At 67.0% G+C, this 55,499-nt stretch carries 58 protein-coding genes and 1 tRNA gene (1 of these 59 running past the window's edge); 14 read left to right on the forward strand and 45 right to left on the reverse strand.

Annotation, left to right across the window (positions count from 1 at the left end; translation table 11 throughout):
• Positions 1-278 (forward strand): hypothetical protein (locus ABIA65_RS07140; RefSeq protein WP_354523119.1); only part of this gene is annotated, 278 nt, incomplete at its 5' end.
• A gap of 58 nt (positions 279-336) precedes the next feature.
• Here ABIA65_RS07140 and murA read toward each other — a convergent pair.
• The gene (gene murA / locus ABIA65_RS07145) at positions 337-1,590 is read right to left on the reverse strand and encodes a UDP-N-acetylglucosamine 1-carboxyvinyltransferase (protein ID WP_241404007.1); all 1,254 of its coding nucleotides are present in this window, start codon (positions 1,588-1,590) and stop codon (positions 337-339) included.
• A gap of 81 nt (positions 1,591-1,671) precedes the next feature.
• On the opposite strand from murA, the gene ABIA65_RS07150 reads away from it, so the two are divergent.
• Positions 1,672-2,259, forward strand: coding sequence for a cob(I)yrinic acid a,c-diamide adenosyltransferase (locus tag ABIA65_RS07150; protein WP_354523120.1), 588 nt, complete (start codon positions 1,672-1,674; stop codon positions 2,257-2,259).
• On the opposite strand, the gene ABIA65_RS07155 is transcribed toward ABIA65_RS07150, so the two are convergent.
• From ABIA65_RS07155 to fadD1, 16 genes are all read right to left on the reverse strand, one after another.
• Positions 2,256-2,702 (reverse strand): DUF2550 domain-containing protein, encoded by a 447-nt coding sequence (locus ABIA65_RS07155; protein WP_241404005.1) that lies wholly within the window; start codon positions 2,700-2,702, stop codon positions 2,256-2,258. The two genes, ABIA65_RS07150 and ABIA65_RS07155, sit on opposite strands and share 4 nt — an antisense overlap.
• A gap of 6 nt (positions 2,703-2,708) precedes the next feature.
• On the reverse strand, positions 2,709-3,074 hold the full coding sequence (locus ABIA65_RS07160) for a F0F1 ATP synthase subunit epsilon (RefSeq protein WP_241404004.1): 366 nt from the start codon (positions 3,072-3,074) through the stop codon (positions 2,709-2,711).
• Positions 3,075-3,104: 30 nt separating this feature from the next.
• The gene (gene atpD / locus ABIA65_RS07165) at positions 3,105-4,544 is read right to left on the reverse strand and encodes a F0F1 ATP synthase subunit beta (RefSeq protein ID WP_241404003.1); all 1,440 of its coding nucleotides are present in this window, start codon (positions 4,542-4,544) and stop codon (positions 3,105-3,107) included.
• Positions 4,545-4,567: 23 nt separating this feature from the next.
• Positions 4,568-5,497 (reverse strand): F0F1 ATP synthase subunit gamma, encoded by a 930-nt coding sequence (locus tag ABIA65_RS07170; protein WP_354523121.1) that lies wholly within the window; start codon positions 5,495-5,497, stop codon positions 4,568-4,570.
• Positions 5,498-5,521: 24 nt separating this feature from the next.
• On the reverse strand, positions 5,522-7,168 hold the full coding sequence (gene atpA, locus ABIA65_RS07175; protein ID WP_241404001.1) for a F0F1 ATP synthase subunit alpha: 1,647 nt from the start codon (positions 7,166-7,168) through the stop codon (positions 5,522-5,524).
• A 47-nt stretch (positions 7,169-7,215) separates the two neighbouring features.
• Positions 7,216-8,550: a F0F1 ATP synthase subunit B/delta gene (locus tag ABIA65_RS07180; RefSeq protein WP_241404000.1), complete on the reverse strand. Its 1,335-nt coding sequence runs from the start codon at positions 8,548-8,550 to the stop codon at positions 7,216-7,218.
• Positions 8,551-9,051 carry a F0F1 ATP synthase subunit B gene (locus ABIA65_RS07185; protein WP_241403999.1) on the reverse strand — a complete coding sequence of 167 codons (501 nt, stop codon included), beginning with the start codon at positions 9,049-9,051 and terminating at the stop codon, positions 8,551-8,553.
• Between the two features lie 9 nt (positions 9,052-9,060).
• A complete protein-coding gene (locus ABIA65_RS07190) occupies positions 9,061-9,321 on the reverse strand; it encodes a F0F1 ATP synthase subunit C (protein WP_003931026.1) in 261 nt (86 codons plus the stop codon).
• Positions 9,322-9,389: 68 nt separating this feature from the next.
• On the reverse strand, positions 9,390-10,160 hold the full coding sequence (gene atpB / locus ABIA65_RS07195; protein WP_241403998.1) for a F0F1 ATP synthase subunit A: 771 nt from the start codon (positions 10,158-10,160) through the stop codon (positions 9,390-9,392).
• 22 nt (positions 10,161-10,182) lie between these two features.
• Positions 10,183-10,629, reverse strand: coding sequence for an ATP synthase subunit I (locus ABIA65_RS07200; RefSeq protein WP_241403997.1), 447 nt, complete (start codon positions 10,627-10,629; stop codon positions 10,183-10,185).
• Between the two features lie 245 nt (positions 10,630-10,874).
• A complete protein-coding gene (locus ABIA65_RS07205) occupies positions 10,875-12,077 on the reverse strand; it encodes a glycosyltransferase family 4 protein (RefSeq protein WP_241403996.1) in 1,203 nt (400 codons plus the stop codon).
• A gap of 32 nt (positions 12,078-12,109) precedes the next feature.
• The gene (locus tag ABIA65_RS07210) at positions 12,110-12,763 is read right to left on the reverse strand and encodes an L-threonylcarbamoyladenylate synthase (RefSeq protein WP_241403995.1); all 654 of its coding nucleotides are present in this window, start codon (positions 12,761-12,763) and stop codon (positions 12,110-12,112) included.
• A 13-nt stretch (positions 12,764-12,776) separates the two neighbouring features.
• On the reverse strand, positions 12,777-13,625 hold the full coding sequence (prmC, locus tag ABIA65_RS07215; RefSeq protein ID WP_502919536.1) for a peptide chain release factor N(5)-glutamine methyltransferase: 849 nt from the start codon (positions 13,623-13,625) through the stop codon (positions 12,777-12,779).
• A gap of 16 nt (positions 13,626-13,641) precedes the next feature.
• Positions 13,642-14,715, reverse strand: a complete 1,074-nt coding sequence (gene prfA / locus ABIA65_RS07220) for a peptide chain release factor 1 (RefSeq protein ID WP_241405548.1) — start codon at positions 14,713-14,715, stop codon at positions 13,642-13,644.
• Positions 14,716-14,803: 88 nt separating this feature from the next.
• A complete protein-coding gene (gene rpmE / locus ABIA65_RS07225; protein WP_241403994.1) occupies positions 14,804-15,043 on the reverse strand; it encodes a 50S ribosomal protein L31 in 240 nt (79 codons plus the stop codon).
• Positions 15,044-15,237: 194 nt separating this feature from the next.
• Positions 15,238-16,836 carry a fatty-acid--CoA ligase FadD1 gene (fadD1, locus tag ABIA65_RS07230; protein ID WP_354523122.1) on the reverse strand — a complete coding sequence of 533 codons (1,599 nt, stop codon included), beginning with the start codon at positions 16,834-16,836 and terminating at the stop codon, positions 15,238-15,240.
• A 138-nt stretch (positions 16,837-16,974) separates the two neighbouring features.
• Here fadD1 and ABIA65_RS07235 point away from each other — a divergent pair, with 138 nt between their 5' ends.
• Positions 16,975-17,583, forward strand: coding sequence for a TetR/AcrR family transcriptional regulator (locus tag ABIA65_RS07235; RefSeq protein ID WP_241403992.1), 609 nt, complete (start codon positions 16,975-16,977; stop codon positions 17,581-17,583).
• Here ABIA65_RS07235 and ABIA65_RS07240 read toward each other — a convergent pair.
• From ABIA65_RS07240 to argS, 8 genes are all read right to left on the reverse strand, one after another.
• Positions 17,551-18,144 (reverse strand): PadR family transcriptional regulator, encoded by a 594-nt coding sequence (locus tag ABIA65_RS07240; RefSeq protein WP_354523123.1) that lies wholly within the window; start codon positions 18,142-18,144, stop codon positions 17,551-17,553. The two genes, ABIA65_RS07235 and ABIA65_RS07240, sit on opposite strands and share 33 nt — an antisense overlap.
• A complete protein-coding gene (locus tag ABIA65_RS07245) occupies positions 18,144-18,857 on the reverse strand; it encodes a DUF8817 family protein (protein ID WP_354523124.1) in 714 nt (237 codons plus the stop codon). Before ABIA65_RS07245 ends, ABIA65_RS07240 begins: the two co-directional genes overlap by 1 nt.
• A gap of 115 nt (positions 18,858-18,972) precedes the next feature.
• Positions 18,973-21,150, reverse strand: a complete 2,178-nt coding sequence (gene rho, locus ABIA65_RS07250) for a transcription termination factor Rho (RefSeq protein ID WP_354523125.1) — start codon at positions 21,148-21,150, stop codon at positions 18,973-18,975.
• 300 nt (positions 21,151-21,450) lie between these two features.
• Positions 21,451-22,395 carry a homoserine kinase gene (thrB, locus tag ABIA65_RS07255; RefSeq protein WP_241403988.1) on the reverse strand — a complete coding sequence of 315 codons (945 nt, stop codon included), beginning with the start codon at positions 22,393-22,395 and terminating at the stop codon, positions 21,451-21,453.
• A 15-nt stretch (positions 22,396-22,410) separates the two neighbouring features.
• Entirely contained in the window at positions 22,411-23,481 is a 1,071-nt protein-coding gene (thrC, locus tag ABIA65_RS07260) for a threonine synthase (protein ID WP_241403987.1), read from the reverse strand.
• Complete coding sequence (locus ABIA65_RS07265; protein WP_241403986.1) at positions 23,478-24,794, reverse strand: homoserine dehydrogenase; 1,317 nt, start codon at positions 24,792-24,794, stop codon at positions 23,478-23,480. Before ABIA65_RS07265 ends, thrC begins: the two co-directional genes overlap by 4 nt.
• Positions 24,791-26,215, reverse strand: a complete 1,425-nt coding sequence (gene lysA / locus ABIA65_RS07270) for a diaminopimelate decarboxylase (protein WP_354523126.1) — start codon at positions 26,213-26,215, stop codon at positions 24,791-24,793. Before lysA ends, ABIA65_RS07265 begins: the two co-directional genes overlap by 4 nt.
• Positions 26,212-27,864: an arginine--tRNA ligase gene (argS, locus tag ABIA65_RS07275; protein ID WP_354523127.1), complete on the reverse strand. Its 1,653-nt coding sequence runs from the start codon at positions 27,862-27,864 to the stop codon at positions 26,212-26,214. Before argS ends, lysA begins: the two co-directional genes overlap by 4 nt.
• A 137-nt stretch (positions 27,865-28,001) precedes the next feature.
• On the opposite strand from argS, the gene ABIA65_RS07280 reads away from it, so the two are divergent.
• A tRNA-Arg gene (locus tag ABIA65_RS07280) sits at positions 28,002-28,074 on the forward strand.
• Positions 28,075-28,151: 77 nt separating this feature from the next.
• The gene (locus ABIA65_RS07285) at positions 28,152-28,991 is read left to right on the forward strand and encodes a thioesterase family protein (protein WP_354523128.1); all 840 of its coding nucleotides are present in this window, start codon (positions 28,152-28,154) and stop codon (positions 28,989-28,991) included.
• 11 nt (positions 28,992-29,002) lie between these two features.
• Here the strand turns inward: ABIA65_RS07285 and ABIA65_RS07290 are convergent, their stop codons facing one another.
• The 4 genes from ABIA65_RS07290 to ABIA65_RS07305 all read right to left on the reverse strand — a co-directional run bounded on the left by ABIA65_RS07290 (position 29,003) and on the right by ABIA65_RS07305 (position 33,730).
• Positions 29,003-30,277 (reverse strand): hypothetical protein, encoded by a 1,275-nt coding sequence (locus ABIA65_RS07290; protein WP_354523129.1) that lies wholly within the window; start codon positions 30,275-30,277, stop codon positions 29,003-29,005.
• 74 nt (positions 30,278-30,351) lie between these two features.
• Entirely contained in the window at positions 30,352-31,200 is an 849-nt protein-coding gene (locus ABIA65_RS07295; protein WP_241403981.1) for a cutinase family protein, read from the reverse strand.
• Between the two features lie 105 nt (positions 31,201-31,305).
• Positions 31,306-32,319 carry an agmatinase gene (speB, locus tag ABIA65_RS07300; protein ID WP_241403980.1) on the reverse strand — a complete coding sequence of 338 codons (1,014 nt, stop codon included), beginning with the start codon at positions 32,317-32,319 and terminating at the stop codon, positions 31,306-31,308.
• A gap of 49 nt (positions 32,320-32,368) precedes the next feature.
• Positions 32,369-33,730 carry an MFS transporter gene (locus tag ABIA65_RS07305; RefSeq protein WP_241403979.1) on the reverse strand — a complete coding sequence of 454 codons (1,362 nt, stop codon included), beginning with the start codon at positions 33,728-33,730 and terminating at the stop codon, positions 32,369-32,371.
• A 78-nt stretch (positions 33,731-33,808) separates the two neighbouring features.
• On the opposite strand from ABIA65_RS07305, the gene ABIA65_RS07310 reads away from it, so the two are divergent.
• A complete protein-coding gene (locus ABIA65_RS07310) occupies positions 33,809-35,377 on the forward strand; it encodes a PucR family transcriptional regulator (RefSeq protein WP_354523130.1) in 1,569 nt (522 codons plus the stop codon).
• 10 nt (positions 35,378-35,387) lie between these two features.
• On the opposite strand, the gene ABIA65_RS07315 is transcribed toward ABIA65_RS07310, so the two are convergent.
• Positions 35,388-36,269, reverse strand: coding sequence for an LLM class flavin-dependent oxidoreductase (locus ABIA65_RS07315; RefSeq protein ID WP_241405547.1), 882 nt, complete (start codon positions 36,267-36,269; stop codon positions 35,388-35,390).
• A 64-nt stretch (positions 36,270-36,333) separates the two neighbouring features.
• On the opposite strand from ABIA65_RS07315, the gene ABIA65_RS07320 reads away from it, so the two are divergent.
• Positions 36,334-36,747, forward strand: coding sequence for a VOC family protein (locus ABIA65_RS07320; RefSeq protein ID WP_241403977.1), 414 nt, complete (start codon positions 36,334-36,336; stop codon positions 36,745-36,747).
• Position 36,748: 1 nt separating this feature from the next.
• Here ABIA65_RS07320 and ABIA65_RS07325 read toward each other — a convergent pair whose 3' ends face one another.
• Entirely contained in the window at positions 36,749-37,174 is a 426-nt protein-coding gene (locus ABIA65_RS07325; protein WP_241403976.1) for a DoxX family protein, read from the reverse strand.
• A 152-nt stretch (positions 37,175-37,326) separates the two neighbouring features.
• Between ABIA65_RS07325 and ABIA65_RS07330 the strand changes: the two genes are divergently transcribed.
• From ABIA65_RS07330 to ABIA65_RS07340, 3 genes are read left to right on the forward strand one after another with little or no spacing between them, the layout of a single operon-like run.
• Entirely contained in the window at positions 37,327-38,640 is a 1,314-nt protein-coding gene (locus tag ABIA65_RS07330; protein ID WP_241403975.1) for a sensor histidine kinase, read from the forward strand.
• The gene (locus ABIA65_RS07335; RefSeq protein WP_354523131.1) at positions 38,628-39,272 is read left to right on the forward strand and encodes a response regulator transcription factor; all 645 of its coding nucleotides are present in this window, start codon (positions 38,628-38,630) and stop codon (positions 39,270-39,272) included. Before ABIA65_RS07330 ends, ABIA65_RS07335 begins: the two co-directional genes overlap by 13 nt.
• 21 nt (positions 39,273-39,293) lie before the next feature.
• Positions 39,294-40,205: a DUF4097 family beta strand repeat-containing protein gene (locus ABIA65_RS07340; RefSeq protein ID WP_354523132.1), complete on the forward strand. Its 912-nt coding sequence runs from the start codon at positions 39,294-39,296 to the stop codon at positions 40,203-40,205.
• A gap of 17 nt (positions 40,206-40,222) precedes the next feature.
• Here ABIA65_RS07340 and ABIA65_RS07345 read toward each other — a convergent pair whose 3' ends face one another.
• Positions 40,223-41,245: a nitronate monooxygenase gene (locus ABIA65_RS07345; RefSeq protein ID WP_354523133.1), complete on the reverse strand. Its 1,023-nt coding sequence runs from the start codon at positions 41,243-41,245 to the stop codon at positions 40,223-40,225.
• A 55-nt stretch (positions 41,246-41,300) separates the two neighbouring features.
• Between ABIA65_RS07345 and ABIA65_RS07350 the strand changes: the two genes are divergently transcribed.
• Entirely contained in the window at positions 41,301-41,690 is a 390-nt protein-coding gene (locus tag ABIA65_RS07350) for a VOC family protein (RefSeq protein WP_241403971.1), read from the forward strand.
• A gap of 7 nt (positions 41,691-41,697) precedes the next feature.
• On the opposite strand, the gene ABIA65_RS07355 is transcribed toward ABIA65_RS07350, so the two are convergent.
• Positions 41,698-42,168, reverse strand: coding sequence for an Rrf2 family transcriptional regulator (locus tag ABIA65_RS07355; RefSeq protein WP_241403968.1), 471 nt, complete (start codon positions 42,166-42,168; stop codon positions 41,698-41,700).
• Between the two features lie 51 nt (positions 42,169-42,219).
• Positions 42,220-42,873 (reverse strand): pyridoxamine 5'-phosphate oxidase family protein, encoded by a 654-nt coding sequence (locus tag ABIA65_RS07360; RefSeq protein WP_354523134.1) that lies wholly within the window; start codon positions 42,871-42,873, stop codon positions 42,220-42,222.
• Between the two features lie 121 nt (positions 42,874-42,994).
• On the opposite strand from ABIA65_RS07360, the gene ABIA65_RS07365 reads away from it, so the two are divergent.
• Entirely contained in the window at positions 42,995-43,363 is a 369-nt protein-coding gene (locus ABIA65_RS07365) for a SpoIIAA family protein (protein ID WP_354523135.1), read from the forward strand.
• Positions 43,364-43,396: 33 nt separating this feature from the next.
• Here ABIA65_RS07365 and ABIA65_RS07370 read toward each other — a convergent pair whose 3' ends face one another.
• Genes ABIA65_RS07370 through ABIA65_RS07380 form a run of 3 tightly spaced genes read right to left on the reverse strand, consistent with a single transcriptional unit; the run spans position 43,397 to position 45,616 of the window.
• Entirely contained in the window at positions 43,397-43,993 is a 597-nt protein-coding gene (locus tag ABIA65_RS07370) for a cysteine hydrolase family protein (RefSeq protein ID WP_354523136.1), read from the reverse strand.
• A 10-nt stretch (positions 43,994-44,003) separates the two neighbouring features.
• Complete coding sequence (locus ABIA65_RS07375) at positions 44,004-44,855, reverse strand: cytochrome c biogenesis CcdA family protein (protein ID WP_354523137.1); 852 nt, start codon at positions 44,853-44,855, stop codon at positions 44,004-44,006.
• Positions 44,852-45,616 carry a DsbA family protein gene (locus ABIA65_RS07380; RefSeq protein WP_354523138.1) on the reverse strand — a complete coding sequence of 255 codons (765 nt, stop codon included), beginning with the start codon at positions 45,614-45,616 and terminating at the stop codon, positions 44,852-44,854. The genes ABIA65_RS07375 and ABIA65_RS07380 overlap by 4 nt, the downstream gene beginning before the upstream one ends.
• A 178-nt stretch (positions 45,617-45,794) precedes the next feature.
• Here ABIA65_RS07380 and ABIA65_RS07385 point away from each other — a divergent pair, with 178 nt between their 5' ends.
• Positions 45,795-46,235, forward strand: coding sequence for a hypothetical protein (locus ABIA65_RS07385; RefSeq protein ID WP_241403927.1), 441 nt, complete (start codon positions 45,795-45,797; stop codon positions 46,233-46,235).
• Here the strand turns inward: ABIA65_RS07385 and ABIA65_RS07390 are convergent.
• From ABIA65_RS07390 to cysD, 5 genes are all read right to left on the reverse strand, one after another.
• Positions 46,215-47,168 carry a M56 family metallopeptidase gene (locus ABIA65_RS07390; protein WP_354523139.1) on the reverse strand — a complete coding sequence of 318 codons (954 nt, stop codon included), beginning with the start codon at positions 47,166-47,168 and terminating at the stop codon, positions 46,215-46,217. The genes ABIA65_RS07385 and ABIA65_RS07390 overlap by 21 nt on opposite strands.
• Complete coding sequence (locus ABIA65_RS07395) at positions 47,165-47,554, reverse strand: BlaI/MecI/CopY family transcriptional regulator (protein ID WP_241403925.1); 390 nt, start codon at positions 47,552-47,554, stop codon at positions 47,165-47,167. The genes ABIA65_RS07390 and ABIA65_RS07395 overlap by 4 nt, the downstream gene beginning before the upstream one ends.
• 71 nt (positions 47,555-47,625) lie before the next feature.
• On the reverse strand, positions 47,626-48,375 hold the full coding sequence (locus ABIA65_RS07400) for a 3'(2'),5'-bisphosphate nucleotidase CysQ (RefSeq protein WP_354523140.1): 750 nt from the start codon (positions 48,373-48,375) through the stop codon (positions 47,626-47,628).
• Positions 48,372-50,222 carry a sulfate adenylyltransferase subunit CysN gene (cysN, locus tag ABIA65_RS07405; RefSeq protein ID WP_354523141.1) on the reverse strand — a complete coding sequence of 617 codons (1,851 nt, stop codon included), beginning with the start codon at positions 50,220-50,222 and terminating at the stop codon, positions 48,372-48,374. Before cysN ends, ABIA65_RS07400 begins: the two co-directional genes overlap by 4 nt.
• Positions 50,222-51,148, reverse strand: a complete 927-nt coding sequence (gene cysD / locus ABIA65_RS07410; protein WP_371746987.1) for a sulfate adenylyltransferase subunit CysD — start codon at positions 51,146-51,148, stop codon at positions 50,222-50,224. Before cysD ends, cysN begins: the two co-directional genes overlap by 1 nt.
• Positions 51,149-51,311: 163 nt before the next feature.
• Here cysD and ABIA65_RS07415 point away from each other — a divergent pair, with 163 nt between their 5' ends.
• A complete protein-coding gene (locus ABIA65_RS07415; protein ID WP_241403922.1) occupies positions 51,312-51,725 on the forward strand; it encodes a PaaI family thioesterase in 414 nt (137 codons plus the stop codon).
• A 59-nt stretch (positions 51,726-51,784) separates the two neighbouring features.
• On the opposite strand, the gene ABIA65_RS07420 is transcribed toward ABIA65_RS07415, so the two are convergent.
• The 3 genes in view from ABIA65_RS07420 to ABIA65_RS07430 are tightly spaced (at most 53 nt apart) and all read right to left on the reverse strand, a layout consistent with a single transcriptional unit that may run on beyond the window.
• Positions 51,785-52,276 carry a beta-class carbonic anhydrase gene (locus ABIA65_RS07420; protein ID WP_241403921.1) on the reverse strand — a complete coding sequence of 164 codons (492 nt, stop codon included), beginning with the start codon at positions 52,274-52,276 and terminating at the stop codon, positions 51,785-51,787.
• 53 nt (positions 52,277-52,329) lie between these two features.
• Positions 52,330-54,243, reverse strand: coding sequence for an ArnT family glycosyltransferase (locus ABIA65_RS07425; RefSeq protein ID WP_241403920.1), 1,914 nt, complete (start codon positions 54,241-54,243; stop codon positions 52,330-52,332).
• Between the two features lie 17 nt (positions 54,244-54,260).
• On the reverse strand, positions 54,261-55,499 hold the 3' portion of the coding sequence (locus ABIA65_RS07430) for a bifunctional glycosyltransferase family 2/GtrA family protein (RefSeq protein WP_241403919.1). The gene runs 9 nt beyond the window's last position; the window shows 1,239 of its 1,248 coding nt (coding positions 10-1,248); the start codon falls outside the window, past its right edge; it ends in the stop codon at positions 54,261-54,263.

The following is a 55,499-nucleotide window of genomic DNA, read 5'->3' on the forward strand; positions in this document are numbered from 1 at the left end:
ATCCAAAGACAGGTGAATTCAATCAGAACAAGTCCGACCTAACACCAGTAAAAACTGGCAAAAAACAATGTCACACCCCTAAACGAGAAAAAAGAATGCAACAACAACAAACAAAAACCATCAAACACACTATTGAGTTCTCAAACAACAGACCCGATTTTTGGGCAACCTCACCACTGTACTACGTGGAGAGATTGTCGTCAAACCGCTTGCGCCGGATCTTTCGATCTGGGCCGCTCCGCTTGCCCCGGCCTTTCGGTCGGGGCCGCTTGGTATGAACCAAAGCTTACATACAAACGGCCAAAGCCCCAAATCGCCTGCTAGACAGCCGAATCGCTACACAATGCGCTCGATCTCGGCGCCGAGGGCGGCCAGGTTCTCGACAAACAGTGGGTATCCGCGGTCGATGTGAAACACATCATGGATCTCTGTATCGCCGTCGGCGACCAGACCGGCCAACACCAAACCCGCTCCCGCCCGGATGTCAGACGCCCACACCGGCGCACTGGACAGCTGCGGCATCCCGCGAATCACCGCGTGGTGCCCGTCGGTCCTGGCGTCGGCACCCAACCGGATCATCTCCTCGACAAACCGGAACCGCGCCTCGAACACGTTCTCCGTGATCATCGACGTGCCATCTGCGATACAGGCCAACCCAATTGCCATGGGCTGTAGGTCGGTCGGGAAACCCGGGAACGGCAGGGTTGCGACGTTCACCGCTTTGGGACGCTCGTACTGGACCACGCGGAACCCGTTGTCGTGCTGGGTGACCGTGGCTCCCGCATCGTGCAGCTTGTGCAGCACCAGCTGCAGATGTTGCGGATCGACACCCGTGATCGAGATATCGCCCCGCGTCATGGCGGCGGCAATCCCCCAGGTGGCCGCGACGATGCGGTCGCCGATCACCCGGTGTTCGGTCGGATGGAGCTTGTCCACCCCAACGATCGTCATGGTCGACGAGCCGGCGCCCGTGATCTGCGCCCCCATCTGATTGAGCATCTCGCAGAGATCGACCACATCGGGCTCGCGCGCCGCGTTGTAGATCTTGGTCTCGCCCTCCGCCAGCACCGCGGCCATGAGGATGTTCTCCGTCGCACCTACGGAAGGGAACTCGAGTTGGATCTCGGCACCCCGGAGGTGATCGGCCTCGGCGACGACACAACCATGCTCGATGTTGCACGTGGCGCCGAGTTGACGCAGGCCGTTCTGATGCATGTCCAGGGGCCGCGATCCGATGGCATCACCACCGGGCAGGGCGACCTTGGCCTTCTTGCACCGACCGACCAGAGGTCCCAACACGCACACCGACGCGCGGAACTGACGCACCGCTGCGAAGTCGGCGTCGTACTTCAGCTCATCCGGGGAGGTGATCCTGACGGTCGAACCGTCCAGCTCCACCGTGGCGCCAAGGCCGCGCAGAACCTCCGCCATCAGCGGCACATCCAGAATGTCCGGGCAGTTGGTGATGGTGCTGACGCCCTCGGCAAGCAATGCCGCGGCCATCAGTTTCAACACACTGTTCTTGGCGCCCCCGACGGCGACTTCACCCGACAACCGGGTCCCACCGGTCACCACGAATCGCTCGCTCACGCGGCTCAGTTTAAGGCAGTGCGACGGCTCCGAGAGCCGTCGTCGGCCCGTGCCACCGGGGGCCGACGGTACGGTTTCACCATGGCAGTACATCTGACCCGCATTTACACCCGTACCGGCGATGACGGATCGACCGGGCTGAGCGATTTCAGCAGGGTCTCGAAGAACGACGCCCGGCTCGAGGCGTACGCGGACTGTGACGAGGCCAACGCCGCCATCGGAGTCGCGGTGGCCCTCGGAAGCCCCGAGGACAAGATCCTCAATGTGTTGCGACAGATACAGAACGACCTCTTCGATGCGGGTGCGGACCTGTCCACCCCGGTCGTCGAGAATCCCGAGTATCCCCCGCTTCGCATTCGCCAGGACTACATCGACCGCCTTGAGGCGTGGTGCGACGAGTTCAACGAACCGCTACCCGCGTTGAACTCATTCATCCTGCCCGGCGGAACGGCACTCTCAGCCCTGCTCCATGTCGCCCGCACCGTCGCGAGACGCGCCGAGCGCTCGGCTTGGCGTGCGATCGAGGAGCACGGCGACTCGGTCAGTGTCCTGCCGGCGAAGTACCTCAACCGGCTGTCTGACCTGCTGTTCATCCTGTCGCGCGTGGCGAATCCGGACGGCGATGTGCTCTGGAAGCCCGGTGGCGGGCGCGACGACCAGACGAGCTAGGTCGTCCGTCTGCGCGCCCGAGGCGACGGACGCGACTCCAACCAGGACGTGAACGCCGTCAACGCCCCCCGGTCGAGCGCGATCTCATAGCCGCGCCGGCGTTCGGGGTGGGTGTCGCGAAGTTCGAGGACGACGATCTCGTGGGTCATGATGTCGAACTCGTCGCCACGCGGCGTCCGACGCCCAACGATCTCCAGGCCACGACGGGATAGCCGGCGATCCGGCCACCATCGCAGGCTCGACAGACGGTAGAAACCGGCTTCGCCGCCCCGGTATCGCATCACGCCGTGACGCCACCCGTGGCCACCGACGGCGGGCACATCACGCAGGATGGCGGCGGTGCCACCCACCTGCCGCAGCTTCCACAGCCGATAACACAGTGCGGCGACCGCCAGTAGGAGCACGCCGACGAGCGCGACCATGAACATCATGGACGCGCTCATCGGTGATCAGTCCAGTTGGCCTACGGCGCGTAGACGCGCCCGGCCCCATGCTGCAGTGCGCTCGTCGTCGGACTCGGAGTCCTGCTTCGCCTCGTCGGCGTTGATCTCCGACTCGAACGCAGCGTTCTCGACCAGGATTCGGACGGCCTCTTCTGTGACGGAGAGGAATCCGCCGTCGACGGCGATCCGAAGATCATCCTCACCCTCACGCTCGACGCGGACCATCGCGTCCTCGACGAGCTGTGCTACCAGCGGGATGTGGTGGGGCAGGATGCCGATCTCACCGGCAGTGGTGCGGGTGAAAACAAACGTGGCATCACCTGACCACAGCTCACGCTCCACGGCGACGATCTCGACGTGCAGTTCAGCCATGTCACACCACCTTTCGCGTTACGACAACCGTCACAGCTTGGCGCCGAGGCTCTCGGCCTTCTTGGCGAGATCGTCGAGTCCGCCGATAAGGAAGAACGCCTGCTCGGGCACGTGGTCGAAATCGCCCTTGGTGAGCTTGTCGAAGGCCTCGACGGTCTCCTTGAGCGGCACAGTCGAACCCGGCTGACCGGTGAACTGCTCGGCCGCCATCATGTTCTGGCTCAGGAAGCGCTCGATACGGCGCGCCCGGTAGACGAGCTGCTTGTCCTCTTCGGACAGCTCGTCGATACCGAGGATCGCGATGATGTCCTGCAGATCCTTGTAGCGCTGCAGGATTCGGATGACTTCCTGCGCGACGCGGTAGTGCTCGTCGCCGACGACGCTGGGGTGCAGGATCGTCGAGCTCGACGCCAGCGGATCCACCGCCGGGAAGATGCCCTTCGAGAACACCGCGCGGGAGAGCTCGGTGGTCGCATCCAGGTGCGCGAACGTCGTCGCGGGGGCCGGGTCGGTGTAGTCGTCGGCGGGCACGTACACGGCCTGCATCGACGTGATCGAGCGGCCACGCGTCGAGGTGATGCGCTCCTGCAGCTCGCCCATCTCGTCGGCCAGGGTCGGCTGGTAGCCCACCGCGGACGGCATACGGCCGAGCAGCGTGGAGACCTCGGAGCCGGCCTGTGTGAACCGGAAGATGTTGTCGATGAACAGAAGCACGTCCTGCTGCTGCTCATCGCGGAAGTACTCCGCCATCGTGAGCGCCGACAAGGCGACGCGCATACGCGTGCCCGGCGGCTCGTCCATCTGGCCGAACACCAACGCGGTGTCCTTGAGCACGTCGGCGTCCGCGAGTTCGACCCAGAGGTCGTTGCCCTCACGGGTGCGCTCGCCAACGCCGGCGAACACCGAGGTGCCGCCGAAGTTGCGGGCGATGCGGTTGATCATCTCCTGGATGAGCACCGTCTTACCCACGCCGGCGCCGCCGAACAGGGCGATCTTGCCGCCGCGCACGTATGGGGTCAGCAGGTCGACGACCTTGAGGCCCGTCTCCAGCATCTCGGTGCGGGGCTCGAGCTCGGCGAATGGCGGCGGCTTGCGGTGGATCGACCAGTGGTCGAAGTCCTCGCCGTAGCCGGGCTCGTCCAGGCAGGCGCCCAGTGCGTTGAACACGTGGCCCTTGACGCCGTCGCCGACGGGCACCGAGATGGAGACGCCCGTGTCGGAGACCTCGGTGCCACGCACCAGGCCGTCGGTGGGCTGCATCGAGACACAGCGGACCAGGCTGTCCCCGAGGTGCTGCGCAACCTCGAGCGTCAGGGTCTTGGCGAGGTCCGCGTAAGCGATGTCCGCGTGGAGCGCGTTGAACAGCTCCGGTACGGAGCCCCGCGGGAACTCGACGTCGACGACCGGTCCGGTGATGCGCACGACGCGGCCAGCGACGCGATTCTTGGTGTCTTCTGCGGTAGCAGTCATATCCTCTTCGCTTCCTACGTGGCTTACTTGGCGTCGGCCAGCGCGTTGGCGCCGCCGACGATCTCGCTGATTTCCTGGGTGATCTGCGCCTGACGCTCGCGGTTGGCCGCAAGGGTCAGCGCCTTGATCAGATCGTCGGCGTTGTCGGACGCCGACTTCATGGCGCGTCGTCGCGAAGCCGACTCAGAAGCCGCGGCCTCCAGCAGCGCCGCGTACACGCGGGTGGCCACGTAACGCGGCAGCAGTGCGTCGAACAGCGATTCCGGATCCGGCTCGAAGGAGAAGAGCGTCTGCGGCCCCTCCTCCGGCTGCTCGTCCCCGACATACTCGACGACCATGGGTGCGATCCGCCGTGCCACCGAGGTCTGCGACAGCATCGACTTGAACTCGGTGAAGACGATGTGCAGTTCGTCGACGCCAAGGATGCCGTCTGCGCCCGCGTTGTCGCCCTCGTCATCGGCTCCGGACATGAACGCGTTCACCAGGGTGTCGGCGATCTCGCGGGCGTGGTCGTAGGTGGGCCGCTCCGAGAAGCCGGTCCACGACTCGACCACTTCGCGCTGACGGAAGTTGTAGTAACCCAACGCCTTCCGGCCCACCGTGTAGACCACGGGCTCCTTGCCCTCCTCGCGCAGCAACGCGAACAGTTCTTCGGACTGCCGAAGCACGTTGGCGTTGTACGCGCCGCACAAGCCGCGGTCGGAAGACACCACCAGCACGCCGGCCCGGCGCGGGTTCTCCCGCTGCACGAGCAGCGGGTGATCCAGCGCGCTGGCACTCGCGAGCTCGGTGAGCATGCTCGTGATTTCGGTGGAATAGGGCCGAGCCGCCTGAACTCGGGCCTGCGCCTTGGCGATCCGCGACGTGGCGATCAGTTCCTGGGCCTTCGTGATCTTCTTGATCGACCCAGCGGAACGGATACGCCCGCGAAGCTCGCGCAGTGTTGCAGCCATCTAGCTCTCCAGACCTCTCCGGTCCTACTTCTTGGGGGCCGGCTTGCGGACCTTGACGGATTCCTTCTCGACGTCTTCCTCGTCCATGGCCTCGGCGCCCGCCTCGTTCACGACGACCGAGCTGCCGTCAGTGGCAGCGAAGCCCTTCTTGAACTCGTTGATGACGTCGGCCAGCTTCTGGTCGGTCTCCTCGGAGAGCTTCTTGGTCTCCCGGATCTCCTTGAGAATCTCCGAATGCGAGGCCTTGACGTGCTCCAGCAACTCGGTCTCGAATCGCGAGACGTCTTCCACGGGAACCGAATCGAGGTGACCCTTGGTGCCGAGGAAGATCGCGACGACCTGATCCTCAACCGAGTACGGCGAGTACTGCGGCTGCTTGAGCAGCTCCACCAGGCGAGCGCCACGTTCCAGCTGAGCCTTGGAGGCAGCGTCCAGGTCCGAGGCGAACGCGGCGAATGCCTCGAGCTCGCGGTACTGCGACAACTCCAGACGCAGCGAGCCCGCGACCTCCTTCATGGCCTTGATCTGTGCGGCGCCACCGACGCGGGACACCGACACACCGACGTTGATGGCCGGACGCACGCCCTGGTTGAACAGGTCGGACTCCAGGAAGCACTGGCCGTCGGTGATCGAGATGACGTTGGTGGGGATGAACGCCGAGATGTCATTGGCCTTGGTCTCGATCACCGGCAGTCCGGTCATCGATCCACCACCCAGCTCGTCGGACAGCTTCGCGCAACGCTCCAGGAGCCGCGAGTGCAGGTAGAAGACGTCACCGGGGAAGGCCTCGCGGCCCGGCGGGCGGCGCAGCAGCAGCGAGATCGCGCGGTAGGCGTCGGCCTGCTTGGACAGATCGTCGAACACGATCAGGACGTGCTTGCCGTCGTACATCCACTGCTGGCCGATGGCCGAACCGGTGTAGGGCGCGAGCCACTTGAAGCCCGCCGCGTCGGAGGCCGGCGCCGCGACGATGGTGGTGTACTCCATCGCGCCACCGTCTTCGAGGGCGCGCTTGACGCTGGCGATCGTGGTGCCCTTCTGGCCGATCGCGACGTACACGCAGCGCACCTGCTGCTTGGGATCGCCGGTCGCCCACGCCTCACGCTGGTTGAGGATGGTGTCGACGCAAACCGCGGTCTTGCCGGTCTTGCGGTCACCGATGATCAGCTGACGCTGACCGCGACCGATCGGGGTCTGGCTGTCGATGGCCTTGATTCCGGTCTGCAGCGGCTCGGACACTCCCTGGCGCTGAACCACGGACGGTGCCTGCAGCTCCAGCACGCGACGAGCGTCCGAGGCGATGTCGCCCTGGCCGTCGATCGGTTCACCGAGCGGGTTGATGACGCGTCCGAGGAACGCGTCACCGACCGGCACCGAGAGCACCTCTCCGGTGCGCTTGACCTGCTGGCCCTCGGCGATCTTCTCGAACTCACCCAGGATCACGACACCGACGCTGTGCTCGTCGAGGTTCAGTGCGACACCGAGCACACCACCGGGGAACTCGAGGAGTTCGTTGGTCATGACCGAGGGCAGGCCCTCGACGTGAGCGATGCCGTCACCGGCGTCGATGACTGTGCCGATCTCTTCGCGCTCGGTGTCGGCGGAAAACGAGGATACGTACTCCTCGACAGCGCCTTCGATGTCAGCAGCGGAGATTGTCAACTCTGCCATGTTCTTCGTCTTCCTACCTTTTGTCGCTGGGTGATAAGTCTTGTGGGTCAGTCCGGCAGGCTGGTCTGTGCAGCCGCCAGCCGCGAGGCGATGGATCCGTCGATGACCTCGTCGCCGACGGCGATCGAGAGTCCACCGAGCAGTTCGGGATCGACGTTGAGCTGGATGGACACCGGGTGCCCGTAGATGCGCGAGAGCACCTCGGTCAAACGCGTCCGCTGCGCGTCGGTCAGTTCCGCCGCGGCGTTGACCTGCGCGACCACCTCGCCACGACGCGCGACCGCGAGTTCGGCGAGATCGATGACTGCCTCGTCGGCGCGCTCGCCTCGCAGCAGTGCGACCGTCTGCTCCAACAGTGCGACCGCCGTGCTGTTCGCACCCTCACCGCCGACGACCTTGTCGAGCAGGGCGATCCGACGTTCTGCCGGTGCGGAGTAGTCGCTCAGCAGTCCGACCAGACGAGGCTCAGTGTCGAGGACGCGTCCGAAACGGAAGAGCTGGTCCTCCACCTCGTCCACCTCGCCTGCGACCTCCGCACGCTTCAGCAGTGCCAGCCGCGCCGTGTGCTCGACACCGTCGACCAGATCCGACTCAGCCGACCACCGCTGCGTTGCAGCAGTGCGCACAACGCTCAGTGCCTGGTCGCCGACCTTGCCGGAGAGCAGGGAGTCAACGAGGCGCGCCTTGGGAGCGGCATCTTCGGTTGGCTCTGCGAGGTGCTTGGTGAGTACGGGCTCGCTGACGAGCAGCTTGGCGACGGACGCGAGTTCGTCGGCCAGCTTGGTGAGTCCGTCAGTGTCGAGACCACCTGCGACACGGTCGAAGTCCTCTGTGAGAGCGACCATCGCATCGCGGCTGGCGGCGCGCAGCCGAGCTGAGGCCCCCGTCTCGATGGACACCGCCGAGGGCGCCATCTGGTCGATCTCATCGAGGAACCGGTCGACAGTGGCCGCCTGAGCGACCGGGTCCGCCACGTGCGCGCGGACCAGTTCGTCGGCCTTCTGTACGGACTCCACACCCAGGCCCGTCCGCAACTGCCGGATGAGCTGCTGGCGCATCAACTGCACCTGCTGCACACCCTGAGCCTTGATGCGCTCGGCGTCCGCGCCCGCCTGCTCCTGCAGTTGGGCCGCGATGCGCTCCGAGTCCTGCTTCGCCTCGTCGGTGACCTTCCCCGACTGGGCCTTGGCATCCTCAAGAGCCTTGGCGTGCATGGCATCCGCGTCAGCGAGCTTGCGCTCCGCCTCAGCGCTCTCGGCCAGTGCGACGCGCACAGCCTCCTGCTGCTTCTGCATCAGGGCCCGCACAGGCGGTACGACCCACTTCATCAAGATGAAGGCGATGACCGCGAACCCGATCAGCTGGCCGATGAATGTCGACATCTACTGGCTCCCGCCTGATTTCACGTCAACGCCGAGGATGCGGCTGGCCAACGTGGCCGCCAACCCATCCACCGACGACTGCAGTTCGGACTCGGTCGTCGAGCGCTGCTCGGACAACTTCTGGTCCGCCTGCTGCACGGTGTCCGCGACCTCGCCGCTGGCCGCAGCCCGCTTCTGGTCGATGACTTGCCTGCCCGCAGCGCGTGCCTCGTCGCGGATGCTCGACGCCTCGGTGCGCGCACCGGACATCGCCTCGTCGAAGTCGGCTTGCGCCGCTGCGACCTGTTCAGCCGACTTGCGGTTGTCCGCGGCGGTCTTGGCCAGCATTGCCTCGCGTTCTGCGAGGACCTTGCTGACCGGTGGCACAACCCATTTCGCAATCACGCCGAGCGTGATGAGGAAGATGAGCAGCACGGCGAAGAAGGTGCCGTTGGGGATCAGGAAGTTGCTCTGTCCCCCACCGCCTTCGGCCGCGAGGATGGCTACGGTCAGTTCACCCATGCCGACGGACTACTGCAGGCCCGGCGTGGCGAAGACGAACAGCGCCATGAAGGCCAGGTTGATGAAGTACGCGGCCTCGACCAGACCGACGGTGATGAAGAACGGCGTGAACAGCCGGCCCTGTGCCTCGGGCTGCCGGGCGATACCGGAGATCAGCGCGTTACCCGCGATGCCGTCACCGATGCCAGCGCCGATAGCGCCGCCACCCATGATCAATCCACCGCCGATCAGAGCGCCGGCCGTGATGATGGCGTTTGGATCGATTTCCATTCCTTTATCCTCCTTGGTAACTGGTGGCCGTGCCGCCAGAGTTCGTTGTCCTTCTGTGGTGCAAGCTTCTAGTGGTGCTCCTCATCCAGTTCCATGGACTGGCTGAAGTAGAGAATCGTCAGCAGCGAGAAGATGAATGCCTGGATCAAGCCGACGAAGAGGTCGAACGTCTTCCAGATGGCGTTGGGCGCCCACTGGACGTACCAGGGGAACATCGCGATGAGAGCCACCAGGATGCCGCCGGCGAAGATGTTGCCGAAGAGTCGCAGTGCGAGCGAGATGGGCTTCGCGATCTCCTCGACGATGTTGATCGGCGCGAGGAAGGGGACGTGTCCCTTGATGACCTTGATCGGGTGCCCGATGATGCCGCGCCGCCAGATCCCCGCGGCGTGGTAGGCGACGAACACGAAGAGTGCGAGCGCCAGCACGAAGTTGATATCGGAGGCCGGCGGCTTGTAGAGCTCGCCAGCGGCACCGTCGGCGCCGCCGTACTGGAGCGGCAGGACCGACAGCCAGTTCGAGACCAGGATGAAGACGAAGATCGTGACGGCCAGCGGCAGCACGAACGGCGCCACCTTCATGCCGATCGAGCCCTCGATCTGCTGACGCATCTGGATGGTGAGCGTCTCCCAGAACAGCTGGACACCGCTGGGCACGCCGGTCGAGGTGACCTTGGACTTCAGGAAGAAGGCCAGGCCGATGACGACCAGCGCGGTGATCGCGGTGGCCATGATGGTGTCACCGTTGAACGTCATGCCGAACAGTTGGAACACCATCGTGTGGTGCCCGACGTGGATGGCAGCGCCACCCTCTTCCGCGGCGAGCACGGTCTGCGTCATGGTCCCAGTCATAGAGGTCAGCTCAATCCTTCGATTCCGTGTCGACCACGTTCAGTCCCTCGCTGCGGATCTTCTTGAGCACCGGGATGCTGGTGCTCATCACCAGCAGTGCCTGGAAGATCGCCAGCCCGAAGAGCACTGCGATACCGCCGTGTGCCCTGAAGACGAAAGCGGCGGTCATTGCGACCGCCGTGATGACAAGCAGACGGGTCGCCGAGTTCAGCGCCATCTTCTTCTTGAGTGGATGGTCCTCGGCGGTGATCGACTCCACCGCGCGACGCACCATCAGAGCATTGAGCAAACCGAGGCCTAGCCCCGCGCCGAAGAAAACACCGAAGAAGACGTTCCCGATGAAGCCGGCGGCCAGAACGGCCAGGCCGGTGAGTGCAACGCAGACGATGAGGAGTCGGACCGGCCTGAAGGCCACCGACGGGAACACCAACGGCGCGTCGTGCGCTGGCGTCGTCACTGCTTCACCTCACTCCTGCGGAACCATGTGGGGTCCGCGTTGAACAACGTTGTTCCGGTGCGTGCCCGACGACTGTATCGAAGGGCGGTATGCGCAGTGGAATCACCCACGGGGCAGCTCCCTTTGTCGGTCGTGTTTCGGCGCCGATCGGTCTTGCGAACCGATGGGCCGGGCCGGCAACCCGCGAGGTTTTTCGGGTTCTGCCGAAAGGGTAACACATGGTAGGCGGCCCTAAACGGGGCCTACTACTTTTCGTCGTACACGGCTTCTGAGTCGTCCTCGCGGCCCCTCAGGAGCGGTATCAAAGTGATGATGACCGCGACCAGAATCGCAGCCAGCATGACGGCGCCGGTGTAGCGCGGGTCGAAGAAGATCGTGCTCGCCGCCCCCAGGGCCACGATGCCCACCCACATGTAGATCAGCAGGACCACCCGCCGGTGCGAGTGCCCGATCTGCAGCAGCCGGTGATGCAGGTGCATCTTGTCGGGACTGAACGGGCTGCGCCCCGCCCTGGTCCGGCGCACGATCGCCAGCAACATGTCGAGGGCGGGCACGAACATCACCGCGATGACCAGAAGGAACGGCGACATCAGTGCGAAGACGTCACGTGCGCCGTAGGCGTTCTGCGATATCGGACCTGCTGCCGTCGTCGACGCCGCCGCGAGCATCAGACCGATGAGCATCGACCCGGAGTCGCCCATGAAGATCCGGGCGCGGTGGAAGTTGTGCGGCAGGAAGCCGAGGCACGCGCCCGCGAGCACCACCGAGATGACGGCAGGCGGGTAGAAGAGCACGTCGCCGCCGTGGTCGCGGAGAAGGCCGACCGAGAAGATGCAGATCGCGGCGGCGGTGATGAGGCCAAGTCCGGCCGCCAGACCGTCCAGACCGTCGACGAAGTTCATCGCGTTGACGATCGACACCGTCAGCGCCAGCGTCAGCAGGATCGAGGTCACCTGGTCGAGCACGATGGTGCCGACGCCGCCGAACGGGATGTACAGCACGCTCCATGCCACTCCCATGGTGACCAGCACGCTGGCCGCGGTGATCTGGCCGGCGAACTTGGTCAGCGCATCCAGACCCCACCGATCGTCGATCAGACCGATCGCCATGATCAGGCCGCCCGCCACCACGACGGCGGGCATCCCCGACGAGTACACGAATCCCCGTGTCAACGCGGGCAGTTGCGATGCCAGCAGGACCGCGGCCACCACGCCGATGTACATCGCCAACCCACCCATGCGCGGGGTGGGCGCCACGTGAACGTCACGCTCACGCGGGTAGGCGACGGCACCCCAGCGGGTGGCGAGCGCACGGACCCACCCCGTCGCGAAGTAGGTGATGATGGCGGCGGTCAGCCCGACGAGTGCGAGCTCGCGGAGCGGAACACCCGCCCCGCGATCGGACAGGGCGAGCAGTCCGTCAGCCAATTGGACCGGGTCGCGCACCACCTGCTGAACCGTACTGGAAACCACTGAGTCGGTCAGACCGCGAGCGTCTCGGCCTCGACACCGAGCACCTCGGCGATGGCGGCCGCGGTGACGGGACCCTCGCGCAGCACGCGGGGCGTGGCACCGGTGAGGTCGACAATGGTGGAGGCCGCGCCCTGCGCAGACGGCCCGGCCTCGAGGTACACCCCGACCAGGTCGTCGAGCTGTTCGCGCGCGTCGGCGGCGGTGACCGCGGCGGGGCTGCCGGACTTGTTGGCGCTCGACACCGCCATCGGGCCCACCTCGCGCAGCAGTTCGATCGCCACGGGGTGCAGCGGCATCCGCAACATCACGGTGCCGTGAGAGTCCCCGAGATCCCATTGCAGCGACGGCGCCTGCCGAACCACCAGGCTCAGGGCGCCCGGCCAGAACGCCCGGATGAGTTCACGGGCCGCGGTGGGCACCGAGTACACCAGTCCTTCGATGGTGTGCCAGGAGCCGACGAGCACGGGGACCGGCATGTCCCGGCCCCTCCCCTTCGCCGCGAGCAGCGACGCCACCGCGGTGCCGTTGAATGCGTCGGCGCCGATGCCGTAGACGGTGTCGGTCGGCATCACGACCAGCCGACCGTCCTTGAGCGCGCTGACCGCCGACGAGATTCCGAGCGCCCGCTGGTCGGGATCGGAGCAGTCGAACGTTTGAGCCATGAGATCTAGCTTCTCACCCTCTGCGGGTCGCCGTGACGAACCGGGGTCGGCCCGCCAGGTCGCGGCGCGCGGTGATGTCGACGAAGGCCGCGGTCTGGTCGAAGACGGCGACGGTCGCGGGCGCGGTGGTGTCGTCGTGCTCGACCCCGATGCGCCCACTCCCCCGCCGCAGCAGCCGCACCGCGTGCGCCACGAGGGGCTCTATGACGACCATGCCGTCGAGCCCGCCGAACAGCGCGTGCTCGGGATCGTGATGAGCGACTTCAGGTTCCAGTTCTGCACCCAGCGGGATGTAGGGCGGGTTGGCGACGATCAGATCGACGCGCCCATCGAGGTCAGCCAGCAGCCCGTCAGCGGTGACGTCGGCCTCGACCAGCTCGACCTGCGTGCCCGCCACATTTCGGCGCGCGAAGGCCAGGGCCGCGGCGGAGTCGTCCACCGCGATGACGGTCGCCTGCGGCCGAGCCTGTGCCAGCGCGACGGCCAGCGCGGCGGAACCCGTGCAGAGATCGACGATCACCGGCTGGTCCGGAAGTGGCTGTGCCAGAGCCCATTCGAGCAGCGACTCGGTCTCGGGCCGGGGAATGAAGACGCCAGGGCCCACACTCAGATTGACCGGACCGAAGGCGGCGGTCCCAGTGAGGTGTTGCAGTGGTATCCGCCGTGCCCTCGCCTCGATGAGGTCGCGATAGCGGGCAAGGAATTCCTCGTCGGGGGCGAGCATGAACAGCCGTCCGCGATCGACACCGGCCACATGCGCGGCGAGGTGCTCGGCGTCGGCCGCCGCACTGTCGACACCCGCGGCGGCGAGCGTCGCGGTGGCCTCGCCGATGATCTGGCGTAGCCGCGGGGCCACCGTCACGCTGACCTGCGGCAGATCATGCCTGCTGCAGCCTGGCCTGCTTGTCGGCGGCAGCGAGCGCGTCGAACAACGGGTCGAGGTCGCCGTCGAGGACCTGGTCCAGGTTGTGCGCCTTGAAGTTGATCCGGTGGTCGGCGATCCGGTTCTCCGGGTAGTTGTAGGTCCGGATCCGCTCGCTGCGGTCGACCGTGCGAATCTGGCTGGCCCGGTCGGCCGAGGCGTCGGCCTGGGCCTGCTCCTCGGCGAGGGCCTGCAGCCGGGCGGCCAGCACGACCATGGCGCGCGCCTTGTTCTGCAGCTGCGAGCGCTCGTTCTGGCAGGTCACGACGATGCCGGTGGGTAGGTGGGTGATGCGCACCGCGGAGTCGGTGGTGTTGACGCCCTGGCCGCCCTTGCCCGAGGACCGGTAGACGTCGATGCGGAGATCGGACTCGTCGATCTGAACCTCGGCCACGTCCTCCGGTTCCGGGTAGACGAGGACTCCGGCGGCCGACGTGTGCACGCGCCCCTGCGACTCGGTGACGGGGACTCGCTGGACGCGATGCACGCCGCCCTCGAACTTCAGGCGCGCCCACACGCCGTCTGCCGAGTCGCCCTTGCTGGCGATGGTCAGGGTCGCGTCCTTGTAACCGCCGAGGTCGGAGGTGTTCTCGTCGAGCACCGTCACGGTCCAGCCGTGCCGCTCGGCGTATCTGATGTACATGCGTGCGAGGTCGGCGGCGAACAATGCGGACTCCTCGCCGCCCTCGCCCGACTTCAGTTCGAGGACGACGTCGTCGGCGTCGTGCGGATCGCGCGGCGCCAACAGGTCCGCGAGCTGGGTGCCGAGCGCGTCGACACTGGCCTCGAGATCGGGGATCTCCGCGGCGAAGGAGTCGTCGTCGGCGGCCAACTCGCGGGCAGCCTCGAGGTCGCCCTTGGCCGACTCGAGCTTGCGGTACGTCGAGACGATCGGCGATATCTGGGCGAACCGGCGGCCGACCCGCTTGGCTGCTGCCGCGTCGGCGTGCAGTCCGGGATCAGACAGCTGACGCTCGAGGTCGCCGTGTTCAGCCAGCAGTGCCTCGACCCTTGGTGCGTGGTCGCTCACTTGGTCCCTCACGATGGCCTCCTTCCCCGAAACGCAAACCGGCGCCCGGGCTGACGCGAATGCGACAGATCGGGCGCCGGAAATGCAGCTAGTTGTCGGACGCGGCCTTCTCGCTCGCCCCGGCGCGCTTGCCGTAGCGCTTCTCGAAGCGCGCCACACGGCCGCCGCTGTCGAGGATCTTCTGCTTGCCGGTGTAGAAGGGGTGGCACTGGGAGCAGACCTCGACCACGATGTGGCCGCTCTCCTTGGTGCTACGGGTCTGGAAGCTGTTGCCACAGCCACAAACCACGGTGGTCTCTACGTAATTGGGGTGAATACCCGATTTCATCTCTGGTCCTCTGTGATCGTTGGTCGCCGGGTCGCCTGAGGTTCTGACCTGTTGGTCATCAGACGTGAACCGGAACCGAGGGGCGACGGCCCATTATGCCAGGTCAGCCGTCAGAGTCATAAACGCCGACCCACCGGCGGGTATTCCTGCCCGATCAGCGGCCGCCGTCGAGCGCCCGGGCGACCGCTGCGGTGTCACCGATCCGTTCCAGTGACCGCCGGCTCACCGAGCGCGTGGAAGGTCTTTCCGTCGCGCTTCCAGAGCACACGGCCGGCGGGCTCGGTGCCGAGCGCGACCAGTTCCCGCTTGAGGATCTTGTTGGTCGCCGTGCTGGGCAGATCGTCGGCGATCCAGACGTACCGCGGCCACGACTTGGGCGACAGGTCCGGTTGTCCGGCGAGGAACTCGGCGAACTCACCCGGCTCCAGTTCAGCACCGTCCCGCAGCACAACGGCGGCCATCACCTGGTCGCCGACGAACTCGTCTGGCACCGGATAGACCGCCACCCTGCTGATCACCGGCTGCCGCAACAGGATTCGTTCAATCGGCGCGGCGGTGATGTTCTCCCCGTCCACCCGCATCCAGTCCGCGGTACGGCCGGCCAGGTAGATCCAACCGTCGGCATCGCGGTAGGCCAGATCGCCGGACCAGTACATGCCATGCCGCAGCCGTTCATCGGTGGCGCCCTGGTCGTTGTGGTAGCCGCGGAACATCCCGCTGCCGTTGGTGTTCACCAGCTCACCGGTGGCGGCCTCGCCGTTGACCAGGGCTCCGGTGTCATCAAATTGCGCGACCGGGCACTCCTCAACGGTCTCCGGGTTGTAGATCGCCACTCCCGGGAAACCCTGGCCGACGCTGCCGGCCGGTGTGCCCTCGGAGCGGGTGATGATGATCGCCAGCTCTGTCGAGCCGAAGCCGTCCCACACGCTGCAGCCGAACCGGCGGCTGAATTCGTCGATGTCGCGGTCGGCGGCCTCGTTGCCGAACGCCACCCGCAGGGGGTTGTCACGGTCGTCGGGTTGCTCAGCGGTGGCCAGGATGTAGGCCAGTGGCTTGCCGACGTAGTTCATGTACGTCGCGCCGTAGCGGCGGATGTCCGGGAGGAAGCCGGATGCGGAGAACTGCGCCGGAGCCATGGCCGCGCCCGAACTGAGCGCAACGCCCCACCCCGCGTACACCCCGTTCGAGTGGAACAGCGGCATGGCCAGGTAGCAGGTGTCGGCCTCGGTGAGGTCGTAACGCTGCACCAGCGCGGCGGCGGAGAACAGCACGATGGAGTGCGCCACCTGAACGGCCTTGGGCTCGCCACTGGTGCCCGAGGTGAAGATCATCATGAACGTGTCGTCGGCCGTGACCTCACGATGCGGCACCAGGGCCGGCGCGGACGCGACCACGTCGCCCCATGCCGGGGTCGACACGTCGATGAGCGTGACGTCGGGCATCTCGACATCGTCGAGGAGATGCCGGTGCTCGGCGTCGGTGAGCACGACCTGGCAGCCCACCCGGGCGATGTCGCGGGCCAGACCGTCACCGCGGCGGGTGGTGTTGAGGCCGCAGAGCACGTATCCACCGAGGCCCGCCGCGGCCAGCGCGGTGAGCATGTCCGGCGTGTTGCCCATCAGGACTCCGACGTGCAGGGGCCGCGTCGGGTCGGCCGCGTCGATCAATGCTGCCGCCTGCGCTGATGCCGCACCGAGGTGTTCGCGCCACGTCCAGCTTCGGTCGCCGTACTTGACTGCCGTCGCGTCTGCGTCGGCGCGCGTGCGAAGCAACTGCTGCAACGTGTCGGTCATCCCCAGGCGCCCCTATCGACTAGTGAACAGAATCATAAAAGTGTCTACCACCTTCGGGTGCTCACACGGTACCGTCTGGGCCATTGGCAGAATGCATCCGTTAAGCATCCCCCGCTGCTAAATGACCAGGAGTCGCAGTTGACCAGCACGACGTCTTCGGCCACCAGTGTCCGCGACAGATTGATCGACGCGGCCGAGACTTGTCTGCGCGCCAAGGGCATTCGGTCGACGACGGTGTCCGAGGTCGCCGAAGTCGCCGGCGTCTCGCGGGGATGGCTCTACCGTCACTTCCCCGACAAGATGACCCTGCTCGGCGCCGCGCTCGTCCGCCTCAACGATGCGTACTGGTCCGAGTCGCATGCGATGCTCGAGCAGATCGAGGGTCTCGACCAGCGCATCGCGGCGGGAATCAGCCACGCCCGCACCGCCTACGACGATCCGGGCACACTGCTGATGAAGCTGCGGGTCTCAGAACCCGAGGAGTTCACGGCCTGCGCGGGCGCTGGAGTGCACGGGCTGGTGCCCGATCTGGCCGAGTTCTGGAAGCCCTACCTGGTGGCGGCGCGTGACGCCGGTGAGGTCCACCCCGACGTTTTGGTCGACGAGGCCGCCGAGTGGGTCGCGCGCGCCATCCTGTCGCTGACCACCGTGCCAGGACTGCACTTCGACGCGAGCGATCCCGCCGCGGTGCTGACGCACGTCCGCCGCTACGTCCTACCGGGGCTGCGGGCCGAGCCCGAGGTGTGACGTCTGAGTGTCGTCGTCGGCAAACTGGAATTCGCCGCCGTCGATCCTGCGGAGCATCTGCGCCGTCCACGCGGCGTGGGATCGGAAGGACCCGCGCCACAGGTCGAGAAGGTGACTGGCATGCGGCGGTTCGTCGGGATCCGGCCACTGCGCCTTCATACCCTCGAGCTGCCCGTCGATCGCGCGTGTCGTGCTCAGCTGCTGCCCGAGCAAGGTGCGAACTCGCGACCTCGGCAGGCAGCGCATGAAGGCGACACCCGCGCCTAGCTCCTCAACGTCCGGATTTCGCAACGCTGTCTCGAGAAGCTCGAAGAACACGCGCTCGCCGTCGGCCGTGATGCGGTAGGACACCCGCGCCGGACCCTGAGGACTGTCCTGCGGTTCCGATCCCGTCAGCAGACCCTCCCTGTTCAGCTGCTTGATGGCGTGATAGATCGACGGCGGCTTAACGCGGGTCCACGTGTCGACACGCCAGGAAATCAGCTCGCGGTGCACGGCATACCCATGCGCCTCACCATGGCGGCGCACGACGCCGAGGACCAACAGTCGCACCGTCGACATCAGTTCGACAACCAGCGTGCGATCTCGTCGATCGCACGCAGGTCGTCGTCGATCTCCGCACGCTCGCCGGCGTCCAACGCCATCGTCACCAGATCGTCGCGCCGAGCATCGGCACCATCGGAGTCGCCGAGCGCTATCGCCAGTTCCACCCTGTTAGCAATCGCTCTGGCCAGATCGAGGCGCGACGCACCGTCGCCGTGGCGGCGTAGCGCTACGTCGAGGGCTTGAGCCGCGAGCGCGTCGTCGTTCTTGTAGTCGCGCAGGATCCGGACGTTGTCCAGCGCCTTGGCCAGGCCGGACATCGAGCGGGCGCCACCGTATTCAATAGCAGGTTCGTCGCGCTCGATGAACACGACGCAGTTCCCCGACGGGTCGTAGAGGCAGAAGCGAGTCTGACCAGGCCGTAACCTGGTCAGCCTCGGCAGGCCCTGTGTCGGCACCCGGCCGTACCGGCGGCGCAAGCCACTGGTGAAGTCCCGGTGATAGCCCTCGACGGCGTCGACCATGACCAGGCACCCGCCGGTGAGTTCCTCGGAGGGGTTGACCCGCGGCGCGGCGTCCTTGAAGTTCAGCTCGACACCGCCAAGCAGAAAGGCCATGTAGAGGTAGGGCCTGTGCTGTCTGCGCGTCACGTCGAATCCAAGAGCCTCATAGAACTCGACGGTGTCGTCGACGGTCACGCAAGGAAGCATCGGAATGGTGGTCTCGGTCATCACCCCCGCCACTCTACTCAAGGTTGAGTAGCTGCAGGAGTGCAGACGCAAAATCCCCTGATTCGCGAGGGAATCAGGGGATTTTGTTGGAGCCGCTCGCGGACTCGCGGACTAGTTAGTCGTTGTCCATGTTCGCCGGTGTGGTCTTGGAGACCTGCACCAGGAACTCGTAGTTGGTCTTCGTCTTCCGCAGCTGGCTCATCAGCAGGTCGATGGCCTGATGGCTGTCCAGCCCGGAGAGCACCCGACGCAGCTTGTGCACGACACCGAATTCATCAGCGGAGAGCAGCAACTCGTCCTTGCGGGTACCCGAGGGGTTGACGTCGACCGCCGGGAACACCCGACGCTCGGAGATCTTGCGATCGAGCTTGAGCTCGGCGTTGCCGGTGCCCTTGAACTCCTCGAAGATCACCGTGTCGCCGGTGGAGCCGGTCTCGACCATCGCGGTGGCGATGATCGTCAGCGATCCACCGAACTCGATGTTGCGGGCCGCGCCGAGGAACCGCTTGGGCGGGTACAGCGCGGTGGAGTCCACACCACCGGACAGGATGCGGCCCGAGGCGGGCGACGCGTTGTTGTACGCGCGGCCGAGACGGGTGATCGAGTCCAGCAGCACGACGACGTCCTTGCCCTGCTCCACCAGGCGCTTGGCGCGCTCGATGGCCAGCTCGGCCGCCTGCGTGTGATCTGACGGCGGGCGGTCGAAGGTCGAGGCGATGACCTCACCCTTCACCGAACGCTGCATGTCGGTGACCTCTTCAGGTCGCTCGTCGACCAGCACCACCATGAGGTGGCACTCGGGGTTGTTCACGGTGATTGCGTTGGCGATGTCCTGCATGATCGTCGTCTTACCGGCCTTGGGCGGTGACACGATCAGTGCGCGCTGGCCCTTGCCGATCGGCATGATCAGGTCGATCACGCGAGTCGTCAGCTTCTCGGGCGTGGTCTCCAGACGCAGGCGCTGGTTCGGGTACAGCGGCGTCAGCTTGTTGAAGTCGGGGCGGTTGCGCGCATTCTCGACCGGTCCGCCGTTGATGGTGTCCAGCCGGACCAACGGGTTGAACTTCTGCCGCGGATTCTGGCTTCCGCCACCGCCGCCGCTGGTCTCACCCTCACGGGGCACCCGGACCGCTCCGGTGACTGCGTCACCGCGACGCAGGCCGTTCTTGCGGACCATGTTCATCGACACGTACACGTCGTTGGGCCCGGCCAGGTAGCCCGAGGTACGCACGAACGCGTAGTTGTCGAGGACGTCGAGGATGCCGGCGACCGGCTGGACGACGTCGTCCTCGCGCAGCTCGGTGTCGCGGTCACCACCGCCGCCGCCCTCGCCGCCACGCTCGCCGCGGCGCTTGCGATCCCGGAACCTGCGGCCCCGCCGACCCTGGCGGCCTTCGCCGTCATCGTCGTCATCGTTGTTGTTGGTATTACCGCGGTTGCCGGAGTCGTTGTTGCGCCGGTTGCCGCCGTCATCGTTGTTGTCGTTGTTGTTGTTGCGCCGGTTGCCGCCGTCGTTATTGCGGTTGCCGCGGTTGCCGCCGGTGTTGTTTCCGGAGTTCCGGTCGCCCTGGTCCTCACGATTGCCCTGACCACGGCGCGGCTCGGTGCCCTCTGCGCCGGTCGCGGACTGGCTGGAGTCGTCAGCCTTGGTCTCGTCCTTGGTCGCGGACTTGGCCTCAGCCGTGACCTCGGCCTTGTCCTCCGACTTGGCCTCGCGCTTGTCCTGCGTCTTGGGCTCGGACCGCGATTCCGTCTTGGGCTCGGACTTCGGCTCAGACTTGGGCTCGGGGGTGCCTGACTCGGTGGCCACTGCCTCGCCGGCGGCTGCCTCAGCGGCGGGAGCACCGGTACGACGCGATGCGCCACGACGCTCGCGCCGCGGCGGGGCTGCCTGCTCGGCGGGCGCGTCGGTGCCAGCGTCCGCACCGGCCTGGTCCTTGGCCGGCTCGACCGGCTGCTCGGTGGCTTTCGCCTCCTTGGTGCGGCCGTTGCTGTCGCCGCGGTGCTCGCGGATCGCCGCAATCAGTTCACCCTTGCGCATCCCCGACGAACCCTTGACGCCCAGCTCAGTGGCCATCGCGCGCAGATCAGGAAGCACCATCGAGGTCAGTGCGCCCGTACGACCACTGGTCGACGGCGCGCTCGCCGCGGGCGGTGCCGCCGCCGCGGATGCCTCCGAGGCAGCGGACTTCGGCGCAGGGGCCGAAGCGGGCTCGGGGGCTTGTGAAGCCACGGTCTCGGGCAGTGCGACGTCGTCGCTGCCACCGGCCGTGAAGAGGTCCGTATCAGTCACGGATTTCCTTTCCTTCCCTCGCTGATCTGAGTCTGCGAGGGTTCTTCGCATCCAGCCAAAACGCTGAATGTCGAGGTTCTACCATCGCCTTTGCAACGGTGATCGCCTGGACTCCCCGCATCGCGGGAAATCGTCAGTACACGGGTTGAAACCAAAGGAGAAGAGTGGTCGTCCTAGTGTCGACGCAGGCAGAGCCGCTGCGATTGCTGGACGAAAGCGAGAATAACCCGCATTGCAGTGGGACGCAAGAATCGCCACTGATTCGCGTGTGACTCCTGTCAACTCGACCGTGGCGCCATGTCAACGATTGATCGCCACACCGGTTGTCCAACGGACACCCTGACCGACTGCCATCTCCGTAACGGTGAACCCGTTCGCGGCGCCATACTCGAGGGCCTCCGACGGAAGTTCAGACTCCGTTGAGAGTGCGATAACCGCAGGTCCTGCCCCGGATAGCACCGCTGCAATGCCATAACGCCGAAGGATGGCGATGTATTCCGCGGACGGGGGCATCGCCGCGGCACGCGCGGGCTGGTGCAGGCGGTCCGCCGTGGCCTCCAACAGCAGATCGGGGCGCTCGGTCAGCGCCACAACGAGCAGCGCGACACGGCTCACATTGAAGCTCGCGTCGGCGTGGCTGACATTCTCGGGCAGCAGGACCCTGGTTTCCGCGGTCGACGAGCGGACCTGGGGAATGATCGAGAAGAGCCTGATGTCGGGGTGCACCCGCAGCGGAGCCGCGGCATACCGGGGCGCCGAGCCGTCGGTATCGGTCCAGGACACCACGGCCCCGCCCAGGACGGCGGCAGCGGCATTGTCGGGGTGACCTTCGAACTCAGAGGACAGCTGAATCAGCTCCACCGCCGTCAGCGGTGTCGAATCAGACTGCGCCACTAGCCCATTGGCGACTGCCAGGCCACCGACCACGGCAGCAGCCGACGAGCCGAGGCCGCGCGAGTGTGGAATATCGTTGCGGCACCGGACTTTCAGACCAGTCACGCTCACACCACCGGCCTGCAGGCCGCGCTCGATGGCACGGACCACGAGATGCGACGAATCCAGGGGCACCTGACCGGCACCCTCCCCCTCGACCTCGACGATCAGACCGGATTCGATTGTCTCGACATCGATCTCGTCGTAAAGACTCAACGCCAGACCGAGACTGTCAAACCCGGGACCGAGGTTGGCACTCGATGCGGCCACCACGGAGTTCGCCGACAAGCCGGCAGGAAGGATCTGCGTCACTGAGATTCTCCGCTGCTAGGCCAGACCGAGTTGCTCGACCACGGCGACGGGATCGACGGGCACCGCCGTCACGTCGGGCATGCCCTTGAGCGCGGTGTCGGGATCCTTGAGGCCGTTGCCGGTGACGGTGCAGACAACGGTGGAGCCGGGCTTGACCCAACCGTCCTCGATCGATTTCAGCAGGCCTGCGATGCTGGCCGCCGACGCGGGCTCTACGAACACACCCTCGCTGCGTGCCACCAGGTGGTAGGCGGCGAGGATCTCCTCGTCCGTGGCCGCCAGGAACCGACCATTGGACTGCTGCTGGGCCTCGACCGCGGAGTTCCACGACGCAGGCGAGCCGATCCGGATGGCCGTGGCGATGGTCTCGGGGTTACTCACCGGCGCGCCGTGCACCAGTGGTGCCGCGCCCGCTGCCTGTGTGCCGAGCATCCGCGGCAGCCGGTCGGACAGTCCGTCGCGGTGGTACTCCGAGTAGCCCCTCCAGTACGCGGTGATGTTGCCCGCGTTCCCGACGGGCAGGGCATGCACATCGGGAGCCGTACCCAGCGCGTCGACGATCTCGAAGGCGGCGGTCTTCTGCCCCTCGATGCGGACCGGGTTGACCGAGTTGACCAGGGCGATGGTCGGGAAGTCCGCGGTCATCTTGCGGGCCAGTTCCAGACAGTCGTCGAAGTTGCCGTCGATCTGGATGATCTTGGCGCCGTGCATGACGGCCTGCGCGAGCTTGCCCATCGCGATCTTGCCCTGCGGAATGAGCACGGCGCACGTGATGCCCGCCCGCGCGGCGTATGCGGCTGCCGATGCCGAGGTGTTGCCGGTGGAGGCACACAGCACGGCCTTCTGCCCGCGGGCGAGTGCGTCGGTGACCGCCATCGTCATACCGCGGTCCTTGAACGAGCCGGTGGGGTTGAGCCCCTCGACCTTCAAATGCACTGTGCAGCCGGTCTGTTCGGACAGGCGCTTGGCGTGGATCAGCGGCGTGCCGCCCTCTAGCAGCGTGATGGGCGTCCAGTCGTCGGCGACGGGCAGCCGGTCCCGGTACGCGGCGATCAGGCCGGGCCACGGTGTGTGCACGGCACTCATGCGGTTGTTCCTTCCATGCGAAGCACGCTGTTGATGGTCTGCACGACTTCGAGATCGGCCAGCGCCTCAACTGTCTCCGACAGCGCTGCATCGGTCGCCTGGTGAGTGACGACAACGATGCGGGCGCCCGTCGGGCCACCCCCGTCGTCGCCGATGCCCTCCTGGCGCACCTCGGCAATGCTGACCTCGCGCTTGCTGAACTCCGCTGCCACAGCCGACAGCACGCCGGGACGGTCCTTGACGTTCATGTTCACGTAGTAGCGAGTGGGGATGACGCCGATGGATGCGATTGGCAGCTTGGCGTACTTGGACTCCCGCGGTCCACGACCACCCTGCACTCTGTTGCGGGCAGCCATCACCAGGTCGCCCATCACTGCCGAGGCCGTGGGCGCACCACCGGCACCCTGGCCGTAGAACATGAGCCGACCGGCCGCCTCCGCCTCGACCACCACGGCGTTGAACGCACCGTTGACCGTGGCCAGCGGATGGTCCAACGGCACCAGCGCGGGGTAGACCCTGGCCGAAACCTTTTGCTTGCCCTTGCCGGTGGTGATCCGCTCGCAGATGGCGAGCAGCTTGATGTTGCAGCCGAGCGCCTTGGCCGACTCGAAGTCCTCGGCGGAGACCTTCGTGATGCCCTCGCGGTACACGTCATCGGCGGTGACCCGAGTGTGGAACGCGATGGACGCGAGGATCGCGGCCTTGGCGGCGGCGTCGTAGCCCTCGACGTCGGCGGTCGGGTCGGCCTCGGCGTAACCGAGCGCACTGGCGTCGGCAAGCGCGGACGCGTAGTCGGCACCGGTGTCGTTCATCGCCGAGAGGATGTAGTTGGTGGTGCCGTTGACGATTCCGGCGACCCGCAGCACCGTGTCACCGGCGAGCGACTGCGTGAGCGGGCGGATCACGGGGATGGCGCCCGCGACCGCGGCCTCGAAGTACAGGTCCACCCTGGCGTTCTCGGCGGCCTGAGCGAGTTCGCCCGTGGACTGGGCCATCAGCGCCTTGTTGGCGGTGACGACCGACTTGCCGTGCTCGAGCGCGTTGAGGATGGCCTTGCGAGCCGGTTCGACCGGTCCCATCAGCTCCACCACGATGTCGACGTCATCGCGTGACACCAGGGCGTCGATATCGTCGGTGAGCATCTCGACGGGCACGCCGCGATCGGCGGCCACCCGTCGCACTCCGATACCGCGCAGTTCCAGTGGTGCTCCGATGCGCGCGGCGAGATCCGCCGCGCTGTCCTCGATGATCCGCACCACTTCACTGCCGACGTTGCCCAGTCCGAGGACGGCCACGCCAATGGATTTGCTCACTTGTTCGTTACCTCCAGGCTCAGCAGGTCGTCGGTGGTCTCGCGCCGCAGGATGAGCCGTGCGACGCCGTCCCGCACGGCCACGACCGCGGGACGTCCGAGCAGGTTGTACCGGCTCGACATCGAGTAGCAGTACGCGCCGGTGGCGGCGACTCCGACAAGGTCGCCAGGCGTGATGTCGTCGGACACCCAGGTGTCTCGAACGATGATGTCGCCGCTCTCGCAGTGCTTTCCAACGATGCGGGCCAGCGTCGGCGGCGCATCGCTGAGGCGAGACACCAGCCGGGCGTCATACTCGGCGTCGTACAGCGAGGTACGGATGTTGTCGCTCATGCCGCCGTCGACGCTGACGTAGCGACGATGCGCCGTGGCGCTGATCGCGACGTCCTTGACGGTGCCCACCTCGTAGAGCGTGATGGTACCGGGGCCCGCAATGGCGCGGCCCGGTTCCACGACGAGCTGCGGCGTGGGCAGTCCCACGGCGGCGGACTCGCTGCGGACGATGGCCCAGAGCTTCGAGGCGAGTTCGGACATCGGCGGCGGATCGTCCTGTGGCAGATACGAGATGCCCAGGCCACCACCGAGGTCGACGATCGACATCTGCGCTGTCTTCTCGACACCGAACTCGGCGACCACGTCCTTCAGCAGGCCGATCACCCGGTGGGCGGCGATCTCGAACCCGGCGACGTCGAAGATCTGCGAACCGATGTGGCTGTGCAGGCCGACGAGACGCAGGTTGTCGGTGGCGAAGACCTTTCGGACGGCGTCCATCGCGGCACCGCTGGCCAACGAGAGCCCGAACTTCTGGTCCTCGTGCGCGGTCGAGATGAACTCGTGGGTGTGCGCCTCGACGCCGACGGTGACGCGCACCAGGACGTCCTGGACGATGCCCGCCTCGCCGGCGATCGCGTCGAGCCGCTCGATCTCGGTGACGGAGTCGAGCACGACGTGTTCGACGCCGACCTTCACCGCGGTGGTGAGTTCGGCGATCGACTTGTTGTTGCCGTGCAACGCAATCCGATCCGCCGGGAATCCCGCGTGCAACGCCACAGCGAGCTCGCCCCCAGTGGCGACGTCGAGCGAAAGGCCTTCCTCGTCGACCCAGCGCGCGATCTCGGAGCACAGGAACGCCTTGGCGGCGTAGCGCACGTGCTCGCCGCCGCCGAAGGCCGCGGCGATGTCCTGGCAACGGCTGCGGAAGTCGGCCTCGTCGATGACGAAGAGCGGTGTGCCGTAGTCGGCGGCCAAGGTGCTGACCGGCACTCCCGCGATGGACACCTCGCCATCAGCGCCGCGAACGGCATTGCGCGGCCACACGTTCGGGGCGATGGTGAGCATCTCGGTGACCGACACCGGCCGCGCGGGAGCACCACCGTGGTGCTTGTCCTCCGCGTGCCGCGGTCCAGCTGGATGTGCCATCACATACGCTCCGGTGCACTCACGCCCAGGATCTGTAGGCCGTTGGCGATGACCTGTCGCGTCGCCGCGCACAGGGCCAGCCGCGCGGCGTGCAGATCGCCGGGCTCTTCGTCTCCCTGCGGCAGTACCCGGCAGGAATCGTAGAACCGGTGGTAGTCACCGGCCAGGTCTTCGAGGTAGCGGCACACCCGATGTGGTTCACGAAGGGACACAGAGGTGTTCAGCACGCGGGGGAACTCGCCGATGGTCCGCATCAGCGTGCCCTCGCGGTCGTGATCGAGCAGATCCAGGTGCGAGGTGGCAGGTGAGAGGCCGAGTTCGACGGCGCTGCGTGCCAGCGCCGAGAGCCGGGCGTGCGCGTATTGCACGTAGTAGACCGGGTTCTCACTCGACGCGCTGGACCACAGAGCCAGGTCGATGTCGATGGGGCTGTCGACCGAGCTGCGAATGAGGACATACCGTGCGGCGTCCACACCGATGGCCTCGACCAGGTCGTCGAGCGTGATGACGGTGCCGGCCCGCTTGCTCATCCGCAGCGGCTGGCCGTCGCGCACCAGGTTCACCATCTGCCCGATGAGCACCTCGACGGTGTCGGGGTCATCCCCCAGTGCCGCCGCGGCGGCCTTCAACCTCGCGATGTAGCCGTGGTGGTCAGCGCCCAGCATGTAGATGCACAGGTCGAACCCGCGCTGGCGCTTGTCCAGGAAGTACGCGAGATCGCCTGCGATGTAGGCGGGTTGACCATCGCTCTTGATGACGACGCGGTCCTTGTCGTCACCGAAGTCGGTGGTGCGCAACCACGTCGCACCGTCCTTCTCGTAGATGCTGCCGGTCTCCCGCAGCTTGGCGATGGCCTGATCGACGCGGCCGGACGTGTGCATCGAGTCTTCGTGGGTGTAGACGTCGAAGTCGGTGCCGAACTCGTGCAGCGACTCCTTGATGTGGGTGAACATCAGGTCGACGCCGATTTCACGGAAGGTCTCGCGCTGCTGCTCATCGGACAGGCTGAGCGCATCGGGCGCCTTCATGAGAACCTGGGCGGCGATGTCACCGATGTACGCGCCCGCGTAACCGTCCTCGGGTGTCGGCTCGCCCTTGGCGGCGGCGATCAGCGAGTTGGTGAAGCGGTCGATCTGAGCGCCGTGGTCGTTGAAGTAGTACTCGCGGACCACCTCTGCGCCCTGCGTGCTCAGCAACCGGCCCAGCGCGTCACCGACCGCGGCCCAGCGGGTGCCGCCGATGTGAATCGGACCGGTCGGATTGGCCGAGACGAACTCGAGGTTGACCCGCTTCCCGGCGAGGTCTGCGGAGTGGCCGTAGGTGGCGCCCGCCGCGATGACGTTGGCGACGACGACGCCCTGCGCGGACGCCTCGATCCGCAGATTGACGAATCCGGGGCCCGCGACGTCGGCACCCGCGATGCCCTCGGCATCGGCGAGTGCGGTCACCAGCCACCCGGCGAACTCACGCGGGTTGGTGCCGACCTTCTTGCCCAGCTGCAGCGCCAGGTTGGTGGCGTAGTCGCCGTGCTCGGGGTTGCGTGGACGCTCCACCGTCACGGTCGCCGGCAGAGCGGCGGCATCGAGGCCGCGCTCGGCCAGAACGGCCGCGGCAGTGGTCTTGAGCAGCTCGGCCAGATCGGCGGGGGTCACGAGGGACCATCCTATGGTCTGGGGTGCTCACGTCCCGAATCGGTTTCCGGTCGACGGGTCACTGGCAGGGACGTGAATGTGGCCGCGGCGATGAGTTAGGCTATCGAGGCCCAACCGGCGCAGCACATGTTGCTTGCGCCCCCGTAGCTCAGGGGATAGAGCGTCTGCCTCCGGAGCAGAAGGCCGCAGGTTCGATTCCTGCCGGGGGCACCCACCTCAGAAATTGGCTGTCACCAGCCAATGCGGTCGAATCCAACGCTCGGTCACGCTCGCCTATCGTGAGCGCAATGAGCACTGCCGACGAACCGGAAGCCTTCTTCACCGTCGACGGAGACCGTTTCGTCCCCGGCCCGATGGCCCAGGGGCCGTGGGGTGCCACCGTCAGCGGTCATATCGTCGGCGGCCTCCTGGGCTGGGCCATCGAGCGCGAGCAGACGGACTCGCAGCTGCAACCCGCCAGGCTGACAGTGGACCTGCTGCGTCCCACGTTCATGGAGCCCGTCCAGATCCGCACCACCGTCCGCCGCGAGGGCAAGCGCATCAAAGTCGTCGACGCGGAGATTCTGCAACGCGACGACGTGGTGTCACGAGCGAGTGCGGTGTTGCTGCGCCGCAGCGAGCACCCCGAGGGGCAGGTGTGGTCGCAGCCGGTGACCATGCCACCGTTGCCCGACGACTCAGTGGCCCCCGCGCCCACGATGCCGTTCCTGCTGTGGGCGTACGGCAGCACCGGTGCCGTGGGGACGCTGGGCGGGACGTCCGTCGAGTGGGAGCAGGAGGGCTTCCAGAAGTTCGCCTGGGTGCGCGAGATCCGGCCGCTGATCGCGGACGTGGAGATGACACCGTTCACGCGGGTCGCCCTGGCCGGCGATGTCACCAGCGCGTTGACCCATTGGGGCACAGGGGGTCTGCGCTACATCAACGCCGACTTCACGATATCGCTGAGCCGATTGCCAATAGGCGACCACATCGGGCTTGCCGCGCATGCCCACCACGGTGACGCGGGCATTGCCTCGGGCGCGGCGACCCTGTTCGACGAACACGGCCCGATCGGCAGCAGTATCGCCGTGGCACTCGGTCAACCCGCCGATGCGTTCCGACCGCCGCCGCATATCGGTCTGAACTGACCGATATGAGGTCATGCGTCGTGGGACGACCCCGCGTTGTCCGCACCCTTGTGTGACGACTCCGCCCGCGGTGAACGGTCTGCGCCGTCGGCCTTGTGATCCGCCTTGGTGTCGGTGTCGGTGACAGTCGCCGCTGAGATGCCTGGCCGGTCCGACACGGCGTGGTCAGGCCTTGCGGAGAGCTTCCCAACGACGTCGCGCGCGGTGTCTCGGAGCTGCGACATCACGTCGCGTGACCCGGGCGTCGCGTCGGGCGACCGGTGAGTGCCGCCGATCCCATCGTCGGTGTGTTTGGTCGTCGTGACCGAATGGCGCGACGGTTCGGCCGCCACAGGGCCCGGCACCACAGGGTCCGGCACTAGGCGCTTCGGCGTCGTCGTCGTGACCGAACTCCGCTCCTGCGGCGGCGCCACCCGATTCGCCGGATGCGACTGCTCGATTTCCGTGCGCACATTGTTGACCGCGGTCACCACCGCATCCACGATGTCGGTGCCTGCAGCGGTCAGTTCCCTGGCAGCGGTGTTGAAACCCGCGGCGAGCGCTCGCACCGGATCACCGGTCACGGCCAGTTCCTGGGCTACGGCATCAGGGACCGCGAACACGGCGGACAGGACGTGGTTGAAGGCCGGGAAGATGATCGCCCCGACCACATCGATGGCCCCGACGACGGCAACCTGCAGGACACCGCGGGGCATGACGGTTGGCGTGGGATTGGGCACGATCGGCAGGTTCAGCGCGGTGAACGTGTCCTGGCGGGCGGTCTGGATGGCCGCGACGATCCCGGGTAGCCCGCCCAGCGCGGCGGGCACGATGTTCATCAACCCGACCACAGCCACCTCGAACGCGTTCAGCGCCCGCGGCGCCACCAGGGAGCCATCGGCGAGGATGGTCGCCTGCGCCGCGGCATTGACGGGCCCGGTCACCGACGCCGCGGTGATGCCGATCGCCTTCCACAGATCACCCGTCCGCAATGCGCCAGCCAGAACACCCGGTGTCTGCAGTGTCGTGGCGATCGCCGTCACGGCGGTGTCGACGAGAAGTGGGCAGATGATCGAGCAGTAGGTGACCTGATTGCCCAGGAAGCTGGTGATGAGCCCACCGGGCGGAACCGTCGTGGCCGCCAGTCGGACGTCCTGCGTGACGGTCGGCGTCACGGTCGGCGTCACGGTCGGCGGCGACTGCGCCTGAACTCCCGGGGCCAGCGGGAGCGCGACCATAGCGGCGATGCCGACAACGGCAATCCCCCTGATCGCGACGCTTACATACCGGCGGTTGCGTTTCAGCACGGTGCCCCCTGGGTCGACGTGACACAGGTAACACGGATTGGCGGCGCGATGGGTTCACGCCGATGCGTTGGGCCTCAGCCGCCGGCGTGCGCCGCGGTCATGTGCACCTGCTCGTCAGCAGCAGCCGGGCTGGACGCCACCTGACTGGACACCAGGTAGTAGAGCGGTGTCCCCCAGGCGTGCTGGCCGCTGACTGCCGGCGCGTAGGCGGTGTGCACGGCGAGTTCGGCGGGCGACAGCGTGCTGGTGTCGGGGTCGTAGTCGCAGACCGGGTCACCGACGTCGCAGACACTGATCGTGCGGGCGCCGATCTCGGACGGCAGCATCGAGGTGTTGGTCCCGGCCAGGAACGAGTGTTCCTGGGCCACCCCGTGACCGACGCCGGCCGTCGCGGCCGCCGACCCCATGGCGATGGTGGTGTCGACGGGCAGGCGGTCGCCGTCGGCGATCAGCAGCGCGGCCGCCACCTGCGGGTTGTCGGCCAGGTCATAGAGGTTGCGGTGGATGACCATGGCGCCCTGCGAGTAGCCCGCCAGAATCACCTTGGTGGTCGGGCACTGCTCGGTGAAGGCGGCGAACTGCTCCTCGGTGGCGTCGGTGCCGACGTCCACACTGTCCATGAAGCCCATCCAGCCGCCGAGCCCACCCTCAACGGGCACGGGTGCGGCGGGGTACTCGATGGCCTCGGCCGTGATCGTCTGGCCGTTCTGGGCCAGCGCACCCTGCAGCTGCTGATACGACTGATAGACCACATCGCCCATACCGCCGTTCGCGGCGAGTTTGGCACCGTCACGCTGCCCGGAGCCCGCGGCACCCATCCAGTGGAAGTCGGGGCACGCGGGCGCCGCGGCGGCGGTACCGGTGGCTAGGCCGGCGAACGCCACGCCGATGAGGCTGATGAGCAGGCACAGACGACGGATCACGACTTGTTCGTCGCCCTCGGGCCGTCGTGCGTTACAGCGCCAGCAACTACGTCGGGCGCTACCTGCTCCACAGCTCCATGGGTCCACTGACCCGCCCAGCCAGCGCTACGTTGAGGACGCCCCATCTGCGACAGGTCCATTCGCTGTGACAGCGGAAGTGGTGCGCGCGCCGGCCACCATGAGCGAGACCAGGTCGAACACCACGGTTGCCGCCGCAACACTGGTGATCTCGGCGTGGTCGTAGGCCGGTGCCACCTCGACGACATCGGCTCCCACCAGGTTGAGCCCGCTCAACTGGCGGAGCATGCGCAGCAGTTCCCGCGCGCTGAGTCCCCCGGACTCAGGCGTTCCGGTGCCGGGCGCGAACGCCGGATCCAGCACATCGATGTCGATCGACAGATACACCGGCGTGTCACCCACCCGGCGACGTACGACGTCGACCGCAGCTTCGATGCCGATGACGTCAAGGTCGCCGGCGCGAATGATCTTGAACCCCATGCCTGCGTCATCGCTCAAGTCGGCCTGGTCGTAGATCGGTCCGCGGATCCCGATGTGGATCGAATGATCCTCAACGAGCAATCCCTCTTCGAACGCGCGGCGGAAGATCGTGCCGTGAGTGACTGGCGCGTTGAAGTACGTGTCCCAGGTGTCCAGGTGAGCATCGAAGTGCACCAACGCCACCGGTCCGTGCTTGGCGTGCAGCGCACGTAGGTTCGGCAGCGCGATGGTGTGATCACCACCGATCGAGACGATCCGGCGGTCACCTCCCCCGAGGACGTCACTCACATGGTTCTGGATCTGCTGGCATGCTTCGGCGATGTCGTACGGTGTCACCGACACATCACCGGCGTCGACGATCTGCATCGACTCCAAGGGGGCGACACCCAATTCGACGTGGAACCCCGGCCGCAGCGTGCGCGCCGCTTGCCGCACCGCCATGGGGCCGAACCGAGCGCCCGGACGATAGGACGTGCCACCGTCGAACGGCACGCCCAGGATGGCGATGTCGTAATCACTGACCTCGTGAATGTCGGCGATCCGAGCGAAGGTGCCCTTGCCCGCGTAGCGCGGAACCTGGGTCGCGGGTAGCGCACCCACGAGCTGATTGTTGTCGGTCATGTAGCACTCCTGACGATAGTTATTGAAAGGGGACTTGTTGGGAGTCGCGTCATCTGAGACGCACGCTCTCCTCAGGGGCGGTGTCGTCATCGGTGGTCGCGCACTCCGCCAACGCCACGCCGCGCGTCTCGGGTGCCATGAAGATGGCGACCAGCAAGCCGACCACCGTGACGGCCGCACCGATTCCCAGTGCACCGCCGGGACCCATCGCCACCAGCGCCATCGGCATCAGGTAGGTGCCCGCCGCCGACCCGATCCGACTCATCGCCGTGCCCACACCCACGGCCGTCGCGCGCACCTCGGTGGGGAACAACTCGTTGGGGTAGACGACTTCCAAGAAGCTGGAGGCACCGGAGGCCACCGCGAACACCGCGAGCGCCAGGAAGAACACCGTTGCCGGCACGCCCGGGATGACAGCGGGTATTGCCAGCGCGATGGCAATGATCGCGAAGGATCCGATCAGCAACGCGCGGCGGCCGATCCGCTCGACCAGCCACAACCCCGGGATGCCGCCCACCACAAAGAGGATCGCGATGATGAGCGATCCCCCGTAGAGGTTCGAATCGCCCTCAAGGCCGAAGGATTCCAGCAGCTCGGGCGCGAACGTGTACACCGCGAACAGCGGGATAACCTGCACAGTCCAGAAGACGCTGACGAAGATGGTTCGCTTCAGATAGGGCGGTTTGAACACCGTCAGGAACGACGTCTTGGCGGCCTTCTCCTGTGGCAGGTCCTTGACCGAGAACTGTTCTCCGAACGCGCGTTTGATCGAGGCGTCGGCCTCCGAGACACGGCCCTTGCTCAGCAGCCAGCGCGGCGACTCCGGTGTGCCCAAGCGGGCCAGCAATGTGATGATGGCGAAGACCGCCGGGCTGGCCAGCAGCAACCGCCAGGCGTCTGGGCCAAAGTCCCTGAGCGCGTAGCCGACGACGTACGCGGCGGCGGCACCAACGGCCCACACCACGAACATCGCGCCGAGATACCGTCCGCGTTGTTTGCGTGGCAGGAACTCCGCGAGCAGCGATGTGGCGATCGGATAGTCGGCACCGATGGCGACACCGAGAAGGAACCGCAGTGCGATGATCTGCCACGGCTCCTCGGCAAAGGCCGACAAGATCGAGAAGACGGCCAGCGCAAGCAGATCCGCGATGTACATGATGTGCCGGCCGATGCGGTCGGTGAGATAGCCGAACAGCCCGCCACCGACGAAGATGCCGATCAGGCTGGACGCGCCGACCAAACCGATCTCCGTGGTGGACAGGTTCATTGCCGGTTGCAGCGTGATCAGCGCGACGCCGATGATCGACAGCGCATAGCCGTCGATGAACGGGCCACCCGACGAATACAGCGTGAGTTTTCTATGAAAGGCGGTGATCGGTGCATCGTCGATGAGATGGCTGGCTTGTGACATTGGCTCCCCTGTAGGACTGGCCTCGATGCTCGATGTGAGGTGACACACAGATTGGTGGGCGGCTACGGTCATTGTCGAGTGACAATCGCTCAAACAGCACGCAACCCAGTTGAGCGAACGTATAAACAGCGCAGGGAGGTCTCCGTGGCAATCACGGTCGGTGAGCTTGCTGATGTCCCCCACCTCGGCCTCGAATTCCTCGCCGGCGAGACCGGTTCCCAGCGAACCATCTCCTGGACGCACACCTCCGACCTACCGGAGCCGTGGCGGTGGATCACCGGCGGCGAGCTACTGATGACCAACGGACTGTCGTTCCCCAAAACAGCAGGCGGACAAGAGCTTCTAGCGGAGAAGCTCAACGAGGTAGGCGCGTCGGGCCTGGCGATCGGCGAGCAGATGTACTGCCCTCCGCTGACGCGGCGGTTCATCCGGGCAAGCGATCGACTCGGCCTCCCGGTGTTGCAGATCCGGTACCCGTTGCCGTTCGTGGCGATCTCGCGAGCAGTGGCTGAGGCCACCTTGTTGGACCAGTCCACGCGCTTAACCCGCACGGTCCGGATCTACGATCTGGTGCGCCGCCACATTGCCGCGAACACCCCGTCAGCGCAGTTGTTCGAGTCGTTGGCCCGAGAACTGGGCTGCCAGCTCTATGTGTGCGACCGCGAAACCGGCGAGCCCTGGTTCCCCGGCAGCGCACCACTGGACACGATCACCAAGAACGCAGTAGCCGAGTTGTCGACTAGTTCCACGAATGTGTCCGCCGGCGCCTTTGGATTGCCCGCGGCCGACGGCCGCGCCGCACTACTCACCGATATCCAACGACACCCCGGGGCTGCACTGGTCGTGATCACGACCGACTCCCGGGTTGATCCCATCCAACTCCAACACGCAGCCACCGTCGTCAGCCTGGAGCTGTCCGAAACGCTCCTGGTACTCGAGCACGCCCGTCGCGACGGGGCGACCCTGCTCGCGAGCCTGCTCGAGAATCGCGTAGACGTGGAATCGGTGAGCCGCGCGCTGAGCGATGTCGGCCTGCAGGCCACTGATGCTGTCTTGGTCGCAGCCAGCAGTGGTGATGAAAGCCGGGCATTGACGGTTCACAATGCGTTGTGGCGCAACTCGATTCCCTATTTCATCACCCTCAAGGAGGGCCTTATGTATGCCCTTGTGTCCGGTGACGGGCGATGGGAAGGGGTGCTCACGCGATCACTGGGAAGTTCAGCACGCATCGGCGTGAGCCAGCGCCTGAACTCGTTGACACGGTTTCAGGATGCGATCCGGGAGGCCACCTGGGCGCTGTCGTTGGCCAAGCGTCGTGACACTGTGCTCTCGCATTACGGACGCGAATCACGCTGGATCGGGCTGTCGGATGTCGACGAAGCGCGAGCGCTGGTGGACCGGGTACTCGAGCCGCTGCGGCGCTACGACGCTGAGCACCAATCCGACCTCGTGACGACGTTGGATGCCTTCCTGCGAAATCGCCGGTCGTGGCAGACCACCGCCGAGGCTCTGCACGTCCATCGCCAGACCGTGCTGTACCGGGTAAAGCGCATCGCCCAACTCACGGGACTCGACCCTGCCGACACGGAGGCGCTCGTCGAACTGTGGACCGCTTTGCGTGCAGCCGAACTCCTCGACGCCCAATGAAGACACCCGACTAGACGAACTCCTTGACCACGTCGGCCACTCGCCGGACCTGGTCGATGTCCGAGCTCGTCGGGATGAGATGCACCTCGTCGGTGCCAATCGCCTCGAACCCCCGCAGCACCTCGACGAGTTCCTCATCGGTCCCGGACCATCCGGTGGTCGGCGCGATGGCGTCGACGAACTCCTCGGGAATCCAGTTCATGTAGCGGAGGAGGTGGCGGTGCACCTGCGCCCGCGGCTCGTCACCCTCGCCGATGGCAAACCAGAACGACGTCGCGAGATGCGGCGTCGGCTTACCCTGGCCCGCCCATGACTCCCTGGCGACGTCGAACAGTTCGTTCTGCTTGACGGGGTCGAGATCGAGGATCGTGCCTGCCACGCCATCGGCCCACGCCGCCGCGCTGCGCACGGTCTTGGGCCCGATGGTTCCGACCATGAGCGAGGGTCCCCCATGCTGCACGGGCGGCGGACCGACCGGCAGCACGGACTCGGTGACCTTCTCCCCCGCCCACACGCGCTTCATGATCGCGACCCGCTCGGCCATACCTCGCATCGTCTGGGTCGAGGGATCGGCGCCGACGGCGTGGTAGTCCTCGTGCCGGCCGCCCACCCCGATCCCGACGGTGAGGCGGCCGCCGCTGATCATGTCGCCCGTCGCCAGGGCCTTCGCCAGCATCACCGGGTCGTGCAGTTGCGGCACGATGACGGTGGTCACCAGTCGGACCCGATCGGTCCACGCCGCCAAAGCGCCAAGCAGGGTCAGCGAGTCGGGATTGTCGAAACACATCCGCTCGCCCCAGCACAGCGACGAGAACGGCCCGTCGTCGATCACCCGCGCCCAGGACCGCAGCATCGCCGCGTCGAGGTTCGGCTCCATCACCGGCATCGTCATCCCAATTTGCACATCGGGATTCTGGCACGCCGTGCCCGCACCGGGGCCTGGCACGATGATTCCCATGGCGATCACCGCGAACTCCATCGCACACATTCGGCTCACCGTCACCGATATCGCGCGGTCGCGCCAGTTCTACGAAGCCGTGTTCGGGTGGCCCGTCGCGGTCGAGATGCCCGAGGACGCCGATGACGCCACGCGTGAGCAGCTGAGCTTCCTGTTCGGCGGCGTCCTGTACAACACCGGCGCGTTCCTGCTCGGCTTGCGTCCCGTCGCCGACGATCGATTCGACGAGAATCGAGTGGGCCTGGACCACCTGTGCCTGCACGTCGGCAGCCGGGATGAACTGGTCTCTGCCGCAGCCCTTCTGGATGAACTGGATGTGACCCGCGAGCCGATCAAGGAGATCAGTCACGGGTACATCCTGGAGTTCCGCGATCCCGACGGCATTGCGCTGGAACTGATCGCGCGCAAGTGACTCAGCGACGCAGGCCGGCGACGCGCAGCAGTTCCGGACGCCGCAGCACCAGCCCGACCCACATCAGCACGCCGAGGTAGACGGCGAACAGCGTGTGGCTGAACAGCGGCGCCTCGATGCGCATGTTCGCAGTCACGGCGCCACCGAGATACGCAGTGATGCCCAGCGCACCGAGCACAGCCGTGCGCGGAACCGCGTAGGCGAGCACACACACGGCCAGCACGAGTCCCATCACCAGCGCCTGGCTGATGGGGAACCCGAGATCCTCGACTCCCGCCTCCACCTGCGTCGGCATCATCAGCTTGCCGACGACGTCGAACACCAGGAAGGCGCCGACGAGCACGCTGATCGCGATACCAACCTTGTTGGCGATGGTCCGTGGGGCCGAGCCGGTGGCGGCTGCGGTGCTGTCGACTGTGGCGCTCATAGGTGCTCTCCTGCGTGAGTGGCGGATCGGATACTGGGGCAGACCGGATTCGCCACGAAAACTCATCGCGCGCATGCTGCGGGGGTTAACCCCCGCAGAGTTCTCGGGCGATCGCGGTGTTGCATCTGCCGGATCATCCATAGGTTGAAGGCATGGTTGCAGTCACCACACCCCCCGACACGCTCACCGGCCCACCGGTGACCATCGATACCGCGAAACCCAGCCGTCCCATCGGTCTGGTGCCGTCGGCGTCGATGATCACCGGCGCCGCAATCGGTGTCGTCTGGTTCTGGATTCCGTTGGCGATCATGGTCATCGCCTTCTCCTCGATCCCGTCGATCATCGGCTTCCTGGTGGCGGCGGTCGTGTTCGTCTACCTGATCCGCGGCGTCGACTGGGTCGAACGCGTGCGCAGCGAGGCGGTGTTCGGCCTGGGCATTCCCGTGCCTGCACGCAAGCTGTCGCACCACAACGGCTTTCAGGGCTGGTGCCACCAGCTGTGGCTGGACATCAGCAGCGCACGGTTCTGGAAGGCGTTCGCGCACCACTACCTCCGCATGATCTATGACCTGCTGGCCACCGGTATCGCCTTGGTCCTGGTGGTGTTCGCCTTCGCAGCGCCCGCGGTCGCCACCGCGATCGGCAACAGCGACGACGCGGCCGGACTGTCCTTCCTGTCCCCGCCGCTGGCCTGGGTACTGGCCATCGTCGCGCTGGCCGCGGCCGCGGCCATCGTGGTGTTCGCCCCCGCCGTGGACGCGTCGATCGATCGGTGGCTGCTCCCCGCCTCGCCGACCGAGGCGCTCCAGTACGAGGTCGACGCGCTCACCGACGCCCGCGCCGGCGCCGTGTCCTCGGCGCAGGCCGAGCGCAATCGCATCGAGCGCGATCTGCACGACAGTGTGCAGCCCCGCCTCGTCTCGCTTGCCATGACGATCGGGCTGGCCCAGACCAAGCTCGACACCGACCTGCCGCAGGCGCGCGCCCTCATCGGCGAGGCGCATGACGACGCCAAGAGCGCGCTGGTGGAGTTGCGCAATGTGGTTCGTGGCATCGCGCCGACCATCCTGGCCGACCGCGGTCTGGATGCCGCGCTGTCGTCGGTCGTACAGCGCATGCAGACGTCGGGGGTGCCGACCACGCTGAATGTCTACCTGCCGCGGCGCCTGCCCGAGGAGGTCGAGTCCGTGGCGTACTTCGTCGTCGCCGAGGCCCTGACCAACGTCGCCAAGCACGCACAGGCCAGCCAGGCCGTGGTGACGGTGCGTCTCGATGAGCCCGCCCAGACCCTGTACGTGTCGGTGTTCGACGACGGTGTCGGGGGCGCGGAGGCACCCGCCCCCGACGACGCGACGGGTCTGCGCGGTCTTGGCGATCGAGTGCGCGCCGCACGCGGCACATTCTCGGTGTCCAGCCCGGTCACCGGCCCGACGATCGTGACGGCGGTCCTGCCATGCGCATCGTGATCGCCGAGGACTCCGCGCTGCTTCGGGCCGGCATCGAGCGGATCCTGACCGACTCTGGCCACGACGTGGTCGCCGGCGTGTCCGACGCGACCAACCTGCTCAACATCGTCAACGAACTCCGGCCGGATCTCGCGATCGTCGACGTCCGAATGCCACCGACGTTCACCGACGAGGGCATCCGCGCCGCGGCGCTCCTGCGCTCCCAGAACCCCGAGTCACCGGTACTGGTGCTGTCGCACTACGTCGAGGAGCGCTACGCCACCGACCTGATCGCCTCGGACACCAGGGGTTTCGGCTATCTGCTCAAGGACAGGGTCGCCGACGTGCCCGCGTTCCTCGACGCCGTCGAGGTCGTCGGCAGCGGCGGCACAGTGCTCGACCCCGAGGTCGTGTCACAGATCCTGGTCCGGTCACGTCGCCGCTCGGCACTCGACGCACTCACCCCGCGGGAAACCGAGGTCCTGCAGTTGATCTCGGAGGGCCGCACGAACTCGGCGATCGCCGCAGCCCTGCACGTGTCGGTCGGGTCGGCCGAGAAGCACATCGCCTCGATCTTCACCAAGCTCGATCTCGCACCCGACGACAGCGAGAACCGCCGTGTGCTCGCGGTCCTGCGCTACCTCGAATCCTGAATCGCTGAAAGGTATTTCACCGTGACGATCATCGCTCCCCCACCTCCCCCGGCTCCCCCTGCCGCGCCGCCGGTCTCGGCAGCACCCCCGCCCCTGACGCCGGGCGGCCGGACCGCCGTGCGCGTGTTCCTCGTCATCGCCGCCTCCGTCGTGGTGGTCGGCACCGTCCTGTCGCTCGGCGCAACCGCCTGGGGTGTCAGCACGTTCCGGGTAGTGGCCGACGAGACGGCGTTCCCCTCCGACACCCGGTCACTCGTCATCGACACGGGCGACGTTCCCGCGGCGCTGCGGCTGAGGACCGACCGTGACGCGCGCGAGCCGCGGGTCTCGATGCGTCTGTTGAAGTCCGCCCGCTCGGGCGAGCGCACCCTGCGGGTGGACCAGGACGCGCAGACGACCCGGATCACCGTCAACGGTGTGACACCCGAGTTCATGGGATGGGGCCGGGCCGGCGAGATCACCGTGACCCTGCCGCCCGAGATGGCGCGCCGATTGTCGGTCACCACGACGCAGGACAAGGGCGTGCTGCTGGTGCAGGCCGACCTCGACAGCCTGGTCGCGAGCAACACCTACGGTGCGGTGATCCTCAGCGGCGCAGCGCGGCGCATCGATGTCACGGGCCAGGACGGCACCGTCCTCACCCGCGACCCCATCTCGGTGAGCGAGTCATTCGTGGCCGAGTCCGTCGACGGCGAGATATCGGTCGACTTCAAGGAGGCCCCGCCGCGCACCGTCGAGGCGTCCACCCGCACCGGTGACATCGCGATCTCACTGCCGACCCCCGGGCCATACCTGGTCCGCGCGTCGGGCGATTCGGCCCGGGTGCGGGTGCCGGAGACCACCGACCCCGCGCGGGCGGCGGCCCAGATCACGGCCCGGTCCGACGAGGGCGACGTGGTCGTCGAGGGAGCCGGGGCCGGACGGCACCGCTGAGCCCGTCAGATCGGCACTCAGGCCACCGACGCGATGATGTCGGCGACAGGGGCTGCCTTGGCCTTGCGGAACCCGGTGCCCGCCCACACATTGACGCCGTGCGGGTCTCCCGCCCGCACCGCCGCGGCGCGCAGTGGACTGGTCAAATAGTGGATCTCCGGATAGCCGAACGGGGCGGCCGCATCGTGCTCGTCGATGAAGCGGTTACGCAGCCCGCGTGCGTACCGGCCCGAGAAGCAACGCGTGACAGCGGTTTCACCGAACTGCGGGTCCTGCAGGGCGGCGCGGTGCACTGGACTGCTACCCGCCTCGTCGGCCAGCAGGAACGCCGTCCCCAGTTGCGCGGCCACCGCGCCGTACGCGAGCACATCGGCGACGTCGACAGCGGTCATGAGGCCACCCGCCGCGATGACGGGCACGCCGAGGCGGATGGTGGTGGCGCGCAGCAGCTGGTCGAGCGGCTGCGTCGGCGGCGTCGCGGCGGCATCGAGCGTGCCGCGATGTCCGCCCGCGTTGGGCCCCTGCGCGGCGAGCACGTCGACACCGCGGGCGACCGCCGCCTCGCCCTCGGCGAGCGTGGTCACCGTCGCGACGGTCGCGATGCCCAGCGCCCGCAGCCGGCTGCACTGTTCGGCGTCGGGCAGCCCGAAGGTGAACGACACCACGTCGGGCCGCAGGTCCATCACGACCTCGAGCTTCGCTGCCCAGTGGTCGTCGTCGTAGCGGGGCTCGCCGAGCTTGGCGTGATACCGACTCGCCTCGTCCTCGAGGGTGGCCGCATAGCGGTGGATCGCGTCGTGGGCCGCGACGCTGGCCTGTGGCACGAACAGGTTCACCCCCAGGGGTCCCGATGTCAGGGCGCGCGCGGCGGCGATCCGCTCGGCGAGCGTCTCAGCGGTGAGGTACCCGGCGGCCAGGAAACCGAGGCCACCCGCATTGGTTGCGGCCGCGGCGAGTTCGGGCGTGCTGGGACCACCTGCCATTGGTGCGGCGATCACGGGGACCGCCAGCGATCGCAGGTCGAGAACGTCGTTGTGCATGACTTCATCGTGCATCGTTGCGGTGGCTTCGTGCGCGGTGGTTCACTGGATCGACATGGCCATCACGTTCAACCACACCATCGTCGCCTCACGGGACCGCACGGAGTCCGCGAAGTTCTTCACCGAGATGTTCGGACTGCCCGACGCAAAGGAGTTCGGGCCGTTCCTGGCGGTGACCATCGATCACGGTGCCAGCCTGGACTACGCCCAGGCCCCTGCGGACGCGGATATCCACCCGCAGCATTACGCATTCCTGGTGTCCGAGGCCGAGTTCGACGACATCTATGGCCGCATTCGCCAGCGGGAGCTGCAGCACTGGGCCGACCCTCGCGGCCAACACCCCGGCGAGATCAACCACAACGACGGTGGTCGCGGCGTGTACTTCCAGGATCCCTCCGGGCACTACCTGGAGATCATCACCCGGCCGTACGGCTCTGGCGGCTGAGCACCCGTCAGGCGTGCCCGCGCTTCTCCTCCTGATCGATGTAGGCACCCGCCATCTGGGCGACGTGCGCGGGTAACGAACCCGTCGCGACGTCGGCCAGGCTGGTCTCCTCCAGCACCGACCGCATGCTGGCGCGCAGCGCCCGCCACACGTCGGTCAGTGAGGCCGTTGGCCCCGAGTACGGCAGGTCGCCCAGCCCGATGTCGCGCACGCTGGCCAGCGGGCCGTCGATACAGCGCAGCACGTCGGCGATGCTGATCTCAGCGGCCGGCCGCGCCAGTTCATACCCGCCGTCACGGCCGCGGTGGCTGCGGACCAGCCGGTCGGTGCGCAGCGCGGTCAGGATGTCGACCAGGAACTGGGCCGGGATGCCCTGCGCCTTGGCCAGATCGTCGGTCTTCACCAGCGCGTCGGCGTCGACGGTCGCAAGCTGGACCATCGCCCGAACGGCATACTCCGCCTTGGCCGACATCCGCATGCTGCGCATTGTGCCACCGAGGGTCCACGAATCGTGCAGGCGCGGACCTCGCTACCGGTTTGGCCGCTCCGTCATCGCACGAATCGAGGCCGGCATCGCGATACCCGGGGTGAGATCGGGTGCGGCCTGTGGCGCCCCGTAGGCGACCGTCATCGGCACCACCCCGGCCCACGCGTCGCCCGCGACGTCCTCGTCGGGGTCATCGGGCCACCCATCGCTGACCTTCAGCGACCAGTTGTCCTCAGCGATCGGCATCCGCAGCGCCAGCGTCGCCGCGAGTTCCTTGCGGTTGCTGGCCCGAAGTTCGGCGACGCGACCGGGGATGAACGCATCGGTGAGCGCCTCGAGGTAGGCGACGTGATCGGCCTCGGGGACCGGCTCGAAGACACCGAACAGAACGGCGCTGCGGTAGCGGAACGAGGACTCGAACGCGCTTCGCGCCACCACGACACCGTCCAGCGTCGTCACCGACACCGCCGCGGGGGCACCCGCGGCCAGCGCCCGCAGCCACGGCGAACCGGTGGAGCCATGAATGACGAGATCGTCTGCGACACGGGCGAACCCGGTCGGAAAGACGACGGGATGCCCGTCACGTACCAGCGCGACGGTGGCCAGGGGCGTGCTGGCGAGCAGCTCGTCGAGGCTGGCGCGGGAGGTGGTCTGCAACTCATCGAGCCGCGTGACACGCGTCGAGGGTTGAGTCATCGAATCGGTTCGCAGTTCACTGTGCCCATCGATCGATCCTGCTCGATCCCGCCCACAAATGCATCTCGTCCGCGGCCGCAGTTCCGTGCGGCACCCTCCCCCACCGGACTAGTGTTTTGAGATGATTGAGATTCTGCCCGACATGCCGGATGGCGTGACCGGAATCCGGGTGTCCGGACGACTGGCCGGCGACGACCTACGCAAGTTCCGACCGGCCATGGAGGAACTCCTCGGCACCGGCGAGATCAGAATCGTGGAGGTCATTGCCTCCGATTACGAGGGCTTCGGGCCGGGCGGGTTGGCCGAGGATCTGAAGCTGGGTTTCGGCGCGCTCCTCCAGCACCACTCGGCCTTCAAGCGAATCGCGGTCGTCTCCGACAAGGAGTGGGTCAGCCACACGCTGCATGCACTGGCGTGGGTGGTCCCCGGCGAACTGGCCGTGTTCGGTATCGACGAGCTCGAGCGCGCCAAGGAGTGGGCTGCCGGCTGAGCGCCGGGCCGGGTGATGCCGCAGTGGGCGGTGTCAGTCCGGGATGGCCGAGCCGCCGGGCACCACGACGGCGAACAGATCGGCGATCGCGGCCAGGCTGGCGGCCTGCATGACCGCCGCGGACACCGGGTTTCCGCTGACGTCGGGTAGCGAACGGGTGGCGGTCGCCGCCGCGGGGACCGTCGGTGCGTAGCCCAGGTTGAACGCACCGCGCGCTGTGGAGTTCACACACATGTGCGTCATGAACCCGGCCAGAACCAGATTGCGCGCCCCGAGCGCCTTGAGCCGGTCGTCGAGGTCGGTCGCCACGAATGAGTTCGGATACTGCTTGACCACCACGGCCTCACCCTCGCGGGGCGCCACCACATCGGCGATCGCGCCGATCTCGGCCTCGATGTCGTACGGCGAGCCGGGCCCACCGTTGTGCTGGATGTGGATGACGGGGATGCCTGCCGAGCGCGCGCGGTCCAGCAGCGCGGCGGCCTCGTCGAGGGCGGCGGCCACACCGTCGAGTTCCATCACGCCCTGGGTGTAGGTGTTCTGACAGTCGATGAGGATCAGTGTCGAGTCGGCCAGCGCTGCGGGCTGACTGGGCAGGCTGGTCAGTTCGCGCAAAGTGGGTCTCGTCATACCTCGCAGCCTAGTCAGCCGACGAACCGGCCGCCGCGTTTGACGACGACCTGGGACGTAACACTCGTACGAGCAAGACCGCGACAATGATCAGGGTCACGGCCAGGGCGACAACGAGATTGCTTGTGTGGCCGGTGATATCGGCAAGCCAGCCCTGAATGGCGACCTCGGTGTCGGCGGTGACCAGGCCGCCGAGGTTCGCGGTGCCTGCGGTACTGAGGAACAGCACGCCGATGCCGACGAATATCAGCCCGGATATCAACGAGGTGCTGTGGGTGTGGATCGGCCCCAAGCGCAATGGCCTGCCTCGCAGCCACTGCCTGCTGCCGAGCTTCCACCTGTTCCACAGCAGCGCCAGAATCCCCAGCGGGACGGTCATCCCAGCTGCGTACAGGGCCATCAGCAGTGCTCCGTAACCTGGGGCACCACCGGCGACCGCGACGGTCAACACCGCGCCGAGCAGCGGGCCGGAACAGAACCCGGCCAACCCGTAGACGGTGCCGAGGGCGAACACCGAAAGCGGAGTGCCGATGCGGACCGAGCCTGCGGCCCTCTGCGCACCGCCGAGGGTAAAGCCCTTGCCCGACATCATCAGCACGCCGAGCCCGATGATGACCAGCGCGGCCACGAACGTCGTCTCGGATCGGTAGGCCGTTATCGCTGAGCCGATGGCACCCACACCCGCGCCGAGTGGCACCAGGACAGCCGCCATGCCGAGGTAGAAGATTCCGGTTCGTGCCAGCAGGCTGCGCCATCCGGTGAACGCGAAGGCGAAGAACGACGGCAGCAGCAGCGCTGAGCAGGGGCTCACGATCGCGAGAAGGCCGCCCAGAAACGCGCCAAGGATGCCGATCTGAGTCACGAGTTGGCGGGCCCGCCGGCAGCGAGGTTGTCGATCATCGCGGTGAAGACGTCGGTGGGCTGGGCACCGAGGACGGGTTCTCCGTTGAGCGAGAACGCCGGTGTCGAGGGAATTCCCAGGCTCTGGGCCTCCTGCAGGTCGGCGTTGATGGCGTCGTCGAAATCGAGAGACGCGGCGTCGACGTCGAAGCGGGCGAGGTCGGGCACGCCTGCCGTCGCGGCGAACCCGCGCAGCGCCTCGGTGGTCAAAGTGGCGCGCCCGCGTGCTGGCGCCTTGTCGTAGACAGCAGTGACGAACTCCCAGAACCGACCCTGAGCCGCGGCGGCGCGGGCCGCCCGTGCCGCGGACATGGACTCCGGACCGAAGATGGGCATGTCACGCCATTCGATCCGCAGCACACCCTTGTTGACGTAGCGGTCAATCAGGACCGGTTTGGTGTCACGGCCGAACTGAGCACAGAACGGGCAGCGAAAATCGGCGAACTCGATGAGGACGACGGGCGCGGTCGGCGAGCCCAGGGCCATCGGGTCATCGGCCTGGCGGCGGGCGAGATCACCCAGTGGCCCGATCGGGGCTGTCGCTGAGGCCTCCGCGGCACTGGGCGCGCTCATGGCCGACGCAGGCGATGAAGACGCCTCGGGGTCGCTGCCACCCTGCCGAACGACGAGCAGCACCACCAGGCCGATGGCCACGAGGACGGCCAGGCCAAGCAGCGTCAGGTCGCGTCGTCGCGGCTTGGTGATCGGCGGCGTCTCCGGCATGTGGGTGCCTCCTTTGGCATGGTGTTGGCTCTGCGAAGCAACGCGAATAGCTTTGGCAGCAATGCATTTGCTTAGGCGCAGGCCTGCTAAACGAGATGTCGTTGGACATCTATGTACCTACGTAGTAGATACGTAGGTACATCTCTGTCTAGTCCATGGGAGTCCTATGATGCAACTCATGACGGCGAATCGGCTTGTGCGGGCGGCATTTTTCGGATTGCTGGCCGTGGTGGTGATGGCGATACCCACCGACATCATCGACACGCCGTGGTTCAGCAGGGAGGTGCCGGTTCGGTGGTGGGAGTACCCGGTGCTGATCGCGACCGGCGTGCTGACAGCCGCGTGGTTCGGGATCGCGGGTCCCGGGCGCAACGGCGGAGCGCTGGCCTCGGGTTTGGCACTGACGACGTTCGCCGTGGGGTGCCCGGTCTGCAACAAACTCGTTCTACTCGCGATCGGCACCTCTGGCGCTCTCGGGCTCTGGGCGCCCCTGCAGCCCGTCCTGGCCGCGGTGTCGGTTGCGCTGCTTCTCGCTCTCGTCGTCCTGCGATGGCGTCGGCGGCCCTGTGCGTCCGGCGACTGCGGCACCGAGGCCCGATCAGCCGAGCACGTCACATAGCAAGATCGCCAGTGCCGGCAACGCCGCGGTGATGCCGATGATCGCCGACAGCGCGGTGCGCTCGCGCCAGCGATGGCGCGCCGAGGCGGGGGTGACCAGTCGCGTCACGCGCGCGACGACGGCCACCGCCGCGGCCTGCAGCACTCCCTCCGGCGCCACCCGCGATGCCGCAGGCGCGCAGGCGAGGGCCACCAGACTGTCGAGAAGGGGACCGCGACCGTGCACGCCAACGGCGGTGTCGTCGGCGCACATCTCCAACAGCGGCGGAACTGCGCGTGCCGCGGCGGTCAGCACCGTGAACCGCGGCAGCGCGTCGGCGAGAGCGGACAGCACGGCGGTGATCAGCGGGTGGCGGCCGCGCAGGTGCGCGTTCTCGTGGGCGATGACGGCGGCGACCCCTGCATCGTCCAACCGATCCATGGCAGCGCTGGTCAACACGATGGTGTCGCGCCGCCCCGCCGCCACACAGTAGGCAGCCGGTTGGTCCGCGGTGATGATCACCGCGGCGCCTCCCGCGATCACCGGCTGGCCGAGGATGCGGGCCGCGGACGCGTGCTCGCGGTTGCCTGCGCGACCGCGGCGCGCGGCGGCGCCCACTCGATAGACGGTGAGCAGGTAGATCGCCATCCCCAGCCCCGCGAAACCGCCGACCATCGCCGTGGTCAGCGGCGCGGGCAGGTCGACGGGACCGATCGCGTGGACGGGCTTACCGCAGATCGTCAGCTGCGACCCCGTGGCGAGGCTCCGGACAGCCGCACTGCCGGCAAGGACGATGACGGCAAGCCACGACGCCAGTGCGGCGCCGACAGCGGTGAGCCACGCCGTCACACCCCAGTGCGGACTGATCCCCGAGGACGCAAGACGTTCGATGACGGCGGGTGCGCCCCACGTGATGAGCAGAGCGCAGCCGAACATCAGTGACGCGGCGTTCACGGGGCCGGCCTCTGGGCGGCGCGCTGCACGGCCTCCCGTAGCTTGGCCGACTCGACCGCACCCATCTGATCGATGAAGAACGACAACACCAGATCGGCGTCCCCACCGGATTGCAGCGCCGCACGCATCAATGCCGCGGAGTGCTCCTCACGGCTCATCGACGGCCAGTAGGCGTAGGCCAGTCCGGTGCGGCTGCGTGTCAGCCAGCCCTTGTGGTGCAGGTTGTTCATCGTCGACATCACGGTGGTGTAGGCGATTTGGCGGCGGCTGGCCAGTTCGGTGTGAAGATCGCGGACCGTCGCGGGGTCATCCCGTGCCCAGAGAAGGTCCATGATGACCGTCTCCAACTCGCCGAACGCCACCGTGCGCCTCCCTGACCGGACCATGCGCTGCCGCGCGCCACCGAACGACAGTCTACGTAGTTCGACAGTAGATCGGCGTGGGTGAGGCGATCGCCTCAGCGAGTGGTGACGGCCAGCACGGCGTCGGCCAGTTCGGGCCGGCACACAATCAGGTCGGGAAGCAGCACGTCGGACTGGTTGTAGCGCAACGGCGAGCCGTCGATGCGCGACGTGAACAGCCCCGCGGCGCGGGCGACAGCCACGGGTGCCGCCGAGTCCCACTCGTACTGCCCGCCCGCGTGCACGTAGACGTCGGCGAGGCCCTGCACTACCGCTGCGACCTTGGCTCCCGCGGAACCCATCTCCACTAGCGTTCCACCGAGTGCGTCGCGCACTGCCAGTGCGACCTCGGGCGGTCGAGTGCGGGACACCACGACCCGCGGCGTGGCCGGTGCAGGCGGCGGTGGCGCCACGTCGGGTGTGGCCGGCGTGACACCCTGCGCGGGCAGCGCGACGGCACCGGCGACGAGCTCACCGTGATCGCCGTTGCGCACCCAGAGCGCCACGTGCACGGCCCAGTCCTCGCGGCCCAGTTCGGAGAACTCCCGGGTGCCGTCGAGCGGGTCGACGATCCACACCCGATCCGATGTCAGCCGGATGCGGTCGTCGGCACCCTCCTCCGACAGCACCGCGTCACCGGGACGCTCGGCCGCCAACGCCGCCATCAGGAAGTCGTGGGATCGCTTGTCCCCCGCCGCCTTCCGCTCCTTGGCATCGGCGTCCGCGAGTTCGGCGCGCACGCCGAGCAGGAGTTCACCGGCCTCCGTGGCGAGCCGCGCCGCCAGCTGGTGATCGGACTCGGTCACCGCTTCGCGTCGATCATGTCGATGACTTGCTGGGCGAGATCATCGACCTGGTGATCGCAGGTCAGCCGCAGGTCCGGATTCTTCGGCCGCTGGTACGGGCTGTCGATACCGGTGAAGTGCGTGATCTCACCCGCACGAGCCTTGGCGTAGAGCCCCTTGGGATCTCGCCGCTCGCAGTCCTCCAGCGGGGTGTCGCAGAACACCTCGTAGAAGTCGTAGCCCTGATCGGCGTGCACCTTGCGGGCAAGTGCCCGATGCTCCTCCAGCGGGCTGATGGCGGGGACCAGCACGATCTGTCCGGAATCGGCGAGCAGCGTGGCGATGTGCGCCAGCCGCCGCAGGTTCTCGGCCCGGTCGGCCATCGAGAAGCCGAGATCGGCGTTGAGCCCGTGCCGCAGGTTGTCCCCGTCGAGAACGTATGCGGGACGGCCACTCTCGAGCAGCTTCTGCTCGACGAGCATCGCCACCGACGACTTGCCGGAGCCCGACAGTCCGGTGAACCAGATCGTGGATCCTCGCGACAGCCGGTCCTCGGCCGTGACCAGGTTCTGATGCCTGACCGCATTGGGGCTCGCGGTCCGTGTCGCGGCTGGGGTGGTATCGCGGACCATGCCCGCGGCGACCGTGCCATTGGTGTCCGGGTCGATCAGGATGAACGATCCGATCGCCGCGTTGCGGGAGTACTCGTCGAGTAGCAGCGGCACCTGTGTGCGCAGCGTGACACGGCCAAGTTCGTTGATCTTCAACGCCGTTGCGCTCTTGTCGCGGTGCAGCGTGTTGACATCGAGCCGGTAGTCGAGCGCCGTCACCCTGGCGCGGGTGGTCCGCGTCGTCTGCTTGATGATGTAGTCGCGGCCCGGTTCGAGTGCGGACTCGTCGGCCATCCAACACACCGTCGCGTCAAAGTCCTGTGTGACGTGCGGCTGATTGTTGGGCCGAGCGATCATGTCGCCACGCGAGATGTCGATGTCGTCGGCGAGGCTTATCGACACTGCCATCGATGCGAAGGCCTCATCGAGGGGACCCGTGGGGCCCTCGATCGCGGTGATGTGACTGGTCTTTCCCGCGGGCAGCACCACGACCTCGTCGCCGGTCCGCATGACGCCGCTGGCGATCGTGCCCGCGTAGCTGCGGTGGTCGGCGTGCTCGTGGGTCTGTGGGCGGATCACGTACTGCACCGGGAAACGCACGTCGACCAGGTTGCGGTCACCGGCGATGTAGACCTCTTCGAGGTGGTTCAGCAGTGCCGGACCCTCATACCAGGGCGCCACGTCCGACTTGGTGACCACGTTGTCGCCGTTGAGCGCCGACAGCGGAATGGTCGTCACGTCATGGATGTCGAGGCGTGCGGCGAACTCGTGGAAGTCGTCGCGGATCTTCTCGAAGACCTCCTGGCTCCAGTCGACGAGGTCCATCTTGTTCACGGCAAGCACGATGTGCTGAATGCCGAGCAGTGACGCCAGGAAGGCGTGCCGCCGCGACTGCTCCAACAGCCCGTGGCGGGCGTCGACGAGGACGATCACCAACTGTGCCGTCGACGCTCCCGTGACCATGTTGCGGGTGTACTGCACGTGGCCCGGGGTGTCAGCGATGATGAATTTCCGCTTGGCCGTGGCGAAGTAGCGGTAGGCGACATCGATCGTGATGCCCTGCTCCCGCTCGGCGCGCAGGCCGTCGGTGACCAGAGCCAGGTCGGTGTAGTCGTGCCCACGCTCCTTCGAGGTGCGCTCGACCGAGGCCAGCTGGTCCTCCATGACGGCCTTGGAGTCGAACAGCAGTCGCCCGATAAGCGTCGACTTGCCGTCGTCGACCGATCCGGCGGTCGCGAGTCGCAATAACGTCGCCATCAGAAGTAGCCCTCTCGCTTGCGGTCTTCCATGCCTGCCTCGGAGATCCGGTCATCAGCACGGGTCGCGCCGCGCTCGGTCAGCCGCGACACGGCGGTCTCGGCGATCACCTCGGACACCGTGCCCGCCAGCGACTCCACGCAGCCGGTGCAGGTGACGTCGCCGACGGTGCGGAAGCGCACGGTCTTCTCGACGATCTCCTCGTCCTTGCGGGGCTGCAGGTACTTGTGCACGGCCAGCAGCATGCCGTCGCGCTCGAACACCTTGCGCTGGTGCGCGTAGTAGATCGACGGCAGCTTGATCTTCTCGGCGCCGATGTAGGACCAGATGTCGAACTCGGTCCAGTTCGAGATCGGGAACGCCCGGATGTGCTCACCCTTATGGTGTCGCCCGTTGTAGAGGTTCCACAGCTCGGGGCGCTGCGCCTTGGGGTCCCACTGGCCGAACTCGTCGCGGAAGCTGAACACCCGCTCCTTGGCGCGGGCCTTCTCCTCGTCGCGGCGGGCACCGCCGAATGCCGCGTCGAACTTGTTCTCGCGGATGGCGCGCAGCAGCGTGAACGTCTGCATCGGGTTGCGCGACGGGATGGTCTCGACGACGCGGCCCGCGTCGATATCGTCCTGCACCTTGGCCACGACGAGGCGGATACCGGATTCGGCGACCAACTCGTCGCGGACCTCGAGCACCTCGTCGAAGTTGTGGCCGGTGTCGACGTGCATCACCGGGAACGGCAGCCGGCCCGGCCGGAACGCCTTGAGCGCCAGATGCAGCATCACGATGGAGTCCTTGCCACCGGAGAAGAGCAGCACCGGCTTCTCGAACTCCGCGGCGACCTCACGGATGATGTGGATGGCCTCGGCCTCGAGCGAGCGCAGGTGGCTCAGCTCGTACTTTCCGGCGGAGGTGCCCAGTTCCTGAGTCGTCACGACTTCCTCTTTAAGTTGGTCGAGTTGGCCAGCATTACACGCATGGCCAGGAATCTACGCTGAGCCGTCGAAACATGTCAACGCCGTGGGCAACCCCTGAGATCAGGACGATTACCTGGCAGGTAATTGAATCTCCGCACCCCGGCCGACGACACTCGTCAGCGTGTCCACTCCCACCGGCGCCGAGGTCATCGCCCAGTTCCTCCCCCAGTCCCCGTTCGTCGCCAAGCTGGGCGTCATTGCGGACAAACTCGAGGACGACGAGGTGCGCTTGCGGCTGCCGTGGAGTCCGTCGAACACCACGGTCGGTGACATGGTGCACGGCGGAGCCATCGCCACGCTGGCCGATCTCACCGTGATGGCGGCGGCATGGTGTGGCGCGCAGGCACCCGACAACCTCCGCGGTGTCACGGTGTCGATGGCCCTGGACTACATGGCGCCCGCCCGTTCGACCGACCTGATCGGCGTCGGCCGTGTGCTGCGGCGCGGCCGATCGCTGGTCAACTGCGAGGCCGAGATCATGACGCCCGATGGCGAGCTGGTCGCCAAGGCCATCGCCACCTACAAGATCGGGTGATTTCGGCGCGTTTTGGAGCGGTGACCGCTCCGAAACGCGCCGAAATCGCTCGGGGTGACCTAGAGGGTGACCTCGTTGAGCTTGCCCGTGGCGACGTCGAACACGAATCCGCGAAGCGACTCGTGCTTGGTCACGAACGGGCTGGCCTCGATGCGCCGCAGCGACTGGCGGACGTCCTCGTCGAGATCGTTGAACGACTCGGCTGCCCACTGCGGTTTGAGGCCCGTCTCGTCCTGAATCGCCCGCTTGAAGTCGTCGTCGGTGAACGTCAACATGCCGCAGTCGGTGTGGTGGATGAGGATGATCTCCTTGGTGCCCAACAACCTCTGACTGATCGCCAGCGAGCGGATCTCGTCATCGGTGACGACACCCCCCGCGTTGCGGATGACGTGCGCCTCCCCGTCGGCCAGGCCTAGGATCCGGTACACGTCCAGCCGCGCGTCCATGCAGGCCAGCACCGCCACGTGCTTACTCGGCGGCAGTGGCAGCGGTCCATTGAATTCGGCGGCGTAGGCCTGGTTGTTCCTCAGGTACTCGTCGGTCACCGACATCTCGGGATTCTCCTGTCTCAGGGCATACGGCAGGGCCTAACGCTAGTGAAGCCCTATCCGCTCTGCGATGGTGAGAATCGTGGTGATTCGAGGTCGTAGACCGCGGTGCCCCCGACGTCGAGTTTGGTGAAGTTCTGCTCCACCCACGCGCTGATCTGCGACGCGGTGCCGCCGCGGTGCCCGGGTGGGCCGCCGCGGTCCGATGCAATGAAGTAGCGCACCTGGCCGTCGGAGACGTACCGCTGAAATTGAGCCAAGGTCGGTGACGGGTCGCTGCCCGTGAAGCCGCCGATCGCCATGAGCGACGCGCCGGACTTCAGTTCGAGGTCGCTCACCGTCATCGATCCGATACCGGCTGCGGCCCAACGGTTGTCGACGCCCTTCACCAGATCCACAAGCGCGGTGTCATCGCGCGAACGGCCAGGACCGCCCGGACCACCGGGCCCGCCGGGTCCGAACGCCTCGTGGCGTGCCGGCCCCGACATCGTGCCCGGCCCGCTGGGCGTCTGGGCGGCGTTGTAGATCGAGAACGCCACCGGCCCGCCGAGACCGACCAACGCGGCCGCAACCGCCACCGCACCCGCCGCCCGGCCCAGGCGATGCAACCCCAGCACCAGCACCGCAGCCAGCACCACCGCTCCGATCAGGATCACCCAGCGCAGCATGGGCCACCAGTCGGGGGTACGGCCGAGCAATGCGAAGGTCCACGCGCCGGTCACCGCGAGCATCACGGCCAGCACGACGCGGGCCTGCCACAGCTGCCTGCGTCGGACCAACTCTGCGACCGAGATACCGACCAGCGCAGCGATCGCCGGTGCCAGCGCCACCGCGTAGTACGGGTGCACGATGCCGTCCATGAAGCTGAACACCACACCGGTGGCCAGCAGCCAACCACCCCAGAGCACCGCGCTGGCCCGGACGCGATCGGTGCGCGGGGTGCGCCACGTCAGGAACAGGACCGCCGCCAGGCCGATCAGCGCGGCGGGCAGCAGCCAGGACGCCTCGGCCCCGAAGGACTGGCCGAACATCCGGGTGATTCCCGGATCGCCACCGAAGAAGACATTTCCGCCGGGAGGGCCACCACCGCCCGGCCCCCCGCCCGGCCCGGGGCCAGCGCCACCGCCGGGGCCCTCGCCGCCGACGATGCGCTCGAGTCCGTTGTAGCCGAATGCCAGTTGCAGCAGGCTGTTGTCCGTCGAGCCCGCGATGTAGGGCCGTGAGTCGGCCGGCCAGAGGCTGACCAGCGCGATGTACCAGCCGGCCGACACCACCATGGTGAGCCCGCCGATCAGCAACGCCCCCAACCGCTTCCACATCGAGGTCGGCGCCGCGATGAGGAACGCCAGTGCGAGGGCAGGAAGTGGCAGGAACGCCTGCAGCATCTTGGTGAGGAAGGCGAAGCCGATGACGGATCCGGCGAGGGCCATCCAGCGGTAGCTGCCGTTCTCGATGGCCCGCACGGTGCAGTAGGCGGCGGCGACCAGCAGCAGCACCAGCAGTGCATCGGGGTTGTTGAACCGGAACATCAGCGCCGCGACAGGGGTCACCGCGAGGACAAGCCCCGCGATGAGGCCAGCGCCAGGGCCACTGCACCGCTTGACGGCCACGTACAGCAGGGCGACGGCGGCCACGCCCAGCAGCGCCTGCGGCAGCAGCATCGTGAAGGCGTTGAAACCGAAGAGCCTGCCGGACAGGCTCATGAGCCACAGCGCGGCGGGCGGCTTGTCGACGGTGATCGCGTTACCCGCGTCCAGCGAGCCGAACAGCCACGCCTTCCAGTCCTGTGTGCCCGCCTGCGCGGCGGCGGCGTAGTAGTCGTTGGCCCAGCCCGAGGAGCCCAGGCCCCACAGGTACAGCACGGCTGTACCCGCGAGCAGGGCCCACAGGCCGGGACGGGCCCAGCGCGGGTCCGTTGGTCTGGCCGGTTCGGTGAGCGCGCTCGGCTCAGCCTCTGCGATGAGTGTCATGAACTCTGTCTCTCAGGTCAGCGGGAACGGCGGGGGTGAAACACCCAGCCCCGCAATAGAACGAAACGAACAGCGGTGGCAATCAGATTGGCCGCCACGAGCACCGTGAGTTCGAGCCAGCGCTGTGGTTGGTCGACGGACGCGTGGAGACCAGCCAGCGTGCCACTGGTGATCGCCAGGGCGATACCGAAGACGATCAGGCCCTCGAAGTGGTGGCGTGCGGCGTTGCCGCCGACACCGAAGGTGAACCGCCGGTTGGCGGCCGTGTTGCCCACCGCGGTGACGAGCAGGGCCACCAGGTTCGCGGCCTGGGCTCCGATCGAGCCGTGCAGGACGAGGAACAACAGCAGGTAGGCGACCGTCGACGCGATGCCGACGACACCGAATCGGACCACCTGCCGCAGCAGTGCGCGCGGGGCCGCCCGGGACGGACCCAGCTGCGCGGCAATGGTATTGACCGGTATGGATCCATTGGCGAAACCTCGCACCAACCGCCCCACTCCCTTGAGGTCGGCGACGGCGGTGCTGACGATGTCCACGCGGCTGTCGGGATCGTCGACCCAGTCGACCGGCACCTCATGGATGCGCAGCCCACTGCGCTCGGCGAGCACCAGGAGTTCGGTGTCGAAGAACCACCCGGTGTCGGACACGTGCGGCAGGAGTTGGCGTGCGACATCGGCACGGATGGCCTTGAAACCGCACTGGGCGTCGGAGAACCGCGCCGCCAGCGTCGAGCGCAATATCAGGTTGTAACAGCGCGAGATGATCTCGCGCTTGGCGCCGCGGACCACCCTCGAACCGCGGCCCAGTCGTGTTCCGATGGCGAGGTCGGAGTGGCCGGATATCAGAGGTGCGACAAGCGGCGCGAGTGCGGCGAGATCGGTGGACAGGTCAACGTCCATGTAGGCGAGCACCGCCGCGTCCGACTGCGACCACACCTCGTGCAGTGCCAGGCCGCGGCCCTTCTGCTCGATGCGTACCACCCGGACAGCGGCGAGCTCCTCGGCGAGTTCGGCTGCGATGCGCGGCGTTTCATCGGTGCTGGCGTTGTCGGCGATGGTGATGCGCACCGTGTATGGAAAGGTGTCGGTCAGGTTGCGGTGCAGCCGGCGCACGGAGTCGGCGAGCGCGACCTGCTCGTTGTAGACCGGGATGACGACGTCGAGCACGGGCACGCCGTTCGCGGTGGCTTGCAGTGCCGCGTTGGGCCGAAGCCCGAAGCGTGGCAGCTGATCGAGGTCGTCTGCGAGGTCGAT

This window comes from Mycolicibacterium sp. 624 (assembly GCF_040548615.1).
Taxonomy (GTDB): Bacteria; Actinomycetota; Actinomycetes; order Mycobacteriales; family Mycobacteriaceae; genus Mycobacterium.

What these genes read in the sequence shown, in the direction of transcription:
- ABIA65_RS07185 (WP_241403999.1), bottom strand. Translation starts at nt 9,051, where the DNA reads ATGGGTGAACTGACCGTAGCCATCCTCGCGGCCGAAGGCGGTGGGGGA.
- atpA (WP_241404001.1), bottom strand. Translation starts at nt 7,168, where the DNA reads ATGGCAGAGTTGACAATCTCCGCTGCTGACATCGAAGGCGCTGTCGAG.
- ABIA65_RS07285 (WP_354523128.1), top strand. Translation starts at nt 28,152, where the DNA reads ATGAGCACTGCCGACGAACCGGAAGCCTTCTTCACCGTCGACGGAGAC.
- ABIA65_RS07190 (WP_003931026.1), bottom strand. Translation starts at nt 9,321, where the DNA reads ATGGAAATCGATCCAAACGCCATCATCACGGCCGGCGCTCTGATCGGC.
- ABIA65_RS07350 (WP_241403971.1), top strand. Translation starts at nt 41,301, where the DNA reads ATGGCCATCACGTTCAACCACACCATCGTCGCCTCACGGGACCGCACG.
- ABIA65_RS07170 (WP_354523121.1), bottom strand. Translation starts at nt 5,497, where the DNA reads ATGGCTGCAACACTGCGCGAGCTTCGCGGGCGTATCCGTTCCGCTGGG.
- atpB (WP_241403998.1), bottom strand. Translation starts at nt 10,160, where the DNA reads ATGACGCAGACCGTGCTCGCCGCGGAAGAGGGTGGCGCTGCCATCCAC.
- ABIA65_RS07325 (WP_241403976.1), bottom strand. Translation starts at nt 37,174, where the DNA reads ATGAGCGCCACAGTCGACAGCACCGCAGCCGCCACCGGCTCGGCCCCA.
- ABIA65_RS07385 (WP_241403927.1), top strand. Translation starts at nt 45,795, where the DNA reads ATGACGGCGAATCGGCTTGTGCGGGCGGCATTTTTCGGATTGCTGGCC.
- rpmE (WP_241403994.1), bottom strand. Translation starts at nt 15,043, where the DNA reads ATGAAATCGGGTATTCACCCCAATTACGTAGAGACCACCGTGGTTTGT.
- ABIA65_RS07180 (WP_241404000.1), bottom strand. Translation starts at nt 8,550, where the DNA reads ATGTCGACATTCATCGGCCAGCTGATCGGGTTCGCGGTCATCGCCTTC.
- ABIA65_RS07210 (WP_241403995.1), bottom strand. Translation starts at nt 12,763, where the DNA reads ATGGCTCAAACGTTCGACTGCTCCGATCCCGACCAGCGGGCGCTCGGA.
- ABIA65_RS07345 (WP_354523133.1), bottom strand. Translation starts at nt 41,245, where the DNA reads ATGCACAACGACGTTCTCGACCTGCGATCGCTGGCGGTCCCCGTGATC.
- ABIA65_RS07160 (WP_241404004.1), bottom strand. Translation starts at nt 3,074, where the DNA reads ATGGCTGAACTGCACGTCGAGATCGTCGCCGTGGAGCGTGAGCTGTGG.
- ABIA65_RS07365 (WP_354523135.1), top strand. Translation starts at nt 42,995, where the DNA reads ATGATTGAGATTCTGCCCGACATGCCGGATGGCGTGACCGGAATCCGG.
- ABIA65_RS07315 (WP_241405547.1), bottom strand. Translation starts at nt 36,269, where the DNA reads ATGACGATGCCGGTGATGGAGCCGAACCTCGACGCGGCGATGCTGCGG.
- ABIA65_RS07305 (WP_241403979.1), bottom strand. Translation starts at nt 33,730, where the DNA reads ATGTCACAAGCCAGCCATCTCATCGACGATGCACCGATCACCGCCTTT.
- speB (WP_241403980.1), bottom strand. Translation starts at nt 32,319, where the DNA reads ATGACCGACAACAATCAGCTCGTGGGTGCGCTACCCGCGACCCAGGTT.
- ABIA65_RS07335 (WP_354523131.1), top strand. Translation starts at nt 38,628, where the DNA reads ATGCGCATCGTGATCGCCGAGGACTCCGCGCTGCTTCGGGCCGGCATC.
- cysN (WP_354523141.1), bottom strand. Translation starts at nt 50,222, where the DNA reads ATGGCGACGTTATTGCGACTCGCGACCGCCGGATCGGTCGACGACGGC.
- fadD1 (WP_354523122.1), bottom strand. Translation starts at nt 16,836, where the DNA reads ATGACCGACACGTTGCAGCAGTTGCTTCGCACGCGCGCCGACGCAGAC.
- ABIA65_RS07355 (WP_241403968.1), bottom strand. Translation starts at nt 42,168, where the DNA reads ATGCGGATGTCGGCCAAGGCGGAGTATGCCGTTCGGGCGATGGTCCAG.
- ABIA65_RS07150 (WP_354523120.1), top strand. Translation starts at nt 1,672, where the DNA reads ATGGCAGTACATCTGACCCGCATTTACACCCGTACCGGCGATGACGGA.
- atpD (WP_241404003.1), bottom strand. Translation starts at nt 4,544, where the DNA reads ATGACTGCTACCGCAGAAGACACCAAGAATCGCGTCGCTGGCCGCGTC.
- ABIA65_RS07155 (WP_241404005.1), bottom strand. Translation starts at nt 2,702, where the DNA reads ATGAGCGCGTCCATGATGTTCATGGTCGCGCTCGTCGGCGTGCTCCTA.
- ABIA65_RS07240 (WP_354523123.1), bottom strand. Translation starts at nt 18,144, where the DNA reads ATGTCGACGGTGCGACTGTTGGTCCTCGGCGTCGTGCGCCGCCATGGT.
- ABIA65_RS07370 (WP_354523136.1), bottom strand. Translation starts at nt 43,993, where the DNA reads ATGACGAGACCCACTTTGCGCGAACTGACCAGCCTGCCCAGTCAGCCC.
- ABIA65_RS07245 (WP_354523124.1), bottom strand. Translation starts at nt 18,857, where the DNA reads ATGACCGAGACCACCATTCCGATGCTTCCTTGCGTGACCGTCGACGAC.
- ABIA65_RS07320 (WP_241403977.1), top strand. Translation starts at nt 36,334, where the DNA reads ATGGCGATCACCGCGAACTCCATCGCACACATTCGGCTCACCGTCACC.
- ABIA65_RS07380 (WP_354523138.1), bottom strand. Translation starts at nt 45,616, where the DNA reads ATGCCGGAGACGCCGCCGATCACCAAGCCGCGACGACGCGACCTGACG.
- thrC (WP_241403987.1), bottom strand. Translation starts at nt 23,481, where the DNA reads ATGAGTGCCGTGCACACACCGTGGCCCGGCCTGATCGCCGCGTACCGG.
- ABIA65_RS07360 (WP_354523134.1), bottom strand. Translation starts at nt 42,873, where the DNA reads ATGACTCAACCCTCGACGCGTGTCACGCGGCTCGATGAGTTGCAGACC.
- ABIA65_RS07395 (WP_241403925.1), bottom strand. Translation starts at nt 47,554, where the DNA reads ATGGTCCGGTCAGGGAGGCGCACGGTGGCGTTCGGCGAGTTGGAGACG.
- ABIA65_RS07330 (WP_241403975.1), top strand. Translation starts at nt 37,327, where the DNA reads ATGGTTGCAGTCACCACACCCCCCGACACGCTCACCGGCCCACCGGTG.
- ABIA65_RS07420 (WP_241403921.1), bottom strand. Translation starts at nt 52,276, where the DNA reads ATGTCGGTGACCGACGAGTACCTGAGGAACAACCAGGCCTACGCCGCC.
- ABIA65_RS07425 (WP_241403920.1), bottom strand. Translation starts at nt 54,243, where the DNA reads ATGACACTCATCGCAGAGGCTGAGCCGAGCGCGCTCACCGAACCGGCC.